This is a genomic window from Streptomyces sp. SM11 (genome assembly GCF_002910905.1).
Lineage (GTDB): Bacteria > Actinomycetota > Actinomycetes > Streptomycetales > Streptomycetaceae > Streptomyces.
In genome coordinates this window covers 1-46,165 of the sequence record NZ_NEUE01000267.1, presented here as the reverse complement: position 1 = coordinate 46,165, position 46,165 = coordinate 1, and the positions used below count along the sequence as shown (strand labels likewise).

The following is a 46,165-nucleotide window of genomic DNA, read 5'->3' as shown; positions in this document are numbered from 1 at the left end:
AGTTCGGCAAGGGTGCGGTGATGCGCCTCGGTGAGCGGCCGAACGAGCCCATCGAGGTCATCCCCACGGGATCGACCGCCCTCGACGTCGCCCTCGGGGTCGGCGGTCTGCCGCGCGGCCGTGTGGTGGAGGTGTACGGGCCGGAGTCCTCCGGTAAGACGACGCTCACGCTGCACGCCGTGGCGAACGCGCAGAAGCTCGGTGGTTCGGTGGCGTTCATCGACGCCGAGCACGCGCTGGACCCGGAGTACGCGAAGAAGCTCGGCGTCGACATCGACAGCCTCATCCTGTCCCAGCCGGACAACGGTGAGCAGGCGCTGGAGATCGTCGACATGCTGGTGCGCTCCGGCGCCCTGGACCTGATCGTCATCGACTCCGTGGCGGCCCTGGTGCCACGCGCCGAGATCGAGGGCGAGATGGGCGACTCGCACGTGGGTCTCCAGGCCCGCCTGATGAGCCAGGCGCTCCGCAAGATCACCAGTGCGCTCAACCAGTCCAAGACCACCGCGATCTTCATCAACCAGCTCCGCGAGAAGATCGGCGTGATGTTCGGTTCGCCGGAGACCACGACCGGTGGCCGGGCGCTGAAGTTCTACGCCTCGGTGCGTCTGGACATCCGGCGGATCGAGACGCTGAAGGACGGGACCGACGCGGTCGGCAACCGTACCCGCGTCAAGGTCGTCAAGAACAAGGTCGCGCCGCCGTTCAAGCAGGCGGAGTTCGACATCCTCTACGGCCAGGGCATCAGCCGCGAGGGCGGACTGATCGACATGGGCGTGGAGCACGGCTTCGTCCGCAAGGCCGGCGCCTGGTACACGTACGAGGGCGACCAGCTCGGCCAGGGCAAGGAGAACGCCCGCAACTTCCTCAAGGACAACCCCGACCTCGCCAACGAGATCGAGAAGAAGATCCTGGAGAAGCTGGGTGTCGGTGTCCGTCCGGACGCCGAGACGGGCGAGCCCGCCGCGGACGCCGCTGCGACAGCGGCACCGGCGGCCGACGGGGCGGCGAAGCCGGCGACCACTGCGGCCGCCAAGGCCAAGCCGGCCAAGACCGCGGCGGCCAAGAGCTAGGCCGTGACACGTCGTACGGAGTGGCCGGGCAGCCCTGCCGAGCCCGGCGGCGACCCCGGATCCGGCTATGGGCCCGCCGACGAGCCGGAGGCGGGTGCCGGTGCGCGGTCCGGGCGCCGCTCACTCGGTGGAGCGGGCACCGGGAGCGGATTCGGCGAAGGGGCGGGCCGCCGTACCCGCTCCGGCAGCAGAAGCAGCGGCTCCCCTTCCTCGTCGAGGGCCGAGAAGGGGGAGCCGCGTGACCCGGTCGAGCAGGCGCGCAATATCTGCTTGCGCCTGCTCACCGGGACGCCGCGCACGCGCAAGCAGCTCGCCGACGCCCTGCGCAAGCGGGAGATCCCGGACGAGGCGGCCGAGGAAGTGCTCGCGCGCTTCGAGGACGTCGGGCTGATCGACGATGCCGCGTTCGCCGGAGCATGGGTGGAGTCCCGGCACCACGGCCGGGGACTCGCGCGCCGTGCCCTCGTCCGTGAGCTGCGGACGAAGGGCGTGGACTCCGCCGTGATCGACGAGGCGGTCGGGCAGCTCGACGCGGACCAGGAGGAGGGGACGGCACGCGAGCTCGTGGCCCGCAAGCTCCGCTCCACGCGAGGCCTGGACCGTGACAAGCGGCTGCGCCGTCTGGCGGGGATGCTCGCACGCAAGGGCTACGGGGAGGGCATGGCCCTGCGGGTGGTGCGTCAGGCGCTGGAGGAGGAGGGCGAGGACACGGAAGGCCTGGACGAGCCTTTCTGAGGAGGGCGGGGGCAGGAGCGGTCGGCCGGTCAGTGTCCGGCCGAGGCCGCGCGGCGGGCAGCCCCCTCGATGAGGGTCAGAGCGTCCGCCGCGGTGCGGCCCGGCACGCGGTTCCAGGGGCCGATCAGCCCGGACCACCCCTGCGCGCGCAGCTCCGTGATCAGCCAGGCGCCGGCCCGGTCCACGGTGTCGAGGGAGCCGTAGCCGAGGCGGTGCGCGGAGATCAGGGCACCGCAGACGCAGCGTGCGCCACGGGCGTTCCGCAGCCGGTACGGGGTGTTCTGCCAGCCCCACTCGGCCAGGATCCGCCGTGCGTAGCCGAGGTGGGTCGAGGGCCGCAGGTCGCCCTGCCCGACCCGACGCCAGAGGTGGACGCGGTCGGGCAGCCTCGCACCCAGCCGCCCGGGCAGCGGGCGCTCGTGCGGAGGTGGAGCGGGCAGCGTCCGCAGGGTGTCGTAGACGAGTTGGTCCATGGGCACGGACAGCAGGTTCCGCCAGCCGGAGGGCCCTGCGGGTGCGGCTTCCACAGGTTCCGCAGGTTCCGCACGCTCCACGAGCCGTGCGGACGTCGGCTTCGCCGGGGCGAGTGCCCGCTCGGGGGCGGTGTACTCCCACCCCGTGACGATCTGCTGCCACGCCTGGGTGTCGTGCAGCCGGGAGGCCTGGCCGTCGAGCTGGTCGGGGGTGAGGAGAGCAGTCGCCATAGTGCGTCATCTCCGTACATTTCGGTCCTCTGTATGAGGCGAATGTCGGTCACGCACGGCGATTGCTCTAGTGGAACGTGGCGTTCGGGTGTCAGGTGGGGATGGCCGGAAGTCCCGCCCCGCGCCACGCCTGGAAGCCGCCGATCAGGTCCGTGGCCCGGTGCGGTCCCAGCTGCCGCGGCGAGGCGACCGCGAGGCTGGAGGCGTAACCCTCGTTGCAGGAATGACGACGACCCGGAGGTCGTGGCCGACCGCCTCGGCGGCGCGGTGGCTGCCGTGGGGGTCGAGCCGCCATTCCAGCTCATTGCGTTCGACGGCCATTGCTCCTGGGACCAGTCCGTCCCGGTCGCGGAGCGCCGCGTACCGGATGTCCACCAGCAGGGCCCCGCCCGAGGCCGCCGCGGCGGCCTCGGGCGGGCCGATCCGGTCGTAGCCGCCCCGGACCCGCTCCAGCAGTTCGTCGATGCCCACGGGCGCCGAGGCACCCCTCGCGGTCGCACTCCCGTTCGCACTCCGGCCCTCGCTCACTGCCGGTCCTCCCGGCACTCGGTCTGCTCCAGGCGGAGCACCGCACCGGTGCGGTGCTACCGGCGGATCCGCGGCAGGGGCGGGTAGCAGGCGTGGACGGAGACCGCGTGCGCGTCGGCGGACTTGTTGAGGACCTCATGGGCGTGGCTCCGCCCGAACGCCCTGCCCTGACCGGTCGCCAACCCCCTCGGCCGTTCCGCCCCCTCCGTCAGCTCCAGCGTCGTCCAGCCGTCGGTGTGCGGCCGCACGGCCGGCGAGTGCTCCTTGAGGGCACCGGCCACGGTGGTGAACGCACCGAACGAGTCGGCGTGGTCGTGCCGGTGCCCGGCGGCCAGCCGATCAGCCACGCCTCGCTGCCGCCGGGCCCGTCGAGCCGGATCCAGGTGCGGCTCTTTGGATCGAGGGGGAGCGGGGCGATGAGGGCCTCGTCCCGGCCGGCGCCGCGGACGAAGTCCATCACATCGGTGTCGGTCATGAGCGGGAGTCACCACGCGAGCCTGTGACGGTCAATCGGTCAGGTGACCCCGGCGGTCCCGTCGGCGTGGACCCGTGCCCGGGGCCGCTGCTCGCGCCCCGTACCCCGTTCATCCCCGCCGTCCTCCGGTTCCACGGGCTCCTGCGCACTGCCGGGCGCGCCGCCCAGAGCGGCCTGTGCCGCGGTGAGCAGCTCCGCCGGCCGTACGCCGCCGAAAGCCGCCACCAGGTGCCCGTCCGGCCTGACCAACAGGACGGTATGGGCCGATGCCCCCGGATAGTTCTCGGTGACCAGCAGCTCCGTCCTCCCCGGAAGGGCTGCCACGGCGTCGGTGAGACGGGGCATGATGCCCGCGGTCCGCCAGTGCCGCCGGTCCCAGACGCCGGTCCCCGGCGCGACCAGGATCACCAGCGGATGGCCCTGCCCGAGCCGCTCCCGCAGACGCGCCGTCGTACCGTCCGGTGCTGTCACCGTCACGTCGGCGACCGGCGCACCGGGGGGCGTACCGACGACGGTGTGCGCCTCGGCGTGCGGAGGCGAAAGGGGGGAGTGCGAATACGAAGGGGGCGCACCCAGTGCTCCGCAGCCCAGATGGCCGTCGGTGAGGAGGGTGTCGTGACCGCGTACGGCGCCCGGAACCAGGGTCCGCAGGCCGCCTCCGCCGCGCAGTATCGGCAGCGACTGGTCGGCGGCCCGCAGCCGGGCGGCCACCGCGGCCCGGCGCTCCGCCTGGTAGCTGTCGAGCAACTGCTCGGCGGGGCCGTGGTGCCAGGCGTGGGCCAGCTTCCAGGCCAGGTTCTCGGCGTCCCGGAGTCCCTCATCCAGCCCTTGCGTGCCCAGGGCGCCCAGCAGGTGTGCCGCGTCCCCCGCCAGGAAGGCTCGCTGCTTGCGCCAGCGCCGGGCGAGCCGGTGGTGGAGCGTGTGAACGCCGGTGTCCAGCAGCTCGTAGGCCGGGGTCTCGCCGCACCAGCCTGCCAGGGTGTCCCGGATGCGGGTGACCAGGGCTTGGGGGGTGACCAGTTCGCCGCGCGGCGGCAGCAGCCAGTCCAGTCGCCAGACGCCGTCCGGCAGCGGCCGGGCGGAGACCTCGGCGCCCCCGGTCCGCCAGGGAGGCTGCCGGTGCAGGACGGCTTCGTCGGGCCAGGGCAGTTCGGCCCGGAGCGCGGCGACGGCATAACGCTCCACCGCCGTACGGCCGGGGAACCGGATGTCCAGCAGCTTGCGCACGGTCGACCGGGCACCGTCGCAGCCGACCAGATAGCTCCCGCGCCACCAGGTCGATCCCGGCTCCCTGGTGTGCACCGTGATGCCGTCGGGGTCCTGCTCCAGCGTGTCGATCCGGCTCATCGGCACCCGTTGGACCAGCGGCGCCTTGTCCACCGCCGCACGCAGCGCGGCGCTCAGCGCGTGCTGCGGAACATGGAGGGGCGCGGGGAGGAGCCCGGGGAGCGGAGCCGCGCCCTCGTCCCTCCGGCCCCCGGCCAGCGGCACGTCCCGGACCAGCTGCTTCCGGCGCATCGAACGCCACCCGGCCCAGCGCAGCCCGACCCGGTCCAGCTCCCGGCAGCCGAGGCGGCCCACCAGGTCGGCGGTGTCCTCGCGCAGCACGACCGTGCGGGCGGGACGGGGCTCCTCCGTGCCGGGGCCCTCGTCGAGAACGACCGAGGGGACGCCCTGGGCGGCGAGGGCCAGCGACAGCGTCAGGCCGACGGGCCCGGCGCCGACGACGATCACCGGGTCCACGGCGCGAACCCTCCGGCCCGTACGGTCATGCGGAACGTGGCAGAGGAAGCCGGGTGCGTGATCACAGAACGTATGCAACCCACTGGTGGTGCGTGCGTCAAGTGACCGAGGCAGCGACGCGTGCGCCGCTGCCTCGAATGCTCCTGCCGGGAAGGGCCGGCCGGGCCCCGGGGAGGTCAGTCCTTCGTCACACCGGCCCCAGCGGCACCGTCGGCCGTCGGGCCTGCGCCCTTTGCGCCCCCCGCGTCCGGGCCGGGAACGGCATCGACCGCGGGGATGCCGGCGGCCGGGGCGCCGGGCGCCACCTTGATGCCGGTCCTGGCGCGGCGGCCGCGCTTCTCGATCCACGTTGCCAGCGCCGAGAGCAGCAGACACATCGCGATGTAGATTGTGCCGATGACGACGATCGTCGAGACATACGGGTACTGGCCGTTCACCTGAGTGTTGGAGGCGATCAGCCGCGCGGTCTGGAGCAGCTCCGGGTACAGGATGATGAAGCCGAGCGAGGTGTCCTTGAGGGTCACCACGAGCTGCCCGATGATCGTCGGCAGCATGGACCGGACGGCCTGCGGCATCAGGACGCTGACCATGACCTGCGTCTTGCTCATGCCGAGCGCGTACGCCGCCTCGCTCTGGCCCTTGGGCACCGAGTTGATGCCAGCCCGCAGCACCTCGGCCTGGACACAGCCGTTGTAGACGGACAGGCCCGCCGCGAGCGCCCACATCGAGTAGTCGGTGAGGAAGCCGACCCAGATGGCGTAGATGGTGATCAGCAGCGGGAGCGAGCGGAACAGCTCGATGAAGGTGGTCGCCGCCCAGCGGACCGGCTGGTGGTCGGAGAGCCGGCCCACCACCAGGAGCACACCGAGGACCAGCGAGCCGATCGCGGCAAGACCGAAGGCCTTGAGCGTGGCGATCAGGGCGTCGGCGATGTTCTGCCGGATGCCGGTGTAGTTGAAGATGTCCCACATCGCGGGGGCGAGGTGCCCCTTGTCGGCGAGCCGCACGATGCTGACGGCGATCAGCGCCGCGATGGCGAGGGTGCCGACGACGGCGTAGATCCGGTTGCGGACGACGGCCTTGGGACCCGGGGCGTCGAAGAGAACGCTGGCGCTCATCGGGCGACCTCCATGCGACGCTCCAGCAGCCGGAAGAGGCCGCTGATGGTAAACGTGACGACCAGATAGCCGAGGGCCACCCAGATGAAGACGGGCACGATGTCGTAGCCCTTGTCGCTCATCAGCTTCTGCCAGCCGAACAGCTCGGCGACGCTGAAGGCCCCGGCGATCGCGGAGTTCTTGGTGAGCGCGATGAAGATGCTGCTCAGCGGCGGGATCACGGTCCGGGTCGCCTGGGGGAGCACCACGATCCGGAGCGTCTGGGAGAACGTCATGCCGATCGATCGCGCGGCCTCGGCCTGTCCCAGCGGCACGGTGTTGATGCCGGAGCGAACCGCCTCGCACACGAACGAGGAGGTGTAGAAGCCGAGCGCCAGCGAGCCGAGCACGAACGGGCTCATCCCCGGGAAGAGGATCTCGGGCACGACGAAGAAGAAGATCAGGAAAAGCAGCGTCAGCGGAGTGTTGCGCATCAGCGTCACCCAGGCGGTGCCGAAGTACCGTAGCGGCGGCACCGGCGAGACCCGGAACCCGGCGATGAGCACACCGAGGACCAGGGCGATAACCGAGCTGACGGCGGTGATCGACACGGTTCCTATGAAGCCGTCGCGGAACTCTGGGAAATTGTCGAGCAGTACGTTCATGAGGTCTCCGCGTCGGCGGTCAGCGGCATCAGGGCAGGGGAAGGGGCGCCCCGTACGACCGCCGCGCCCGGGCGGACCGGGACGGCGGGGGTGTACGGGACGCCTGGGTCATTCGCGGGGCGTCGGTGCCGGGGCGGCCGTCGGACGGCGGGCCGGAGCCCGCGGTCCGACGGCCGACGGCGTCAGTAGCGCTCGATGGCCGGCGGGTCGACGTAGTCCGAGCCGGACAGGCCCAGCGTGGCCTCGTAGATCTTCTTGTACGTGCCGTCCTTGACGCGGTCCTCCAGCGACGTGCTGATGGCCTCGCGGAGCACCTTGTCGTCCTTGTCCATTCCGACGCCGTAGGGCTCGTCGGTGAAGGGATCGCCGACGACGTGGAGCTTGCCGGAGTTGGCGGCGGCGTAGCCCTTGAGGATCGAGTCGTCCGTGGTGACGGCGTCGACCTGCTTGGTCAGCAGCTGCTGCACGCAGTCGGAGTACTTGGCCAGCTCGACGACGCTCGCGCCGTACTCCGGCTTCTTGATCTCCTGGAGCGGGGTGGAGCCGACGATCGAGCAGACCTTCTTGCCCTTCACCGACTCCTTGCCGGTGATCGACTTGTCGTCCTTGCGTGTCAGGAGAGCCGCGCCGGCCTTGTAGTACGGCCCGGCGAAGCCGACCTGCTTCTTGCGTTCGTCGTTGATCGTGTAGGTGCCGACGTAGTAGTCGACCTGGCCCTTGGAGATGGCCGTCTCACGGACGCCGGAGTCGACGGTCTTCCACTCGATCTGCTTCTCGGAGAAGCCGAGGTCGGCCGCGACCATCCTGGCGATCTCGATGTCGAAGCCCGAGCGCTCCTTGGTCGACTGGTCCTCGAAGCCGAGGTACGGCTGGTCGGCCTTGGCGCCGATGATCAGCTTGCCCCGCTCCTTGGCCTTCTTGAAGACCGGCGAGTCCAGGTCGACGCCGGTGGCGACGGTGTACGTGGGGAGTTCGGGGGCCTCGGAGGAACCCGGCTTCGTGCCGCCCGGCTTGTCACCGGCGGAGCCCTCCTTGCCACCACAAGCGGTGGCGGTCAGGGCCAGGACGGCGATGGCCGCGACGGCGGCGGACTTACGGAGCTTCATGTGAACAATCCTCAGGTCGTGGGTCGTTGTCGTCAGTGGTGAAGGATCTTCGACAGGAAGTCCTTGGCCCGGTCGCTGCGTGGGTTGCTGAAGAACTGGTCGGGCGCCGCCTCTTCGACGATCTTCCCGTCAGCCATGAACACGACGCGGTTGGCGGCGGAACGGGCGAAGCCCATCTCGTGGGTGACGACGATCATCGTCATCCCGTCCCGGGCGAGCTGCTGCATGACTTCGAGGACCTCGTTGATCATCTCCGGGTCGAGAGCCGACGTGGGCTCGTCGAAGAGCATGACCTTCGGGTCCATGGCCAACGCCCGTGCGATCGCGACGCGTTGCTGCTGACCACCGGAGAGCTGTGCCGGGTACTTGTCGGCCTGTACGCCGACACCCACCCGGTCGAGCAGATCCCGGGCCTTCACCTCCGCCGCCTGCTTGTCGGTCTTGCGGACCTTGATCTGGCCCAGCATGACGTTCTCCAGCACCGTCTTGTGTGCGAAGAGATTGAACGACTGGAAGACCATGCCCACGTCGGCACGCAGCCTGGCCAGCTCCTTGCCCTCCTGGGGCAGGGGCTTGCCGTCGATCGAGATCGCTCCCGAATCGATCGTCTCCAAGCGGTTGATCGTGCGGCACAGCGTGGACTTGCCGGACCCGGAAGGCCCGATGACGACCACGACCTCGCCACCGGCGATGGTCAGGTCGATGTCCTGGAGCACATGCAGCGCGCCGAAGTGCTTGTTGACGTTGCTCAGTACGACCAGGTCGTTCGCCGCGGGCGCGGCATCGTCGGCGGCCTTGGTCACTGAAACTCCGCTCATCGGCTTCTTGCTCCGTCCTCCTCGGTTGAACAAGGAGACTAATGACGCAGTGCTACCAACGTCATTACATCTGAGCGGAAATTGAGCATAACGATCCGGCGGCAACCGGACACTCCGTGTGAACAGGACGCCCCGTGCCGCCCGAGGGTGTACCGGGTGCATAACGGAAACCCTGCTGTAACCGGCAGGCTCTTGACTGGTGCGCCGTTCATCGGCGTGGATGCCTGGAGAGAGGTGGACGTGAAGCGTCGACGAACGGGAGACCTCACCAAGGATCTTCCGGGTGAAGCAGGGTGAAACGTGAGGTAACACCCGGTGACACCGTGCAACGGTTGTACGAGCGAACCCGAGGAGCCGTACGGCCCCGGGAGACACGGAGAGGAGGGCCATGAGACTGCTGCTCGTCGAGGATGACGACCATGTCGCGGCGGCCCTGTCCGCCGTGCTCGCCCGGCACGGATTCCAGGTCGTGCACGCCCGCAACGGCGAGGAGGCCCTGCGCGCGCTGCTGCCCGCCGAGAAGGAGCCTTTCGGGGTGATCCTCCTCGACCTCGGCCTGCCCGACCAAGACGGCTACGAGGTGTGCGGGAAGGTCCGCAAGCGCACCGCGACCCCCGTGATCATGGTCACCGCCCGTGCCGACGTGCGCTCGCGCATCCACGGACTGAACCTCGGCGCCGACGACTACGTCACCAAGCCGTACGACACCGGCGAGCTACTCGCCCGTATCCACGCGGTCGCCCGGCGCACCACCACCGGCGAGGACACCGCGCCGACCCCCGTCGCCGCCCTGCGCCTCGGGCCGGTCGCCGTCGAACTGCCGACCCGCCGGGTCAGCGTCGGCGGCGCGGAAGTCCAGCTCACCCGCAAGGAGTTCGACCTGCTGGCCCTTCTCGCCCAGCGCCCCGGCGTCGTCTTCCGCCGCGAGCAGATCATCAGCGAGGTCTGGCGCACCAGCTGGGAGGGCACCGGACGCACTCTGGAGGTCCATGTCGCCTCCCTGCGCTCCAAGCTGAGGCTGCCCGCCCTGATCGAGACCGTGCGGGGCGTCGGCTACCGGCTCGTCGCACCGTCCGCGTAACCCGGCGGGTACGTCCTCCCGGTGCGCTCCCGTCTGCTCCCGCTGCTCATCGTCCTGATGGCCGCCGTCCTGCTCACCCTCGGCTTCCCGCTCGCGGTGAGCGTGGCGGCGGCCGAACAGCAGCGCCTGGTGATCGACCGGATCGACGACACCGCACGGTTCGCCGCCCTGGCGCAGTCCATCACCGACACCTCCCCGGACAGCGAGGGGCGCCGCCGCACCCTCCAGACCGACCTGGAGCTCTACGCCTCGGTGTACGACATCCGCGCCGGCGTCTTCTTCCCGGACGACCGGGCCCTGGGCAAGGCCCCCAGCATCTGGACCCTGCCCGTCGAGGGGGAGGGGCGAACGGCCTTCGACGAGGCGCTGCTGGGCCGCCGCTCGCACGACCCCCCGCAGGTCTGGCCCTGGCGCGACGGCCGCGTCGTCGTCGCCTCGCCCGTCGTGCGCGACGGCGACGTGATCGCCGTGGTCGTCATCGACTCGCCCACCGGCGGGATGCGGTCCCGGACCCTGCGGACATGGCTGTTCATCGGCCTCGGCGAGGGGCTGGCCCTCCTGGTGGCGGTCGTGGCGGCGGTCCGGCTCACCGGCTGGGTCCTGCTGCCCGTACGGACCCTGGACGCGGCCGCCCACGACATCGCCGGCGGCCGCATGCGCTCCCGGGTCGTGGTCTCCGCCGGGCCCCCGGAGCTCAGACATCTGGCCCGTTCCTTCAACGAGATGGCGGACAACATAGAGGACGTGCTGGAGCAGCAGCGCGCCTTCGTCGCCGACGCCTCGCACCAGCTGCGCAACCCGCTCGCAGCCCTGCTGCTGCGTATCGAGCTCCTCGCTCTGGAGCTGCCCGAGGGCAGCGAGGAGATCGCGGCCGTGCGCACCGAGGGCAAGCGGCTGGCCCGGGTCCTCGACGACCTCCTGGACCTCGCGCTGGCCGAGCATGCCGAAGCGGACCTCCAGCTGATCGACATCGTCCCGCTCACCGCCGAGCGGGTCGCCTCCTGGCGACCCATGGCGGAGCGGGAGGGGGTGGCCCTCACCCTGGACGGGGCTCCGGCGGCCACCGCCTGGGCCGACCCCGTCGCGCTCTCCAGTGCCCTGGACGCGGTGATCGACAACGCCCTGAAGTTCACCCCTGCCGGAGAGGACGTCATCGTCACGGTCGCCGCCGGAGCCCTCGCGGCGACCGTCGTCGTCGCCGACCGGGGCCCCGGCCTCACCGAAGCGGAGCTGGAGCGCGTCGGGGACCGCTTCTGGCGCAGCACCCGCCACCAGAACGTCAGCGGATCGGGCCTGGGCCTCTCCATCTCCAGGGTGCTGCTCGCGGCGGGCGGCGGCTCGATCGCGTACGAGCACCACGGGCCGCACGGTCTGCGGGTGACCGTCTCGGTCCCCCGCGACCTGCCGGGCGGTGGCTGAGCCGAGGGGACGCCGAGGGCCTCATGCCCTCACCGAAGAGCAGTCACGGTTTCACCGAGCGGTAGTAGTCCTTGGCCCCGTCGTGCACGTCCAGCGGATCCGTGTAGATCGCCGTCCGCAGATCGACCAACTGCGCGGCGTGGACCTCTCGGCCGATCCGGTCCCGGCTGTTGATCACCGTCCGGGTGAAGGCCTCGGCCATGGCCGCGTCCGTACGGTCGGTCGTGACGAGCAGGTTGGCGACGGCGACCGTGGGTACCGACTGACCCCGCTGGGCCTGCGGATAGGCGTCGGCGGGCATCATGGCCGACCGGTAGAGACCGGTGGGTCCTGTCGTCGCCTGCAACTTCGCGACCAGGTCCGCCTCCAGTGGCACCAGCCGGATGGCGAAGCGCTGCGACAGCTCCTGTACGGCTGCGGTCGGCAGCCCGCCCGACCAGAAGAAGGCGTCGAGCCGACCCTGCGTCAGTTGTACGGGCATGGTGTCGATGCCCACCGGCACCGGGGTGATGTCGTCGGCCGGATCGAGCCCCGCCGCCGTCAGCAGCCGGTCCGCGACCAGCCGCACCCCGGAGCCCCCCTGGCCCACGCCCACCCGCTTGTCCCGAAGGTCGGAGGCCTTGCGGATAGCGGAGTCGCGGGGCACGACCAGCTGGACGTAGTCGTCGTACAGCCGGACGCAGCCGCGCAGCCGACGGGCCCCGGTCCTGCCCTCGCGCAGGTAGGTCGCCACGGCGTCGGCGGTGGCGATGGTGAAGTCCGCCTCGCCCGTCGCCACCCGGGCGAGGTTCTGCTGCGACCCCTCGCTGGTCCGCAGCCGTATGGACACCTTCGGCATGTCCTTGGCGAGCGCGCCCTCCAGCCGCTCCCCGTAGCGCTGGTAGACGCCACTGGGCACTCCGGTGGAGAAGGTGAGCGGCCCGCTCGGGTCCCCCTCGTCCCCCTGGGGCAGCAGCCACCACGCGAGCAGCCCGAGCACGACCGCGAGGACGGCGCCCGTCCGCAGGGTGCGCCGGCGGCCGAATCGGGACAGAGCGTGGGACATGCGCGCGATCCTGCCAGCTCACCCGCCCTCTGGCCAGGCTTCCCCGTGAGGCCCGGCCCACAGCGGACGGGGCGGGGCGGGGTGGAGGCCGGGAGGGGCGGGGCCGGGCGGCGGCAGGGCGCCGCCCGGCAACCGCCTACCCTTGTCCCATGAGCAGCGGCAACCGGAGCGAAGCAGTGGACGTCCAGAAGAGCTACGAGGTGCGCACCTACGGGTGCCAGATGAACGTCCACGACTCCGAACGGCTGTCGGGTCTCCTGGAGGGCGCCGGTTACGTCCGGGCCCCCGAAGGCTCCGACGGCGACGCCGACGTCGTCGTCTTCAACACCTGCGCGGTGCGGGAGAACGCCGACAACAAGCTTTACGGAAACCTCGGCCGCCTCGCACCCATGAAGACCAAGCGCCCCGGGATGCAGATCGCCGTCGGCGGCTGTCTCGCGCAGAAGGACCGCGACACCATCGTCAAGCGGGCCCCCTGGGTCGACGTCGTCTTCGGCACCCACAACATCGGCAAACTGCCGGTTCTCCTGGAGCGCGCCCGCATCCAGGAAGAGGCGCAGATCGAGATCGCCGAGTCCCTGGAGGCGTTCCCCTCCACGCTCCCCACCCGGCGCGAGTCCGCCTACGCCGCGTGGGTCTCCATCTCGGTCGGCTGCAACAACACCTGCACCTTCTGCATCGTCCCGGCCCTGCGCGGCAAGGAGAAGGACCGCCGCACCGGCGACATCCTGGCCGAGATCGAGGCCCTGGTCGCCGAGGGCGTCTCCGAGATCACCCTGCTCGGCCAGAACGTGAACGCGTACGGCTCCGACATCGGCGACCGTGAGGCCTTCTCCAAACTGCTGCGCGCCTGCGGCTCCATCGAAGGCCTGGAGCGCGTCCGCTTCACCTCGCCGCACCCCCGCGACTTCACCGACGACGTCATCGCCGCCATGGCCGAGACGCCGAACGTGATGCCGCAGCTGCACATGCCGATGCAGTCCGGATCGGACCGCGTCCTTAAGGCGATGCGCCGTTCCTACCGCCAGGAGCGCTTCCTGGGGATCATCGAGAAGGTGCGCGCCGCGATGCCGGACGCTGCCATCTCCACGGACATCATCGTGGGATTTCCCGGCGAGACCGAGGAGGACTTCGAGCAGACGATGCACGCCGTCCGCGAGGCGCGTTTCGCCAACGCGTTCACCTTCCAGTACTCCAAGCGCCCCGGGACCCCCGCCGCCGACATGGACGGTCAGATCCCCAAGGCGGTCGTCCAGGAGCGGTACATGCGCCTGTCGGCCCTCCAGGAGCAGATCTCCTGGGACGAGAACAAGAAGCAGGTCGGCCGCACCCTGGACGTCATGGTCGCGGAGGGCGAGGGCCGCAAGGACGGCGCCACCCGGCGCCTCTCCGGCCGCGCTCCCGACAACCGGCTGGTCCACTTCACGCAGCCCGGGAAGGCCGTGCGCCCCGGCGACGTGGTGACCGTCGAGATCACCTACGCCGCCCCGCACCACCTGCTCGCCGAGGGCACGCCGCTCGCCGTACGGTCCACCCGCGCGGGCGACGCCTGGGAGAAGCGCAGCACCGGGGCCGCCGCCGAGCCCGCCGGAGTGATGCTCGGCCTCCCCGGCATCGGCGCCCCGGACCCGCTCCCGGCCGCCGAGGCCCCGGCCTGCGGCATCGGCTGACGGCTCCGGGCCCGGCGGCGGGCCCCGGTCCACGGCCCCGGCCCACGGGATCGGCCGACGGCTCCCGACAAGTACGCTGACCGGCATGCTTGTCGCCGCCGCCGTGTGCCCCTGCCCGCCGCTCCTGGTGCCCGAGGTCGCCGCCGGGGCCGCCCCCGAGCTCGACGCCGCGCGGGACGCGTGCCTCGACGCGGTGGGAGTGCTCGCCGCCTCGCGCCCGGACCTGCTCGTCGTCGTGGGGCCGGGCGACGACCGGTCCGCCGGGACCTACCCGGCGGGGGCACACGGTTCCTTCCGGGGTATCGGCGTGGACCTCGACGTGACGCTCGGCGAGACACCGCGGGGCGCCGCCGCCCGGGGCCGGCCGCTGCCGCAGTCCCTGACCGTGGGCGCGTGGCTGCTTGGCCGGGCCCGATGGGCGGGCGCTCCGGTCGAAGGGCTCCTCGTGGCGGAGCGGGAGGCCGCCGAGGAGTGCGCGGAGGCCGGCCGCTCCCTCGCCCGACGGGTTGATCGGGTCGCGCTCCTGGTGATGGGCGACGGCAGCGCCTGCCGCACCCTCAAGGCCCCCGGCTACCTCGACGACCGGGCCGCAGCCTTCGACGTACGGGCCACCGAAGCGCTCGGCTCCGCGGACCTCGACGCGCTCGCGGCGCTCGACGCGACGCTCGCCCACGAGCTCAAGGCGGCCGGACGGGCCCCCTGGCAGATGCTCGGCGGCGCCGCGCGGGACGCCGGGCTCGCCGGACGGCTGCTGTACGAGGACGCCCCGTACGGCGTGGGCTACACCGTCGCCGCCTGGTCCTGAACAGACCGGTGGCGGGTGCGGAGCACTCGGCTCCGCACCCGCCGCCGGGGCCCGGCCACCGCGTCAGGAAGCGGGCGGCGGCGGAGGCGGAGTGCCTCCGTCCTTCTGCCCCAGCTTGTCCACGGCCTCCTTGGCCTTGCGCGTACCCGAATCGATCTTGTCGCTGTATTTGCCCTTGGTCTTCTGGTCGACCGTGCGCGCCGCCTTGTCGAGGCCCTGCTCGATCTTGCCCCCGTGCTGCTGTGCGAGGTCGCCGACCTTGTCCTTGGCCGGTCCCAGCTTGGCCTTCAGGTTGTCCAGGAACCCCATTGGGTCACCTTCCGTGCAGTGAGGACTGTTCGTGGGAGCGTTCTCCCGCCCCCATTGTCCGTCACTTGTCCGTTCCTGCCGTTTTTACTCGCCCTATAGCGTTCCGCGTGATTCCCGAGTACGTCCTTGACGTCGCCGTCCGCACCCGACGGGGTCGCCCTCCGCACTCGGCGTGTTCGGGACGGCGCGGAATTTGGGAGACTGTCCGGGTGACCCCTCCCGCTTCCGCCCCCCGCGTCATCACCGTCGTAGGCCCCACCGCAGCCGGAAAATCGGATCTGGGGGTCTTTCTCGCCCAGCGGCTCGGCGGCGAGGTGATCAACGCCGATTCCATGCAGCTCTACCGGGGGATGGACATCGGCACCGCGAAGCTGACGCTCCCCGAACGCGACGGCGTACCACACCGGCTGCTGGACATCTGGGACGTCACCGAGGCCGCCAGCGTCGCCGAGTACCAGCGCCTGGCCCGCCTGGAGATCGACCGGCTGCTCGCCGAAGGGCGCACCCCCGTCCTGGTCGGCGGCTCCGGGCTGTACGTGAAGGGCGCCATCGACGCTCTGGAGTTCCCCGGTACGGACCCCGAGGTGCGCGCCCGCCTGGAAGCGGAACTGGCCGAACGCGGCTCGGGCGCCCTGCACGAACGCCTCACCGCCGCCGACCCGGACGCCGCCCGGTCCATCCTGGCGAGCAACGGCCGCCGCATCGTGCGCGCCCTCGAAGTCATCGAGATCACGGGCAAGCCCTTCACCGCCAACCTCCCCGGCGACGAGCCGGTCTACGAAACCGTGCAGATCGGTGTCGACGTGGACCGCCCCGAACTGGACGAGCGCATTGCCCTGCGCGTGGACCGGATGTGGGAGGAGGGGCTCGTGGACGAGGTACGCACCCTGGAGGCGTCCGGGCTGCGCGAGGGACTCACGGCCTCGCGGGCCCTCGGCTACCAGCAGATCCTCGCGGCGCTCGCAGGAGAGCGCACCGAGGACGACGCGCGGGCCGAGACCGTCCGCGCCACCAAGCGCTTCGCCCGGCGTCAGGACTCGTGGTTCCGCCGGGACCCGCGTGTCGTGTGGCTCGGCGGCGGACACCGTGACCGGGGGGAACTCCCGCACCGGGCGCTGACGTTGATCGAACGAGCGGTCACAGCCTGATCACGTGATGGCATCGGGAAGCTCCACGCGTCAATTCGGCACCCGTGATCGTGCCATCATCGAGCATCGATCCACCAGTGGAGTCCGAGTTGGGAGGGCGCGTGGCGATGGAGGCCGGCCCTCGCGACATGGAGCAGCGCGACACAGAGCACGACGTGCCGTCACCGCGGGAGACCGCGGGACGGCTGAGCCCGGACGGGCCCGAGGAACAGGACCTGACCCCCGAGGTCGAGGTCGAGCTGCGGCCCACCCGCAAACTACGGATCTGGCAGCTCGCGCCCATCGTCGTGCTGGCCGCGGTCGGCTCGCTGATGTTCGCCTTCCCCCTCGCCTTCGAGTTCGGTGACGGCGGAGCGATCGTCGCCATGCTGGGGCTCCTGATCAGCTGCTGCGCGGCCGGCTGGGGCATGATGGCGGCCCGCCGCGTCGGCCACACCTGGCCGGGACTGTCCTCCCGCGGCTCGGGCGACCGCCCCGACTGGCGGGTGATCGCGCTGTACGCCGCGACCGGCCTCGCCCTGGTCGCCCTCGCCGTCTGGCGCGTGGCCCGACTGCGCTGACCGCCGCGGCCCAGGACACCGGGTCCGATCACCCGGGACACGGCCCGGGAGCCGGGTCCGCCCGCGCGGGTTGTCGGAGCCGCCTCGTACAGTTGACCTGTGAGCACCTCGCAGATCGCCTTCCTCAAGGGTCACGGCACCGAGAACGACTTCGTGATCGTTCCGGACCCGGACAACACCCTCACACTGCCCGCCGCCGTCGTGGCCCGGCTCTGTGACCGCCGGGCCGGCATCGGCGGGGACGGCCTGCTGCACGTCGTGCGGTCCGCCGCGCACCCCGAGGCACGGGGCATGGCGGGCGCGGCCGAGTGGTTCATGGACTACCGAAACGCGGACGGCTCTATCGCCGAGATGTGCGGCAACGGCGTGCGCGTCTTCGCCCGCTACCTCCAGCGCGCCGGCCTCGTCGAGGAGGGCGACCTCACCGTCGCCACCCGGGGCGGCCTCAAGCGTGTGCACCTCGCCAAGAACGGCGACATCACGGTCTCCATGGGGCGGGCCCTGCTTCCCGAGGAGAGCGTCACGGTCAATGTCGGCGACCGCAGCTGGCCCACCCGCAACGTCAACATGGGCAACCCGCACGCGGTCGCCTTCGTAGACGACCTGGACCACGCCGGCGACCTGTTCACCGCCCCGCCCATCAGCCCCGAGGCCGTCTACCCCGAAGGCGTCAACGTCGAATTCGTCGTCGACCGGGGCCCGCGCCACGTCGGCATGCGCGTCCACGAGCGGGGCTCCGGCGAGACCCGCTCGTGCGGCACCGGCGCCTGCGCGGTCGCCGTCGCCACCGCCCGCCGCGACGGCGCCGACCCCGCCGGGACCGGGCTCCCCGTCGCGTACCGGGTCGATCTCCCCGGCGGCACCCTCGTCATCACCGAGCACCCCGACGGCGCGATCGACATGACCGGCCCCGCCGTGATCGTCGCCGAGGGTGTCATCGACCCGTCCTGGCTCGACACGGACGCTCTCCAGGACCTCTAGACCTGCCGGAAGCAGCCACCCGGCCGGTTTCGCTCGAAACGGTGATCGGCCGGAGCTTCGCTCGAATGGGTGATCCGTTTCACGCTGGGCGAGAGCTGGACTGCGCCACGTGGTGGGGTCGATAGCATCAAGCACCGGCCCCGAGGGGCATCCGCTCCTCCCTCGTGCCGGTCGACGTCGCCGGAGGTGCCCATGAGTGCAGAGGCCGCCGATCCGGGCGCTCCCCTACGCAGGCGGAGCCGCCCCCGGATCGATCTGCGCAGACTGGGACGGGTGGCACTGCGCGGCCCGGTCTCCCGCGACCGGCTGCCCGACGCCATCGGCCATGTCGCCGAGGCACACCGCGCCCACCACCCCGACGCCGACCTCACCATCCTGCGCCGGGCCTACCTCCTCGCGGAGTCCTCGCACCGAGGTCAGATGCGCAAGAGCGGCGAGCCTTACATCACACACCCGCTGGCCGTCACGCTGATCCTCGCCGAGCTCGGCGCCGAGACCACCACGCTGACCGCCTCCCTGCTCCACGACACCGTCGAGGACACGGAAGTGACGCTCGATCAGGTGCGCGATCAGTTCGGCGACGAGGTCTGCTACCTCGTCGACGGCGTCACCAAACTGGAGAAGGTCGACTACGGCGCCGCCGCCGAACCGGAGACCTTCCGCAAGATGCTCGTCGCCACCGGCAACGACGTCCGGGTCATGTCGATCAAGCTCGCCGACCGGCTGCACAACATGCGCACCCTCGGCGTGATGCGCCCCGAGAAGCAGGCCAGGATCGCCAAGGTCACCCGGGACGTCCTCATCCCGCTCGCCGAACGGCTCGGCGTGCAGGCGCTCAAGACCGAGCTGGAGGACCTGGTCTTCGCGATCCTGCATCCCGAGGAGTACGAGCACACCCGCGCCCTGATCGTCGCCGCGGCAGGCCCGGACGCCCCCCTCGAAGCCATCGCCGACAACGTACGGGGCACCCTGCGGGAAGCGGGAATCAGCGCCGAAGTCCTCATCAGGCCACGTCACTTCGTCTCCGTGCACCGGGTCCGCAGGAAACGCGGCGAACTGCGCGGCACGGACTTCGGCCGACTGCTCGTACTCGTCGGCGAGGACGCCGACTGCTACGGCGTCCTCGGTGAACTGCACACCTGCTTCACCCCGGTGATCTCCGAGTTCAAGGACTTCATCGCCGCCCCCAAGTTCAACCTGTACCAGTCGCTGCACACCGCGGTCGTCGGCCCCGAGGGCGCCGTCGCCGAAGTCCTCATCCGTACGCACCGGATGCACAAGGTCGCCGAGGCGGGCGTCGTCGCGCTGGGCAACCCGTACGCCCAGGACCACGCCGCCGCCCCGCAGACCGAGCCGTCCGACGAGCGCGCCGACCCGACCCGGCCCGGCTGGCTCTCCCGGCTGCTGGACTGGCAGGAGTCCGCCACCGACCCCGACACCTTCTGGACCACCCTGCGCGACGACCTCGCCCAGGACCGTGAGATCACCGTGTTCCGCACCGACGGCGGGACCCTCGGGCTGCCCGCCGGGGCCAGCTGTGTCGACGCCGCCTACGCGCAGTACGGCGACCGGGCCCACACCTCCATCGGGGCCCGGGTCAACGGCCGCCTCGCCACCCTCAGCACCGTCCTCAGCGACGGCGACACCGTGCAGCTGCTGCTCGCCCAGGACACCGCCTCCGGCCCCTCGCCCGACTGGCTCGACCACGTGCGCACCCCCGCCGCCCGGATCGCGATCACCGGCTGGCTCACCGACCACCCCGACGAGGCGAAGCCCGACCCGGAGGCCGTGGACGCGGGCGGACCCGGCCAGGGCGAGCCCGCCGCCGGCGCCCCGGAACGCGAACCCCAGGCCACCGCACCGGCGCGCACCCGGTCCGGCCCCCGCGCCACGGGCGTCCTCGTCGACGGAGCGGGCGGGCCGGTGCGTCTGGCCGGCTGCTGTACGCCGGTGCCCCCCGACGAGCTGACCGGCTTCGTCGTCCGCGGCGGCGCGGTCACCGTGCACCGCCGCGCGTGCCCCGCCGTGGCCGCCATGCAGGAGATCGGCCGCGCCCCGGTCGGGGCCCGCTGGGCGGATGCCGAGGGCCGGGAGTCCGACGCGGGCTGCCGGGTCACCCTCGTCGCCGAGTCCTTCGGCCGCCCCCGGCTCCTCGCCGACCTCACCGAGGCCATCGCCACCGCCGAGGCGGCGATCGTCTCCGCCACCGTGGAGCCGCCCAGTGAGCAGCGGGTCCGCCACACCTACACCCTCCAGCTCCCCGACGCGGCGGGTCTTCCCGCTCTGATGCGCGCCATGCGCGAGGTCGCCGGGGTCTACGACGTCAGCCGCGCCCAGCACCCGGCCCCGGCCGGCTGAGCCGGCCTCTCACCGGCGGCGCGTTCTCGTTCGGGTGGTGCGGCGCGCGGCTCCCCGCCGGGACCGCCGAGCGCTGATAGCGGTAGTCCATGCCGCTCCTGACCCGCCGCCTGCGCGCCGCCCTGCTGGCGACCGCCTCGGCCACCCTCGTCGCAGCCACCCTGCCCGCCCCCGAGCCCCTGGGCATCGGCGACCGGCTCTTCCCCGAGCTGGGCAACCCCGGATACGACGTTCTCGCGTACGACATCGCCCTCACCTACCACGGCAGCAACACCGAGCCCCTGGACGCCGTCACGAAGATCAGGGCACGTACCACCGCCCCGCTGGACCGGATCAACCTCGACTTCGCCCGGGGCACCGTCAGCGGGGTCGAGGTCAATGGTCACACCGCCGACTTCGGCAGCAAGCGCGAGGACCTGATCGTGCGGGCTCCCCGCCGCCTCCCCGCGGGCGTACCGCTGAACATCACCGTCCGGCACACCAGTGACCCGAGCGGATCCGGGGACGACGGCGGCTGGGTGCGTACCGCCGACGGACTCGCCATGGCCAACCAGGCCGACGCTGCCCACCGCGTCTTCCCGAGCAACGACCACCCCTCGGACAAGGCGTATTTCACCTTTCGGATCACCGCCCCGGAGAAGCTGACGGCGGTCGCGGGCGGCCTGCCCGCGGGGAAGACCCGGCGCGGGGCCACGACCACCTGGACCTACCGCACCGAGCACCCCATGGCCACCGAGCTGGCCCAGGTCTCCATCGGCAGCTCCGCCGTCCTGCACCGCACAGGACCGCACGGACTGCCGGTCCGCGACGTCGTCCCGGCCGCCGACCGGAAGACGCTGGAGCCCTGGCTGGAGAAGACCCCGGCCCAGCTGGAGTGGATGGAGAAGCAGGTCGGGCGCTACCCCTTCGAGACGTACGGGGTACTCGTCGCCGACAGCCCCATCGGCTTCGCCCTGGAGACCCAGACGCTCTCGCTGTTCGGGAAGTCGTTCTTCACCGAGCCCGGCTACCCGGAGTGGTACGTCGACTCGGTGATGATCCACGAGCTGGCCCACCAGTGGTTCGGCAACAGTGTCTCGCCCGCGAGCTGGTCCGACCTGTGGCTCAACGAAGGACACGCCAGCTGGTACGAGGCCCGGTACGCCGAGGAGAACGGGGGCGGGACCCTGGAGCGGCGGATGCGGCAGGCGTACCGGCTCTCCGACGGCTGGCGCGCGGACGGCGGCCCTCCGGCGCACCCGGAAGGACCGGCCCCGGGGCAGAAGCTCAGCCTGTTCCGCCCGGTCATGTACGACGGCAGCGCGCTGGTGCTCTACGCCCTGCGCCAGGAGATCGGCGAGGCCGCCTTCGACCGGCTGGAGCGCGCCTGGGTACGGGTGCACCGGGACTCCACGGCGACCACCGCGGACTTCACCCGGCTGGCGTCCGGCATCGCGGGCCGGGACCTGACCGACTTCTTCGACGGCTGGCTGTACGGGAAGAAGACCCCGCCGATGCCCGGACACCCCGACTGGAGCAGCGCGAAACCCGTGTGACGGGACCAGTAAGGCCGTGCCACTATCGACGCGTCGGCGCGGCGGAGGGCACCGGAGTTCCCGACAGGGAATCATCCGGGAAGATCACACGTTGTGACTGACGTAAAGACTTCTATCGACGTAAGGATCCAATGACCTCCTCTTCTTCCCTTCCCCAGGACGCGCAGGACGCGCAGAGTGCCACGGAGAACACTCCCGAGAGCCTCACCGAAAGCCTTCGGGCCGACGCCCTGATGGAAGAGGACGTCGCCTGGAGCCGGGAGATCGACGGAGCGCGGGACGGCGACCAGCTGGACCGCTCCGACCGTGCCGCGCTGCGGCGCGTGGGCGGACTCTCCACGGAGCTCGAGGACGTCACCGAGGTCGAGTACCGCCAGCTGCGCCTGGAGCGCGTGGTGCTGGTGGGCGTCTGGACCTCGGGGACGGTGCGCGACGCGGAGATCTCCCTCGCGGAGCTCGCCGCACTCGCCGAGACGGCGGGCGCACAGGTGCTGGACGCGGTGTACCAGCGGCGCGACAAGCCGGACCCGGCCACCTACATCGGCTCCGGCAAGGCGCTGGAGCTCCGCGACATGGTGCTCGAATCCGGTGCCGACACCGTGGTCTGCGACGGTGAGCTGAGCCCCGGCCAGCTGATCCATCTGGAAGACGTCGTCAAGGTGAAGGTGGTCGACCGGACCGCGCTGATCCTCGACATCTTCGCCCAGCACGCCAAGTCCCGGGAGGGCAAGGCGCAGGTCTCGCTGGCCCAGATGCAGTACATGCTGCCGCGGCTGCGCGGCTGGGGTCAGTCGCTCTCCCGTCAGATGGGCGGCGGTGGCTCCAGCGGCGGTGGCGGCATGGCCACCCGTGGACCCGGTGAGACCAAGATCGAGACGGACCGGCGACGGATCCGCGAGAAGATGGCGAAGATGCGCCGGGAGATCGCGGAGATGAAGACCGGCCGCGAGATCAAGCGGCAGGAACGCAAGCGCAACAAGGTGCCCTCCGTCGCCATCGCCGGATACACCAACGCCGGCAAGTCCTCGCTCCTCAACCGCCTGACCGGGGCCGGTGTCCTGGTGGAGAACTCGCTGTTCGCCACCCTGGACCCGACCGTCCGCCGGGCCGAGACGCCGAGCGGCCGTATCTACACCCTGGCCGACACCGTCGGGTTCGTCCGGCATCTGCCGCACCACCTCGTCGAGGCGTTCCGCTCCACCATGGAGGAGGTCGGCGAGTCCGACCTCATCCTCCACGTGGTGGACGGCTCCCACCCGGTGCCGGAGGAGCAGCTCGCCGCGGTGCGCGAGGTGATCCGGGACGTCGGCGCGGTGGACGTACGCGAGATCGTCGTGATCAACAAGGCGGACGCGGCGGACCCCCTGGTCCTCCAGCGGCTGCTGCGCAACGAGAAGTACGCCATCGCGGTCTCGGCCAGGACCGGCGCCGGAATCGACGAGCTGCTCGCGCTCATCGACGCCGAGCTGCCCCGGCCGTCCGTCGAGATCGAGGTGCTCGTGCCGTACATCCAGGGGGCTCTGGTCTCCCGGGTGCACGCCGAGGGCGAGGTGCTCTCCGAGGAGCACACCGCCGAGGGCACCCTGCTCAAGGCCCAGGTCCACGAGGAGCTGGCCGCGGAGCTCGGGACCTTCGTCCCCGCCGCGCACTGACGGCCGCGGGTCCGCACGACAAGCCGAAGGCCCGGCCCTCCTGGAGAGGGCCGGGCCTTCGGCGTACGTACAGCGACCGCCGCTACCGACCGGCGAACTTCTCGCTCATCGTCGTGAAGGTGCGCCGGGCGTCCTCACCGAGCTGAGGACCGGCAAGCCAGCCAGAGGTGACCGGACCGATCGAGGTGTTGGACACCAACATCGACTTCCCGTCCGGCCCGGCGACGAACCAGCCGCCACCGGAGGAGCCGCCGGTCATCGTGCAGCCGATCTGGTACATGGTCGGAGTGCCCGGGGCGATCGAGAGCCGGCCGGGACGGTCGACGCACCGGTGCATCAGCAGCCCGTCGTACGGCGGACCGGCCGGGTAGCCCCAGGCGCCCATGCCGCTGATCTGCTGGACCTCCGGAGCGTCGAAGGAGACCGGCAGCGCGTTGCCCACCGTCTCCTCCAGCGACTTCGTACCGCTCGAAGGCTTCACGTGCAGGATCGCGTAGTCGTACGGCGCGCCCGCACCGCCCGTCGGACCGCCGCCGGAGATCCACTCGCCGGAGGACGCGGCCCAGTCCGCCCAGTAGGTGCCGTAGGGGGCGATCTCCTGCGGCTGCGCGGTCCGCAGCTGCGCCGCGTTCTTGCCCTGGTCGTTGTAGGAGGGCACGAAGACGATATTGCGGTACCAGCCGCCGCCCGCGCCCGCATGCGCGCAGCGTCCGGCGGTCCACACGAGGTTCGACCGGCCGGGGTTCCCCGGGTCCTTCACGACCGTGCCCGAGCAGACCATGGAGCCCTTGGGCGAGTCGAAGAAGACCTTGCCGACCGGGGCGGCGTGGCGGTGGTACGGCAGCTTCTCCGGCTTCGCCCGTACCGGCGTGGGCTCCGGGTCGCTGACGTCCTGCCCGGCGGAGAGGTCGCCGGCCGTCATCGTCTTGGCAGGCTCGTCGGCCGCGGCCATCCGGTCCGGCTTCCACAGGCCGTCGATGACCGGGTTGACGAAGTCCTCGGCCTTGCGGAGCCAGCCGTCCTTGTCCCAGTTCTTCCACCCCCCCCCGTCCTTCCACTTCTCAGGGTCCACCCCGTGCTTCTCCAGGGTGTCGCCCAGATCACCGGGAAGGTCGGCGGCGGGGTCCTTGTCGGGGGCCCCGCCGGTGGCCGAGGGCTTTGCGGCGGCGGCGTCTTCCTCCGGGCCGCAGGCCGTGGCCGTCAGTGTGAGCGCCGCGACGAGGCCGGTGACGGCCAGCAGCGGACGTATCGATCGCATGGAAGGAATCCCCCTGAACACCTGAGTCCTGCGGTTCGTACGTGTGCACGGACACGTGGTCATGTTCTTGTCATGCTGAACTCCGGGGTCCGCCGCCGGTCACGCGCGGCCCCCGGCCGGCGACTGCCGTGCCGGGGGCCGCGCGTGGTGACCGTGCGGAGAGTCCCGCTACCGGGACCTACTGACCCGCGTACTTCTCACTGACCGCGCGGTAGATGCCCTCGGCCTCCTTGCCGAGCCGCGGACCGGCCAGCCAGCCCGCCGTGACCGGGCCGATCGAGGTGTTCGAGACCAGAGCGGGCTTGCCGTCCCGGCCCGCCGCGACCCAGCCGCCGCCGGAGGAGCCACCGGTCATCGTGCAGCCGATGCGGTACATCGTGGGCTGGTCCTTGGCGACGGACAGCCGGCCCGGCTTGTCCTGGCATTGGAGCAGCTTCTGACCGTCGTACGGCGGTGCGGCCGGGTAGCCCGTGGCCGTCATGCCGGTGATCTCCGGCACGGCGGGAGCGTTGAACTCCACCGGCAGCGCCGAACCGACCGTCTCCTCCAGCGACTTGCCGCCGGCGCCCTTCTCCGGCGTCACGTGCAGCACCGCGAAGTCGTACGGGGCACCCTGGCCGCCGACCGCGGCGCCCTCGGCGATCCACTGCTCGGAGGTCTGGGCCCACTGGCCCCACCACACACCGTAGGGAGCGATCTTCTCCTTGGGCGCGGTCTCCAGCTGGTCCAGCGACAGGCCGTCGTTGTTGTACGCCGGGACGAAGGCGATGTTGCGGTACCAGCCGCCCTTCTTGCCCGCGTGCACACAGTGCCCGGCCGTCCACACCATGTTGGACCTGCCCGGGTTCGCCGGGTCCTTCACCACGGTCGCGGAACAGACCATCGAGCCCTGCGGGCCGTCGAAGAGCAGCTTCCCGGACTCCGGGGCGTTGTCGTGATACGGCGTCGCGACTCCGGCGGCCCGCACCGGGGACGGCGTCGGGTCCGTCACGCCGTCGTCGCCCGAGATGTCGTTGTCGACCGGGTTCTCCGGGGGCTTGTCGGCCTCCCGCATCCGGTCCGGGTCCCACAGACCGTCGATGATCGGGTTGACGAAGTCCTTGGCCTCACGCAGCCACTTGTCCTTGTCCCAGTTCTTCCACTCCCCGTCCCGCCACTTGTCGGGGTCGATCCCGTGCTCCTTGAGACGGTTCTTGAGGTCGTCCGGAAGGGTGACCTTGCCGTCGGACGACTGGTCGGCCGAGGCGCTGGGCGTGGAGCCCGCGTTGTCCTCCTCCGGGCCGCACGCGGTGGCGGTGAGCGCCAGCACGGCGGCGACGGCGGTCGCGGCGAGCGCGGTGGAGGGCATGCGCCGCGCGCGCCTCCCGCGCCGTGCGGTATCGGTCGGGCGAATGGGTCGCATCTCGTGATCCCCCTGGGACTTCGTCACTCGGTACTCGTACTGCGTTGCGGACACTCCGGGCGCCGGGAGCAGGTGCTTCCGCGCCGCTGTGCGGCCCCCACTATGCCGGTGCCGATGGTGACGGTGCGCGGCAGGTCCGCGGTTCCGTCGCCGCGACGATGTTCCGATTCACCCGTGATCCATCGCGGACGGCGTCGTTACGTACGGGGGACACCAGGACAGCGTTCACGCCCTCGGTGCGTCCGCGCGAAAACGTACCGACGTGCAACGCAACTGTTACCGCAGGAGGATCAAGAGCCGTGTCCGTGACCGAACCCGCACCGGTGGCGCCGCCCTCCGCACACGAAGGCATCCTCCGTCGGCAGGCCCTGCGCGAATCGGCTGCCCGCACCTACGCGCGGTCCCTGCCGATCGTCCCGGTACGCGCCCGCGGACTCACCATCGAGGGCGCGGACGGACGCCGCTACCTCGACTGCCTGTCGGGCGCCGGCACTCTGGCGCTCGGGCACAATCACCCCGTCGTGCTCGAAGCCATCCGGAAGGTCATCGACTCCGGCGCGCCCCTGCACGTGCTGGACCTCGCCACCCCGGTCAAGGACGCCTTCACCACCGAGCTGTTCGCCACGCTGCCGCGGGAGTTCGCCGACAACGCCCGCATCCAGTTCTGCGGCCCCGCCGGCACGGACGCCGTCGAGGCCGCGTTCAAACTGGTCCGGGCCGCGACCGGCCGTACCGGCCTGCTGACCTTCACCGGCGCTTACCACGGAATGACCGCCGGAGCCCTGGAAGCCTCCGGCGGCGCGACCGACGTGCGGGTGACCCGGCTGCCCTTCCCGCAGGACTACCGCTGCCCGTTCGGGACCGGCGGTGAGCGTGGGGCCGCGCTCACCGCCCGCTGGACCGAACACCTCCTGGACGACCGCAAGGGCGGAGTGCCGGCCCCGGCCGGGATGATCGTGGAGCCGGTCCAGGGTGAGGGCGGTGTCAACCCCGCCCCGGACGTCTGGCTGCGCCGTATGCGCGGCATCACCGCGGACCGCTCCATTCCGCTCATCGTCGACGAGGTGCAGACCGGGGTCGGCAGGACCGGCGCCTTCTGGGCCGTCGAGCACAGCGGCATCGTGCCCGACGTCATGGTCCTCTCCAAGGCGATCGGCGGTTCCCTGCCGCTGGCCGTGATCGTCTACCGCGCTGAACTGGACCTTTGGCAGCCGGGCGCGCACGCGGGTACGTTTCGTGGCAACCAGCTCGCCATGGCGGCGGGCGCGGCCACGCTCGCGTACGTCAGGGAGAACCAACTGGCGGACCGCGCGGCGGTCCTGGGGGCCCGGATGCTCGCCCGCCTGACGGAGTTGCGGGCGCACCACCCGGGAATCGGTGACGTACGGGGGCGGGGACTGATGATCGGCCTGGAGCTGGTGGATCCCGAGCGCGCGCCCCTGCCCGCCGAAGCCGGCGACCACACCCCGGCCCCGCCGCCCGACCCGGCCCTCGCCCTCGCCGTCCAGCAGGAATGTCTGCGCCGCGGCCTCATCGTCGAACTGGGCGGCCGGCACGACGCCGTGGTCCGCCTCCTGCCACCCCTCACCCTCACCGACGAGCAGGCGAGTGCCGTCGTCGACCGTCTCGCCGACGCGCTGGCAGCCGCGACACGCTCCCCGCGCCGTCGGACCACCGCCGGGCCGACCACCTGATCCCGGAATCCCCACAAGGAAGAACGCCGTGAACCCCACCCCCGCGTCCGAGGCCGACGGCCCCGGTATCCCCCAGCACCGAGGGCAGGACGGACCGGCCGCCCCCGGCAGGGTCGAGGCGACGACCGTGCCCCGCCAGAAATCCGTGCACCACGGCGACCCGACCCCCCCTGCGTACGGACCGGATTCGGGACCCGAGACGCCGGCGGGCCAGGGCCGGGGGCCCGACCCGCTCGACGATCCGGACCCGCTGCGGGCCGCTGACGCGGCGGGTACAGAGAACCTCCTGCGCTGCTGGACACGGGAGAGCGACCTGCCCCGCCCTGACGGCGACATCCTGCGCATCGCCTTTCCCGCCAGCGGCACCGCCCTTCTTGTCCGCGTGCTCTACTGGTCCGCCACCGGGACCCACCGCTTCGGCGCAGCCGTCCTGGAGAACGCTCCCGCCGACGGCCCGCCCGCCGACGCCGCCACCGTCGCCGTCCTCATCGGCCGCGAGGGCGGTGAGAGCGGCGCGGGCGATCTGGTCGCCCGGGTCGCCGACTCCGTACGCCACACCGCCGGCTTCATCGAGCAGCGGCGGCGCAGCCCGGCGGACCCCGCCGGGGCCGACCTCTTCCTCACCGCCGAACAGTCCCTGCTGCTCGGCCACCCCCTCCACCCCACGCCCAAGAGCCGCGAAGGCCTCACCGAATCGGAGTCCCGCCGCTATTCGCCGGAGCTCCACGGCTCCTTCCCGCTCCACTGGTTCGCCGTCGACCGGTCGCTGATCGCCACCGACTCCGCCTGGACCGAGGGCGGTCCGGCCACCGCCGACGAACTGCTCGCCCCGCACGCCGAAGGGCTGACGCTGCCCCCCGGCACCGTCGCCGTCCCCGTGCACCCCTGGCAGGCAGCCGATCTGCTCCACCGCCCCCAGGTCCGGGCCCTCGCCGACACCGGCCTGCTCCACGACCTCGGCCCGCACGGCGAGCACTGGCACCCCACCTCCTCCATCCGGACCGTGCACCGGCCCGGCGCGCGGGTGATGCTCAAGCTCTCCCTCGGCGTACGCATCACCAACTCCCGCCGGGAGAACCTCCGCAAGGAGCTGCACCGGGGCGTCGAGGTCCACCGCCTCCTTTCGACCGGTCTCGCCGAGCGCTGGCAGCGGGAGCACCCCGGCTTCGACATCGTCCGGGACCCCGCCTGGCTCGCCGTCGACGACCCCGAGGGCGCCCCCGTCACGGGGCTCGACGTGATGCTCCGCCACAACCCCTTCGGCCCGGGCGACGACGCCGCCTGCATCGCGGGACTCACCGCGCAGCGCCCCCGGCCCGGCCGGCCCGGCATGCGCTCCCGGCTCGCCGAGGCCGTCTCCCACCTGGCCGCCCGCACCGGCCGCAGCACCACCGCCGTCTCCGCCGAATGGTTCCGGCGCTATCTGCACCACGTCGTGCGCCCCGTGCTCTGGCTCGACGCGCACGGCGGAGTCGCCCTCGAAGCCCACCAGCAGAACACCCTCGTCCTCCTCGACCCGGACGGCTGGCCCGTCGGCGGCCGCTACCGCGACAACCAGGGCTACTACTTCCGCGACTCCCGCCGCGCCGAACTGGAACAGCGGCTCCCCGGCATCGGCGCCGTCAGCGACACCTTCGTCTCCGACCCGGTCACCGACGAGCGGTTCGCCTACTACCTCGGCATCAACAACGTTCTCGGACTCATCGGGGCGTTCGGGGCCCAGCGCCTGGCCGACGAACAGGAACTCCTCACCGTCCTGCGCCAATTCCTCACCGAGACCGCGGAACTGGGCTCGCCCCTGCCCGCGTATCTCCTGGAGAACCGCCAACTGCGCTGCAAGGCCAACCTGCTGACCCGGCTGCACGGCCTCGACGAGCTGGTCGGACCGGTCGACACCCAGTCCGTGTACGTCACCATCGCCAACCCGCTGCACAGCTGAGCATCCGCACCAGGCAGACTCCGAGCGCACCCGCTCCGGAGCAGCCCACCGACCGCACCCGGTCCAGAGAGGAGAGCGCCACCGTGCCTCCCGCCGACGCCTCAGCGGAACCCGGCGCTGCACCCGACGGCGGGAGCACCGGCGCCGAGGACACTCTCGACCTGAAGCTCACCGAGGAGCTCCTCGCCCTGATCGCCGCCGAGCGGAACGCCGAGCGGAACGCCGGGGCCGCCCAGGCCCGGAACCGGGTTCCCCATGAGCTGCTGGGTGACCCGGGGGTCTGGCAGCCCGCGACCACGGCCGCGGGGGAATTCGGCCTCCTGCCCGTCCGGCCGGAGCGCGATCTCGCCCTCCTCAGCCGTTGGATGAACGACCCCGCCGTGGCGGCCTTCTGGGAGCTCGCCGGACCGGAGTCCGTCACCGCCGACCACCTCGGGCCCCAGCTCGAAGGGGACGGACGCAGCATCCCCTGCCTCGGTGTGCTCGACGGCACGCCCATGAGCTACTGGGAGATCTACCGCGCCGACCTCGACCCCCTGGCCCGCCACTACCCGGCCCGCCTCCACGACACCGGTGTCCACCTCCTCATCGGGGGCGTGAACAACCGGGGCCGGGGCGTGGGCACCACCCTGCTCCGCGCCGTCGCCGACCTCGTCCTGGACAACCTTCCGCGGTGCGGACGGGTCGTCGCTGAGCCGGACCTGCGCAACACCCCATCCGTATCCGCGTTCCTCAGCGCCGGCTTCCGCTTCTCCGCCGAAGTGGATCTCCCCGGCAAACGCGCCGCGCTGATGATCCGCGACCGAACGTACCGAGCCCAGCTGTGACTTACTCGCCGCACTTTCCGCACCGCTCGAACCTCATAGGTTCCATTCGGAGGAGTCCCCGTGCCGACATATCCCGCGAGCCGTGATTCAGCCGAGTCCCCGCAGCTGTTCAGCCCTCCGGAGCTGAACCGGCAGATCTGGGACCGGGCCGCAGCACGGCTCCTCGCCAAGATGCTCGGCGAGTTCGCCTACGAGAAGCTCATCGAGCCCGTCCCGGGGCCCGGGACGGGCGGACGCCACCGACTGACCCTCGACGACGGGGGAGTGCTCTCCTTCACCGCCCGGCGCGGCGTCTACGGCAGCTGGCGCGTCGACCCCGACTCGATCGAGGTGACCGCGCGGCCCCCGGCCGCCCACGCCAACGGCTCACCGGCCCCGGTGCCCGCCGACATACAGTCCAACGGTTCACCGAACCCCGGGACCCGGCCGTTCCGCGATCCGCTGACGTTCCTCACCCGGGTCCGGGGCCTTCTCGGCCTCGACGGCACCACCCTCGGCCATCTCATCCGCGAGCTGACCCTGACCCTCTCCGCCGACGCCCGGATCGACCACACCGCGCTCACCGCGGACCGGCTCGCCGCACTGGACTACGCGGAGCTGGAAGGCCATCAGACCGGTCACCCCTGGCTGGTGGCGAGCAAGGGCCGGCTCGGCTTCTCCGCCGCCGACGCCGCCCGCTTCACCCCCGAGACCCGCAGCCCGCTCCGGCTGCCGTGGATCGCGGTCAGTAACCGCATCGCGCAGTACCGGGGCGTGGGCCGCCTCACCACCCCCGACCAGTTGTACGCCGGTGAGCTCGACCCGAGCGTCCGGGACACCTTCGGCGAGGTGCTGCGGGCCCGGGGACACGACCCGCGGGACTACCTCTACCTCCCCGTGCACCCCTGGCAGTGGGACGAGTGGATCGTGCCGCTCTTCGCCCCGGCCATCGCCGACGGCGACATCGTGGCCCTGCACACCGACGGGGACGCCCGCCTCCCGCAGCAGTCCATCCGCACGTTCGCCAACGTGGAACGGCCCGAGCGGCACACCGTGAAGCTCCCGCTCTCCATCCTCAACACCCTGGTCTGGCGCGGCCTGCCGACCGAGCGGACCCTCGCCGCCCCCGCCGTCACCGCCTGGGTCCAGGGGCTGTGCGCGGGCGACCCGTTCCTGCGCGACACCTGCCGGGTCGTCCTCCTCGGTGAGGTCGCCTCCGTCGCCGTCGAGCATCCGCTGTACGACCACCTCCCCGAAGCGCCCTACCAGTTCAAGGAGATCCTCGGTGCGATCTGGCGGGAGCCCCTGCCGCCCCGCCTCGGCCCGGGCGAACGCGCCCGTACGCTCGCCTCCCTCCTCCATACGGATCCGGCGGGCCGCGCGTTCACCGCCGAGCTGGTCGCGCGCTCCGGGCTGTCCCCGGACACCTGGCTCAAGCGGCTCTTCGCCGCCCTGCTGCCGCCCCTGCTGCACTTCCTCTACCGCTACGGCACCGTCTTCTCCCCGCACGGCGAGAACGCCATCGTCGTGTTCGACGAGAACGACGTGCCCGTACGGCTGGCCATCAAGGACTTCGTCGATGACGTCAACGTCAGCGCCCACCCGCTGCCGGAGCACGCCACCATGCCCGACGAGGTCCGCGCCGTCCTCCTCACCGAGGAGCCGTCCTTCCTCACCCAGTTCATCCACTCCGGACTCTTCGTCGGTGTCTTCCGCTATCTGTCCCCCCTGTGCGAGGAGCAGCTCGGGGTCTCCGAGGACACTTTCTGGTCACTCGTCCGGGCGGAGATCGTCCGCCACCACGCCCGCTTTCCGGAGCTGAAGGAGCGGTTCGAGCTGTTCAACATGCTCACCCCGGAAATCGAGCGCCTCTGTCTGAACCGCAACCGCCTGCTCGTCGACGGCTACCGGGACCGTGCCAGCCGCCCGCACGCGGCGATCCACGGCACGGTTCCCAACCCGTTGCACCCCTCCGCCCGCGTCCGGGAGTGATCGCCGTTGTCAGTGGTGCGCCGTAGGGTGGTCGGGCTATGACGAAGCCATCCCTCCCCGAACTCCTGCACGCCGCCGTCACCGCCGTCGGCGGTACGGAAAGGCCCGGCCAGGTCACCATGGCCGAGGCCGTCGCCGAGGCCGTCGACGACCAATCCCACCTGCTCGTCCAGGCCGGCACCGGTACGGGCAAGTCGCTCGGCTATCTGGTGCCGGCCCTGGCGCACGGGGAGCGGGTCGTCGTGGCCACGGCCACCCTCGCCCTCCAGCGCCAGCTCGTGGAGCGGGACCTGCCGCGTACGGTCGAGTCCCTGCATCCGCTGCTGCGTCGGCGCCCGCAGTTCGCCATGCTCAAGGGCCGGTCGAACTACCTCTGTCTGCACCGGCTCCACGAAGGGGTTCCGCAGGACGAGGAGGAGGGGCTGTTCGACCAGTTCGAGGCGGCCGCCCCGTCCAGCAAGCTGGGACAGGACCTGCTGCGGCTGCGGGACTGGTCGGACGAGACGGAGACGGGCGACCGGGACGATCTGACCCCCGGCGTCTCGGACCGGGCCTGGGCGCAGATCTCGGTCTCCTCGCGCGAGTGCCTGGGCGCGACGAAGTGCGCGTACGGCGCGGAGTGCTTCGCGGAGGCGGCCCGCGAGCGCGCCAAGCTCGCGGACGTGGTCGTCACCAATCACGCCCTGCTCGCGATCGACGCCATCGAGGGCGCGCCGGTGCTGCCCTCGCACGAGGTACTGATCGTCGACGAGGCCCATGAGCTGGTCTCACGGGTCACCGGTGTCGCCACCGGCGAGCTCACCCCCGCCCAGGTCAACCGCGCTGTCCGCCGTGCTGCGAAGCTGGTCAACGAGAAGGCCGCCGACGCGCTCCAGACCGCCGCCGAGGGGTTCGAGCGGGTCATGGAGCTGGCGCTCCCGGGACGGCTGGAGGAGGTGCCCGAGGACCTCGGGTACGCGCTGATGGCGCTGCGTGACGCGGCGCGCACGGTGATCTCCGCGATCGGCGCCACCCGGGACAAGTCGGTCGAGGACGAGAACGCCGTACGCAAGCAGGCCCTGGCTTCGGTCGAGACGATCCACGGCGTCGCCGAGCGGATCACCCAGGGTTCCGAGTACGACGTCGTCTGGTACGAGCAGCACGACCGGTTCGGAGCCTCCGTCCGGGTGGCCCCGCTCTCCGTCTCCGGGCTGCTGCGCGAGAAGCTCTTCGCCGAGCGGTCCGTGGTGCTGACCTCGGCCACCCTGAAGCTCGGCGGCGACTTCAACGGGGTGGGGGCGTCGCTCGGGCTGGCCCCCGAGGGCACGGCGGGCGAGGACGTCCCGCAGTGGAAGGGGCTGGACGTCGGCTCCCCGTTCGACTATCCGAAGCAGGGCATCCTCTATGTCGCCCGGCATCTGAACACCCCGGGTCGCGAGGGATCGCGTACGGACATGCTGGACGAGCTCGCCGAGCTGGTGGAGGCGGCCGGCGGCCGCACGCTGGGGCTGTTCTCCTCGATGCGGGGAGCCAAGGCGGCGGCCGAGGAGCTCCGGGGCCGCATGGACAGGCCGATCCTGCTCCAGGGCGAGGAGACGCTCGGCGAGCTGATCAAGAACTTCGCGGCCGACCCGGAGACCTGCCTCTTCGGCACCCTGTCGCTCTGGCAGGGCGTCGATGTCCCGGGGCCGAGCTGTCAGCTGGTGGTCATGGACCGGATCCCGTTCCCCCGGCCCGACGATCCGCTCATGAGCGCACGGCAGAAGGCGGTCGAGGAGGCGGGCGGCAACGGCTTCATGGCGGTGGCGGCGACGCACGCCGCTCTGCTGATGGCCCAGGGCGCGGGCCGGCTGGTCCGCGCCACGGGCGACAAGGGCGTCGTCGCCGTACTGGACCCGAGGCTCGCCAACGCGCGGTACGGAAGCTACCTGCGCGCCTCGCTGCCGGACTTCTGGTACACGACGGACCGGAACCAGGCACGCCGCTCCCTGGCCGCCATCGACGCCCGAGCGAAGGGCGACGAGGCCTAGGAGGGCTGCCCGGCCGATCAGGCCGGGCAAGGCAAAGCCCCGGGACCGACGTCATGATCGACGTCCTAGGCAGAGACCCCGGGGCGGACAGCCGTGACCGACGCTTTTCTCGGATCCGACGTCCTCAGACCCGACGCAGCACCGCCACCACCTTGCCCAGGATGGTCGCCTCGTCGCCGGGGATCGGCTGGTACGCGGCGTTGTGCGGGAGCAGCCATACGTGACCGTCCTCCCGGCGGAAGCGCTTGACCGTCGCCTCGCCGTCGAGCATGGCGGCGACGATGTCCCCGTTCTCCGCGACGGGCTGGCGGCGGACGGTGACCCAGTCGCCGTCACAGATCGCGGCCTCGATCATCGAGTCGCCGACGACCTTCAGGACGAACAGCTCACCGTCACCGACGAGCTGGCGGGGGAGCGGGAAGACATCCTCGACGGACTCCTCCGCGAGGATCGGGCCACCGGCGGCGATCCGGCCCACCAGCGGCACATAGGACGCGGCGGGCTTGCCCGTCGTGTCGGTCGCCTGGGTGCTGGGCTGGTCCGATCCGCGCACCTCGTAGGCGCGGGGCCGGTGCGGGTCCCGGCGGAGGAAGCCCTTGCGCTCCAGCGCCATCAGCTGATGGGCGACGGACGATGTGCTGGACAGGCCCACCGCCTGACCGATCTCCCGCATGGAGGGCGGGTATCCGCGCCGCTGCACGGAGTCCCGGATGACCTCGATGACCCGCCGTTGCCGGTCGGTGAGGCCCGAGCTGTCCGCCCGGATACCGGGAGGCCTGCCGGGCATGGAACGTCCCGGGCGTGCGGGCTCGGACCCGTCCGTGTTCGGGACTGGCTCATTCATGGCATGCACCGGCTCAAGTCGGCTCTGGGAGCGATGGTCCCGGGCGGTGATGGTGGCACTGTCTGCGGTGGTGGTCACGTCGGCCCCTCTCGAATGTTCTCCCTAGCTGGACAACGGTAGTAGCTTTCGAAAGGTTGCGCCAAACACACGTTCGAGTGAAAAACGAATAAAGGGGTGCCGTGGTGCTGCCGACAGGTGTATGAGCGGCGGGGTGGGGGTCGTGCGAGGCCTCCGCGGAGGTCCTGCCGCGGTCCCGGCCCGAGTCTTTCATCCGGCCCCGTGCGCCGGAGCCCCGGCGGCTCGGCGGCCCCGCGTTTCCCGTACTCTCTTTCCTGGCCCACGCTCCCCCGAACGGCCTCCGACCGAGGTCCGGCGCGCGACACGCGATAGGGCCGAAAACGCGACTCAACCCTAGATCTAGTGGTTGGATCGCTCCAGTCACCCAGAAGTTGTGGTCTCGGTTCAATCGCGCCGTGGCCATCGCCTATGCTGGGAACTGCTTCCAGGGGCCCGAGAAGGGCCCTGAAGAGGCTATTCAGTCGTGCGTGTGAAGGAGGGTTGGGAGCCATGCACTGCCCCTTCTGCAGGCACCCCGACAGCAGGGTCGTCGACAGTCGCACCACCGACGACGGGACGTCGATCCGTCGCCGCCGGCAGTGCCCCGACTGTTCCCGCCGGTTCACCACGGTGGAGACCTGCTCGCTGATGGTGGTCAAGCGCAGCGGCGTGACCGAGCCCTTCAGTCGCACCAAGGTCATCTCCGGCGTCCGCAAGGCATGCCAGGGGCGACCCGTCACGGAGGACGCCCTCGCCAAGCTCGGCCAGCGGGTCGAGGAGGCGGTGCGCGCCACCGGCAGCGCCGAGCTGACCACCCACGACGTGGGACTGGCCATCCTCGGCCCGCTGCAGGAACTCGACCTCGTCGCGTACCTGCGCTTCGCGTCCGTGTACCGGGCGTTCGATTCCCTGGAAGACTTCGAGGCCGCCATCGTGGAACTGCGCGCGCAGCGGCCTTCCGCAGAGGACTGCGGGAGCGGAGAGACCCTTGAGGTCCCCGCGCCCGCCATCGCCGCCGACTGAGCGGTACCCGCCTGGGACGCCCGTGCCCGCAGACGTATCTCTGCGGACCGGCGGCAGGGCGAAATGAGATGTGCTTCCGGCTGCCGAGTACGGCTTCCGGAGCATCGGACACACAGTGTGCCTGGGAAGATCTGGGCACTTCAGGGCGTTTTCGCCCACATATGGGAGGCGGCATGACAGAGACGGCGAGCGGCCCGGCACGAGGTTCCCGCACCAAGGGCGCCAAGGCGAGCAAGGGTCTGCGTATCGAGCGTATCCACACCAACCCCGGCGTGCACCCGTACGACGAGGTGGCGTGGGAGCGCCGTGACGTCGTCATGACCAACTGGCGCGACGGCTCGATCAACTTCGAGCAGCGTGGCGTCGAGTTCCCCGACTTCTGGTCGGTGAACGCGGTCAACATCGTCACCAGCAAGTACTTCCGCGGGGCCGTCGGTACGCCGCAGCGCGAGACCGGCCTCAAGCAGCTGATCGACCGGATCGTGAAGACGTACCGTAAGGCCGGTGAGGAGAACAGCTACTTCGCCTCTCCCGCGGACGCGGAGATCTTCGAGCACGAGCTGGCGTACGCCCTCCTGCACCAGGTCTTCAGCTTCAACTCCCCGGTCTGGTTCAACGTCGGCACGCCCCAGCCGCAGCAGGTCTCCGCCTGCTTCATCCTGGCCGTCGACGACTCCATGGAGTCGATCCTCGACTGGTACAAGGAAGAGGGCATGATCTTCAAGGGCGGCTCCGGCGCCGGCCTGAACCTCTCCCGTATCCGCTCCTCCAAGGAGCTCCTCTCCTCCGGCGGCAACGCCTCGGGCCCGGTCTCCTTCATGCGCGGCGCCGACGCGTCCGCCGGAACGATCAAGTCGGGCGGCGCCACCCGCCGCGCGGCCAAGATGGTCATCCTCGACGTCGACCACCCCGACATCGAGAACTTCATCGAGACCAAGGTCAAGGAGGAGGAGAAGATCCGCGCCCTGCGCGACGCGGGCTTCGACATGGACCTGGGCGGCGACGACATCACGTCCGTCCAGTACCAGAACGCCAACAACTCGGTCCGGGTGAACGACGAGTTCATGAAGGCCGTCGAGGCGGGCGGCAAGTTCGGGCTGCGCGCCCGGATGACCGGCGACGTCATCGAAGAGGTCGAGGCCAAGTCCCTCTTCCGCAAGATGGCCGAGGCCGCCTGGGCCTGCGCCGACCCGGGCATCCAGTACGACGACACCATCAACGCCTGGCACACCTGCCCGGAGTCCGGCCGGATCAACGGCTCGAACCCGTGCAGCGAGTACATGCACCTGGACAACACCTCGTGCAACCTCGCCTCGCTGAACCTGATGAAGTTCCTCAAGGACGACGGCCTGGGCCACCAGTCCTTCGAGTCCGAGCGCTTCGCCAAGGTCGTCGAGCTGGTCATCACCGCGATGGACATCTCGATCTGCTTCGCGGACTTCCCGACGCAGAAGATCGGCGAGAACACCCGCGCCTACCGTCAGCTGGGCATCGGCTACGCCAACCTCGGCGCCCTGCTGATGGCGACCGGTCACGCGTACGACAGCGAGGGCGGCCGCGCCCTGGCCGGCGCCATCACCTCGCTGATGACCGGCACCTCCTACCGGCGCTCCGCCGAACTGGCCGCGGTCGTCGGCCCGTACGACGGTTACGCCCGCAACGCCGATCCGCACCAGCGCGTCATGAAGCAGCACTCCGACGCCAACGCCAAGGCCGTCCACGTCGACGACCTCGACTCGCCGGTCTGGGCCGCCGCGACGGAGGCCTGGCAGGACGTGATCCGGCTCGGCGCGAAGAACGGTTTCCGTAACGCGCAGGCCTCGGTCATCGCGCCCACCGGCACCATCGGTCTCGCGATGTCCTGCGACACCACCGGTCTGGAGCCCGACCTCGCCCTGGTCAAGTTCAAGAAGCTGGTCGGCGGCGGCTCGATGCAGATCGTCAACGGCACGGTGCCGCAGGCACTGCGCCGTCTCGGTTACCAGCCGGAGCAGATCGAGGCGATCGTCGCCCACATCGCCGACCACGGCAACGTGGTCGACGCCCCCGGTCTGAAGACCGAGCACTACAGCGTCTTCGACTGCGCGATGGGCGAGCGTTCCATCTCCGCGATGGGCCACGTCCGGATGATGGCGGCCATCCAGCCGTGGATCTCCGGCGCGCTCTCCAAGACGGTGAACCTGCCCGAGACGGCCACCGTCGAGGACGTCGAAGAGGTCTACTTCGAGGCGTGGAAGCTGGGCGTCAAGGCGCTCGCGATCTACCGCGACAACTGCAAGGTCGGCCAGCCCCTCTCCGCCAAGACCAAGGACAAGGAGAAGGAAGAGGTCACCGCGAAGGCCGAGGAGACCATCCGTACGGCGGTCGAGAAGGTCGTCGAGTACCGCCCGGTCCGCAAGCGCCTCCCCAAGGGCCGTCCCGGCATCACCACCTCCTTCACGGTGGGCGGCGCCGAGGGTTACATGACCGCCAACTCCTACCCGGACGACGGTCTCGGCGAGGTCTTCCTGAAGATGTCCAAGCAGGGCTCGACCCTAGCGGGCATGATGGACGCCTTCTCCATCGCCGTCTCGGTCGGTCTGCAGTACGGCGTCCCGCTGGAGACGTACGTCTCGAAGTTCACCAACATGCGCTTCGAGCCGGCCGGTATGACGGACGACCCGGACGTGCGGATGGCGCAGTCGATCGTCGACTACATCTTCCGTCGCCTGGCGCTCGACTTCCTGCCCTTCGAGACCCGCTCGGCCCTCGGCATCCACTCCGCCGAGGAGCGTCAGCGGCACCTGGACACCGGCAGCTACGAGCCGTCGTTCGAGTCGGACGGCCTGGACGCGGACGGGCCGGCCCCGGTCCACGCCGAGCCCCTGAAGGTGGTGGCGGCTCCCCAGGAGCCCGCCGTGAAGCCCGCGCCGAAGACGGCGCACACCTCGGCCGAGCTGGTCGAGATGCAGCTCGGCATCAGCGCCGACGCCCCGCTCTGCTTCTCCTGCGGTACGAAGATGCAGCGCGCCGGCTCCTGCTACATCTGCGAGGGCTGCGGCTCGACGAGCGGCTGCAGCTGAGGACACGCGGAACCACGTCGGACGCCCCGTGCGACGTAGCCCGCATCCGTAGCTGACGTACGGCTCACGAAGGGGACCGGTCATCGGCCGGTCCCCTTCGGCAGGTCACCGACCCCCGTACCAGGTTGTCCGGAAATGGCCGATGTCACGCCTCCGGGGCCCGGCTTCCCATCACCGCGGTGAAGGCGTCGGGGCCGCCGTCGAAGCCGCGCACCGTCGACCGGAACCCCCAGGGCCCCGCGCCCTCGCGGACGAACTCCCCGATCACCGCCGCGGTCGCCCACGCCACGCCGGAGAAGTCGTTCTCGGCCAGGATCGTGTAACCCTCGCCGATCTCCATCGCCGTGCTCTCTACGGCGCCGAAGGTCTTGTGGCCGTCGCGCTGCTGGATGGCGACACCGACCACCACCCGCCCGTACCTCTCCGCCAGCCGGTCCAGCTCGATGGTCATGACCTCGTCGAAGCCGAAACCCTGGCCGGTGCGGCTGTCGCGGTTCAGCGTGATGGTGCCGTCCGGCGAGCGGCTGTCGAAGTGCACCAGGTAGGCGGGGGCGCCGTACGGCTCGTCGGCCGGGTAGGTCGCCGCGATGATGTCGAGGTCGTTGGGGGCCGTCCCGTGCGGGCTGGGATCCCATTTGACCCGTACTTCGACCTTCTCGATGTCCTTGTTCGAAGTGCTCAAGGGGCTTCCCTCCCGGCCGACGGCCCATGGACCGTTCTCATCACCCGATACACGATTCACCCGATCATGTACGGAACCGGCCGCGGAACCAACTGCCCCGGTCACGGACGGCGGATTCGGGCCATCCGCCGGCCGCGCCCCCACTCGTGCCTCAGTGGGGAATCCCGCGCGGCGGGCGTCTGCTCCTGTGCTTGGGCGACCGCGTCGAGGAGCAGTGCTCCCTCCCGGGTCGTACGGGGTACGGAGAACGCCCCTGATACGCGCCCGCGCGCTCCAGCGCCGCGAAGTTCTCCAGGACCGGACCGTGGCTCACCCCGTGATGGGTGTCGACCCCGAACCCGATGGACACGACCAGACGTTCGGGGCATTCGATCCCGGCGAGGGCGGCCACGGTGGCGAGGTCCTCCTTCCGGCCCCCGAGGCGAGGACGCGCCGGGCGGACGCGAGCCCGACCGAACAGGGGATGGACGTGCAGCGTCGCCATGACGATCGTCGTGCGAGCGGAACGACCGGCCGGGGCGCACTCCCCGGGACCGTGACGCGTGCCACGTTCCGCGCCGTACGATGGCGCGGTGTTGGTGAAGTGGATTCGCTGTTCCGTGGTGGACCGTCATGGTTTCGAACGGGGACAGCGGAAGTGGGCGGGGCTGCTCGGCGAGCCGGGGTTCAGAGGACAGAGCGGTGGGTGGAGCCGAACGCGCCCCGACGTCGCCCATGTCTTCGCTTTCTGGGAGAACCGCGTCTTCTACGACTCCTTCATGGCCCGGGGGCACGACCGGCTGGCGGCCGGGCAGTCGGGCATGTTCCGCGATATGCAGGTCACGCTTTTCGAGCGCCGCTTCGACGTGAAGACGGGATTCGAGCCCCACTTCGCGGAGGCGGACGTGGTCAGGGTCGCGCACAGCCGGGTGCACGAGGAGCGCGCCGAGCACTTCGTGCTGATGCAGAAGCAGGTGTGGAATCCCGCCATGGCCGGATCTCCCGGCATGCTGCGTGGCGTGTTCGGCGAGGCGCCAGGCAACGAGTTCCTCGCGCTGTCCCTGTGGAAGTCGAGCGCCGAGCGCGGCAAGTACCGTGCGGCGGGGGCCGAGCGGCTGGCGGCCCGCGCGCAGACCGAGACGGACGTGATCGCGCTGACGGGAGACGTCGTGGAGCTGGAACCGTCCTGGACGGTGTGACCCGCGCCCGCGCGCCGCGCACAGCCCCGACCACTCGTGCAAGCCCTTAGGCTCGGGACATGGCACGACCGCAGCGCATTGTCCTTGTCCGGCACGGCGAGTCCGAGGGCAACGCCGACGACACGGTGTACGAGCGGGAGCCCGACCACGCGCTCCGGCTCACCGACACAGGTCTGCGGCAGGCCCGGGAGACCGGGGAGGGACTGCGCGAGCAGTTCGGCGGGGAACGGGTGAGCGTCTACATCTCGCCGTACCGCCGCACCCACGAGACGTTCCGGTCCTTCGGCATCGACCCGGCACGCGTCCGGGTCCGCGAGGAGCCCCGGCTGCGCGAGCAGGACTGGGGCAACTGGCAGGACCGTGACGACGTACGGCTGCAGAAGGCCTACCGGGACGCGTACGGGCACTTCTTCTACCGGTTCGCCCAGGGCGAGTCCGGCGCCGACGTCTACGACCGGGTCGGGGCGTTCCTGGAGAGCCTGCACCGGAGCTTCGAGGAGCCGGACCACCCGGAGAACGTCCTGCTGGTCACCCACGGACTGACGATGCGGCTGTTCTGCATGCGCTGGTTCCACTGGTCGGTCGCGGAGTTCGAGTCGCTGTCCAACCCGGGCAACGGCGAGACGCGGACCCTGCTGCTGGGCGAGAACGGCCGCTACACCCTCGACCGGCCCTTCCAGCGCTGGCGGACTCCTGAGCCCTACGGCCGCACCGGATAGAGTGGCAGGGCGATGACCGCTGATTCTGCTTCCGAGCGGCGCTTCGAACGCGCCCTGGCCAGCCTGCGTGGGCTGTCCGTGGGAGACGCCCTGGGCTCCCAGTACTTCGTTCCGGCCAACTACCCCCTGCTGAAACAGCGGGCCCTGCCGCCCGGGCCCTGGCAGTGGACCGACGACACCGAGATGGCCTGCTCGGTCCTGGCCGTGCTCACCGCGCACGGCCGCATCGACCAGGACGCGCTCGCCCGCTCCTTCGCCGAGCACCACGACTTCGACCGGGGCTACGGCCCCGCCGTCAACCGGCTCCTCAGGCTCGTACGGGAGGGCGGCGACTGGCGGGAACTGTCCTCGGCGCTCTTCCAGGGCCAGGGCTCCTGGGGCAACGGTTCGGCGATGCGTATCGCCCCGCTCGGCGCCTGGTACGCGGACGATCCGGAGCAGGCCACGCATCAGGCGGAGATCTCCTCGTACACCACGCATCAGCACCGCGAGGCCGTCGTCGGTGCGATGGCCGTCGCCGCCGCCGCGTCGCTCGCCGCCGCCCCAGGCGGACCGCCGGGCCCCGAGGACCTCCTCGACGGCGTCATCGCGCTCGTGCCCCGCAGCGCCGTCGGCGCGGGGCTGCGCCGGGCCCGCGACATGCTGGACTACCGGGACGCCGGGACGGTCGCCGCGGTCCTCGGCAACGGCCGCCGCACCAGTGCCCACGACACCGTGCCGTTCGCACTCTGGTCGGCCGCCAGAAGCCTCGGGGACTACGAGGAGGCGTTCTGGGTCACGGCCCAGGCGGGAGGCGACGTCGACACGACGTGCGCCATCGTCGGCGGTGTCGTCGCCTCGGGGGAGGCCGGAGCGCCGCCTGCCGACTGGCTGGTACAGACGGAGGGACCTCCGGCGTGGCTGACCCCGTACCTGCGTTGACCCGGTCAGGCCCCTTCGCTGACCCCTGACCGCCGCCCCTCGCTCCCGGGCGGCGGTCGTCTGTCACGGTCCTGCCACAGGGGCACTCCGCGTGCCCGTGAAGCGTTTACGAACGCGAGTTCGGGATTACCCTTTCGCTCACGCCGTCCCTGGTTGATCTTGAGGGCGTGCGCCGAATGAGACGCCGGGACACGCGTTCGGCCCCGGGCCGCGCGTGGACCCGGTGGGGGAGGGGTCCCAATGTCCGATCAGCCGTCCGAGGCGTCCAGACCGCCGAAGAAGTCAAGGCAAGCCGGTACGATCCGGCCACCGGAACCACCGGAACCGGTGGCGGCCTCCGAAGCCGCCGGAACACCGGCATCGAACACGGCACAGTCCTCCGAGTCGACGCCGTCCGAGCCGCCGTCGTCCGGTGAGCGGGCCGGCGGTGTGCAGGCAACGGGTGCCGCGCGGCCGGGCAGCCCCTGGCAGTACGCCGCGGGGGCGCCCGGCGCCGAGGACGACGGTGTGACGGCCCGGCTCCGGCCGCCCGCTCCGCCCCTGATCCGCCCCGCCGTGCTCTGGTCGGTCCTGGCCACCGCCGTCCTGAGCGCGCTCTTCCTCGGCGAGGGGCTCGGGGTGAACCTCCTGATCGTGGCGGTGCCCGCCGCGCTGGCCGCGTACTTCGCCGCGCGTTCGGCAGGCCGCCGGCTGCGGCCCTGGACCGCGACCTGGGCGGTGGGAGGGCTCGCGCTGCTCGCGGTGCCTGCGCTCCGGGACGCGGGCTGGCCCACCTTCCTCGCCGTCGTGTCGGCCTTCGCGCTCGGCTCGCTGGCGTTGCACGGCAGCCGCAGCTGGCTGGGCGTGCTGATCGGCTCGCTTGGCCTGTTCGACTCGGTCGTCCCCGGCATCATCTGGGGTGTACGGGGGATCCGCGCACGGGCCGACGGTTCCCGGGCGCGCTGGGGCGCCGCCCTGCGCACCACGGCGGTGGCCCTCGTGCTGCTGGTGGTGTTCGGAACCCTGTTCGCCAGCGCGGACGCCGCGTTCGCCGACCTGCTGGGCAGTCTCCTGCCCGACGCCTCGGTCGGCGATGGACCGTGGCGGATCTTCCTGTTCGCACTCGGGCTGGCCGGCGCGCTCGCCGCCGCGTACGCCGCAGCGGCCCCGGTGCGCTGGGACGGGCTCACCGTCGGGCCCGGCAAACCCCGGGGACGGGCCGAGTGGGCCCTACCGCTGATCGTGCTCAACCTGCTCTTCGCCGCGTTCATCACCCTCCAGCTCGTCGTTCTCCTCGGGGGCTACGACAAGGTGCGGGCGGAGACCGGGCTCGATCACGCCGAGTACGCCCGCCAGGGCTTCTGGCAGCTGCTGTGGGCCACCCTGCTCACCCTCCTCGTGATCGCCCTGGCGCTGCGCTGGGCGCCGCGTGGCGGCACCCGGGACCGGACGCTGGTGCGTGCCGTCCTCGGCACCCTGTGCGTGCTCACCCTCGTCGTGGTCGCCTCCGCGCTGCGCCGCATGGACCTGTACGTCGACGAGTACGGTCTGACCAGGCTCCGGATATCCGTGGCCGCGATGGAGCTCTGGCTCGGGGTGGTGCTGGTCCTGATCCTGGCGGCCGGGGTCTTCGGGGCCCGGTTCCTGCCGCGGGCCATCGCGGTGAGTGCGGCCGCCGGGGTCCTGGCCTTCGGGCTGCTCTCGCCGGACGGACTGGTCGCCGAGCAGAACGTCCAGCGCTTCGAGGACGGCAAGTCGACCGCCATCGACATCGACTACGTCAAGGACCTGTCCGCCGACGCCGTAGCGGCCCTGGACCGGCTGCCCGAACCGGAACGCTCCTGTGCGCTGCGGATCATCCAGAACGAGGTCCTCCACGCCGACACCCCCTGGTACGCGACCAGCTGGGGAGAGGCGCGGGCGAAGGAGATCCTGGAGAAGCGCCCGGCGAAGGGCGACGGCCGCGACTGCTACGGCGTGGGCAGGGGCGGCTCCCACGACGGATACGAGCCGGACGGCTACGACCCGTACTGAGCCGACTGGCCCACTCAGCATGGCCCCTCCGAGCCGACGGCCCTGCTGAGCCCGCGGATTCAGGGGCCCGCGGGGGTCTCGAACCTGCCTCCGGTGGTTGATTCGCGGGATGTACGGAGCCCCGGGGTGTTGCTGCCGTGGCTCTCGGCGTACGCTGGCTGGCGCCATGCCGTACGAACCTCCCACGCACACCGTCGAGCGCTCGCTTCGCGCTACCACCGGTGCCAGGACCGTCGCCGGTGTCGATGAGGTCGGACGCGGTGCGTGGGCCGGACCCGTCACCGTGTGTGCCGCGGTCACCGGCCTCCGCCGCCCGCCCGAAGGCCTCACCGATTCCAAGCTGTTGACCCCCCGGCGGCGTGCCGAACTCGCTCCCGTACTGGAGAGCTGGGTCACCGCCCACGCACTGGGCGACGCCTCGCCGCAGGAGATCGACGACCTCGGAATGACCGCAGCCCTGCGGCTCGCCGCCGTGCGGGCCCTGGACGGGTTGCCGGTACGGCCCGACGCGGTGATCCTCGACGGCAAGCACGACTATCTGGGCGCTCCCTGGAAGGTCCGTACCGTGATCAAGGGCGACCAGTCCTGTATCGCGGTCGCGGCGGCCTCGGTGATCGCCAAGGTGCACCGTGACCGGATGATGGCCGAGCTGGGCGCCGCGTCCGACGACTACACCGACTTTGCCTTCGGTGCCAACGCGGGGTATCCCTCGCCCGTGCACCGGGCCGCGCTGGAGGAGCGGGGGCCCACGGCCCATCACCGCCTCTCCTGGGCGTATCTGGACGCGCTGCCCCGGTGGCAGCACCTGAAGAAGGTCCGTTTTTCCGCCGAGGCGGCCGCACTCGAAAGCGGGGGCCAGCTCGGCTTCGAATTCTGATCGCGCACACGCGCCCTTTACCGACGCCGACGACATCGGCGTCCGCCACAGACCACCTTCATGCCTCTGATCTCCGAGGAGCCTCAGATTCCCGAGAGCGCCCAGGGTCCCCGCGTCACTCCGGCCGCCGGCCGCACCGCGCCGACCCCCCGTCCCGTACCCGGTCCGCGTTCCGCGGCCAC

36 protein-coding genes and 3 pseudogenes are annotated in these 46,165 nt (G+C 71.2%); 24 read left to right on the top strand and 15 right to left on the bottom strand.

The window, feature by feature from the left end:
• Both recA and recX read left to right on the top strand, forming a co-directional pair.
• A partial coding sequence (recA, locus tag B9S58_RS29245; protein WP_103534980.1) for a recombinase RecA occupies window positions 1–1,073 on the top strand: 1,073 nt, incomplete at its 5' end.
• A 3-nt stretch (window positions 1,074–1,076) separates the two neighbouring features.
• The gene (gene recX / locus B9S58_RS29240) at window positions 1,077–1,808 is read left to right on the top strand and encodes a recombination regulator RecX (protein ID WP_103534979.1); all 732 of its coding nucleotides are present in this window, start codon (window positions 1,077–1,079) and stop codon (window positions 1,806–1,808) included.
• 29 nt (window positions 1,809–1,837) lie between these two features.
• Here recX and B9S58_RS29235 read toward each other — a convergent pair whose 3' ends face one another.
• The 8 genes and pseudogenes from B9S58_RS29235 to B9S58_RS29200 all read right to left on the bottom strand — a co-directional run bounded on the left by B9S58_RS29235 (window position 1,838) and on the right by B9S58_RS29200 (window position 8,944).
• Window positions 1,838–2,512 (bottom strand): hypothetical protein, encoded by a 675-nt coding sequence (locus B9S58_RS29235; RefSeq protein WP_103534978.1) that lies wholly within the window; start codon window positions 2,510–2,512, stop codon window positions 1,838–1,840.
• A 91-nt stretch (window positions 2,513–2,603) separates the two neighbouring features.
• Window positions 2,604–3,040, bottom strand: a pseudogene (locus B9S58_RS29230) (rhodanese-like domain-containing protein).
• A gap of 56 nt (window positions 3,041–3,096) precedes the next feature.
• A pseudogene (locus B9S58_RS29225) lies at window positions 3,097–3,515 on the bottom strand (cysteine dioxygenase).
• A gap of 39 nt (window positions 3,516–3,554) precedes the next feature.
• Window positions 3,555–5,258 (bottom strand): FAD-dependent monooxygenase, encoded by a 1,704-nt coding sequence (locus B9S58_RS29220; protein WP_103534977.1) that lies wholly within the window; start codon window positions 5,256–5,258, stop codon window positions 3,555–3,557.
• 176 nt (window positions 5,259–5,434) lie between these two features.
• Window positions 5,435–6,376: an amino acid ABC transporter permease gene (locus B9S58_RS29215; RefSeq protein ID WP_103534976.1), complete on the bottom strand. Its 942-nt coding sequence runs from the start codon at window positions 6,374–6,376 to the stop codon at window positions 5,435–5,437.
• Window positions 6,373–7,020 (bottom strand): amino acid ABC transporter permease, encoded by a 648-nt coding sequence (locus B9S58_RS29210; protein WP_103534975.1) that lies wholly within the window; start codon window positions 7,018–7,020, stop codon window positions 6,373–6,375. The genes B9S58_RS29215 and B9S58_RS29210 overlap by 4 nt, the downstream gene beginning before the upstream one ends.
• A gap of 182 nt (window positions 7,021–7,202) precedes the next feature.
• A complete protein-coding gene (locus B9S58_RS29205) occupies window positions 7,203–8,126 on the bottom strand; it encodes a glutamate ABC transporter substrate-binding protein (protein WP_103534974.1) in 924 nt (307 codons plus the stop codon).
• A gap of 32 nt (window positions 8,127–8,158) precedes the next feature.
• On the bottom strand, window positions 8,159–8,944 hold the full coding sequence (locus tag B9S58_RS29200) for an amino acid ABC transporter ATP-binding protein (RefSeq protein ID WP_103534973.1): 786 nt from the start codon (window positions 8,942–8,944) through the stop codon (window positions 8,159–8,161).
• A gap of 388 nt (window positions 8,945–9,332) precedes the next feature.
• On the opposite strand from B9S58_RS29200, the gene B9S58_RS29195 reads away from it, so the two are divergent.
• Together B9S58_RS29195 and B9S58_RS29190 are read left to right on the top strand one after the other, a co-directional pair.
• On the top strand, window positions 9,333–10,025 hold the full coding sequence (locus tag B9S58_RS29195) for a response regulator transcription factor (protein ID WP_103534972.1): 693 nt from the start codon (window positions 9,333–9,335) through the stop codon (window positions 10,023–10,025).
• Between the two features lie 21 nt (window positions 10,026–10,046).
• The gene (locus B9S58_RS29190) at window positions 10,047–11,444 is read left to right on the top strand and encodes a HAMP domain-containing sensor histidine kinase (RefSeq protein WP_103534971.1); all 1,398 of its coding nucleotides are present in this window, start codon (window positions 10,047–10,049) and stop codon (window positions 11,442–11,444) included.
• Window positions 11,445–11,487: 43 nt separating this feature from the next.
• On the opposite strand, the gene B9S58_RS29185 is transcribed toward B9S58_RS29190, so the two are convergent.
• Window positions 11,488–12,489 (bottom strand): TAXI family TRAP transporter solute-binding subunit, encoded by a 1,002-nt coding sequence (locus tag B9S58_RS29185; protein ID WP_103534970.1) that lies wholly within the window; start codon window positions 12,487–12,489, stop codon window positions 11,488–11,490.
• A gap of 149 nt (window positions 12,490–12,638) precedes the next feature.
• Between B9S58_RS29185 and miaB the strand changes: the two genes are divergently transcribed.
• Both miaB and B9S58_RS29175 read left to right on the top strand, forming a co-directional pair.
• Window positions 12,639–14,159, top strand: coding sequence for a tRNA (N6-isopentenyl adenosine(37)-C2)-methylthiotransferase MiaB (gene miaB, locus B9S58_RS29180; RefSeq protein WP_103534969.1), 1,521 nt, complete (start codon window positions 12,639–12,641; stop codon window positions 14,157–14,159).
• A gap of 85 nt (window positions 14,160–14,244) precedes the next feature.
• Complete coding sequence (locus tag B9S58_RS29175; RefSeq protein ID WP_103534968.1) at window positions 14,245–14,964, top strand: class III extradiol dioxygenase subunit B-like domain-containing protein; 720 nt, start codon at window positions 14,245–14,247, stop codon at window positions 14,962–14,964.
• A gap of 63 nt (window positions 14,965–15,027) precedes the next feature.
• Here the strand turns inward: B9S58_RS29175 and B9S58_RS29170 are convergent, their stop codons facing one another.
• Window positions 15,028–15,273 (bottom strand): antitoxin, encoded by a 246-nt coding sequence (locus B9S58_RS29170; RefSeq protein ID WP_030080154.1) that lies wholly within the window; start codon window positions 15,271–15,273, stop codon window positions 15,028–15,030.
• A 209-nt stretch (window positions 15,274–15,482) separates the two neighbouring features.
• On the opposite strand from B9S58_RS29170, the gene miaA reads away from it, so the two are divergent.
• The 6 genes from miaA (at window position 15,483) to hflX (ending at window position 23,507) form a co-directional block, all read left to right on the top strand.
• Window positions 15,483–16,421: a tRNA (adenosine(37)-N6)-dimethylallyltransferase MiaA gene (gene miaA, locus B9S58_RS29165; protein ID WP_103534967.1), complete on the top strand. Its 939-nt coding sequence runs from the start codon at window positions 15,483–15,485 to the stop codon at window positions 16,419–16,421.
• A 107-nt stretch (window positions 16,422–16,528) separates the two neighbouring features.
• Entirely contained in the window at window positions 16,529–16,981 is a 453-nt protein-coding gene (locus B9S58_RS29160; protein WP_103534966.1) for a hypothetical protein, read from the top strand.
• Window positions 16,982–17,080: 99 nt separating this feature from the next.
• Entirely contained in the window at window positions 17,081–17,962 is an 882-nt protein-coding gene (gene dapF / locus B9S58_RS29155) for a diaminopimelate epimerase (protein WP_103534965.1), read from the top strand.
• 192 nt (window positions 17,963–18,154) lie between these two features.
• Window positions 18,155–20,320, top strand: a complete 2,166-nt coding sequence (locus B9S58_RS29150; protein ID WP_103534964.1) for a bifunctional (p)ppGpp synthetase/guanosine-3',5'-bis(diphosphate) 3'-pyrophosphohydrolase — start codon at window positions 18,155–18,157, stop codon at window positions 20,318–20,320.
• 89 nt (window positions 20,321–20,409) lie between these two features.
• Window positions 20,410–21,855, top strand: coding sequence for a M1 family metallopeptidase (locus B9S58_RS29145; RefSeq protein ID WP_103534963.1), 1,446 nt, complete (start codon window positions 20,410–20,412; stop codon window positions 21,853–21,855).
• A 131-nt stretch (window positions 21,856–21,986) separates the two neighbouring features.
• Window positions 21,987–23,507, top strand: coding sequence for a GTPase HflX (gene hflX / locus B9S58_RS29140; protein WP_103534962.1), 1,521 nt, complete (start codon window positions 21,987–21,989; stop codon window positions 23,505–23,507).
• An 82-nt stretch (window positions 23,508–23,589) separates the two neighbouring features.
• Here the strand turns inward: hflX and B9S58_RS29135 are convergent, their stop codons facing one another.
• Both B9S58_RS29135 and B9S58_RS29130 read right to left on the bottom strand, forming a co-directional pair.
• Entirely contained in the window at window positions 23,590–24,765 is a 1,176-nt protein-coding gene (locus B9S58_RS29135) for a serine protease (RefSeq protein WP_103534961.1), read from the bottom strand.
• A 178-nt stretch (window positions 24,766–24,943) separates the two neighbouring features.
• Window positions 24,944–26,113 carry a serine protease gene (locus B9S58_RS29130; RefSeq protein ID WP_103534960.1) on the bottom strand — a complete coding sequence of 390 codons (1,170 nt, stop codon included), beginning with the start codon at window positions 26,111–26,113 and terminating at the stop codon, window positions 24,944–24,946.
• A gap of 353 nt (window positions 26,114–26,466) precedes the next feature.
• Between B9S58_RS29130 and B9S58_RS29125 the strand changes: the two genes are divergently transcribed.
• From B9S58_RS29125 to B9S58_RS29105, 5 genes are all read left to right on the top strand, one after another.
• Window positions 26,467–27,861 carry a diaminobutyrate--2-oxoglutarate transaminase family protein gene (locus B9S58_RS29125; protein ID WP_103534959.1) on the top strand — a complete coding sequence of 465 codons (1,395 nt, stop codon included), beginning with the start codon at window positions 26,467–26,469 and terminating at the stop codon, window positions 27,859–27,861.
• A 28-nt stretch (window positions 27,862–27,889) separates the two neighbouring features.
• Window positions 27,890–29,800: an IucA/IucC family siderophore biosynthesis protein gene (locus tag B9S58_RS29120; protein ID WP_103534958.1), complete on the top strand. Its 1,911-nt coding sequence runs from the start codon at window positions 27,890–27,892 to the stop codon at window positions 29,798–29,800.
• Between the two features lie 83 nt (window positions 29,801–29,883).
• Window positions 29,884–30,627, top strand: a complete 744-nt coding sequence (locus B9S58_RS29115; protein WP_103534957.1) for a GNAT family N-acetyltransferase — start codon at window positions 29,884–29,886, stop codon at window positions 30,625–30,627.
• Between the two features lie 60 nt (window positions 30,628–30,687).
• Window positions 30,688–32,598, top strand: a complete 1,911-nt coding sequence (locus tag B9S58_RS29110) for an IucA/IucC family siderophore biosynthesis protein (RefSeq protein WP_103534956.1) — start codon at window positions 30,688–30,690, stop codon at window positions 32,596–32,598.
• Window positions 32,599–32,636: 38 nt separating this feature from the next.
• Window positions 32,637–34,607: an ATP-dependent DNA helicase gene (locus tag B9S58_RS29105; protein ID WP_103534955.1), complete on the top strand. Its 1,971-nt coding sequence runs from the start codon at window positions 32,637–32,639 to the stop codon at window positions 34,605–34,607.
• Between the two features lie 124 nt (window positions 34,608–34,731).
• Here the strand turns inward: B9S58_RS29105 and lexA are convergent, their stop codons facing one another.
• Entirely contained in the window at window positions 34,732–35,529 is a 798-nt protein-coding gene (gene lexA, locus B9S58_RS29100; protein ID WP_103534954.1) for a transcriptional repressor LexA, read from the bottom strand.
• Between the two features lie 489 nt (window positions 35,530–36,018).
• On the opposite strand from lexA, the gene nrdR reads away from it, so the two are divergent.
• Together nrdR and B9S58_RS29090 are read left to right on the top strand one after the other, a co-directional pair.
• A complete protein-coding gene (nrdR, locus tag B9S58_RS29095; RefSeq protein ID WP_030577138.1) occupies window positions 36,019–36,531 on the top strand; it encodes a transcriptional regulator NrdR in 513 nt (170 codons plus the stop codon).
• 173 nt (window positions 36,532–36,704) lie between these two features.
• Window positions 36,705–39,593, top strand: a complete 2,889-nt coding sequence (locus B9S58_RS29090) for a vitamin B12-dependent ribonucleotide reductase (protein WP_103534953.1) — start codon at window positions 36,705–36,707, stop codon at window positions 39,591–39,593.
• Between the two features lie 145 nt (window positions 39,594–39,738).
• Here B9S58_RS29090 and B9S58_RS29085 read toward each other — a convergent pair whose 3' ends face one another.
• On the bottom strand, window positions 39,739–40,275 hold the full coding sequence (locus B9S58_RS29085; RefSeq protein ID WP_103534952.1) for a TerD family protein: 537 nt from the start codon (window positions 40,273–40,275) through the stop codon (window positions 39,739–39,741).
• Window positions 40,276–40,448: 173 nt separating this feature from the next.
• Window positions 40,449–40,696, bottom strand: a pseudogene (locus tag B9S58_RS29080) (hypothetical protein); the annotation flags it as partial.
• 151 nt (window positions 40,697–40,847) lie between these two features.
• Here B9S58_RS29080 and B9S58_RS29075 point away from each other — a divergent pair.
• The 5 genes from B9S58_RS29075 to B9S58_RS29055 all read left to right on the top strand — a co-directional run bounded on the left by B9S58_RS29075 (window position 40,848) and on the right by B9S58_RS29055 (window position 45,983).
• Entirely contained in the window at window positions 40,848–41,453 is a 606-nt protein-coding gene (locus tag B9S58_RS29075) for a YdbC family protein (protein WP_181009501.1), read from the top strand.
• Between the two features lie 59 nt (window positions 41,454–41,512).
• Window positions 41,513–42,172, top strand: a complete 660-nt coding sequence (locus B9S58_RS29070; protein ID WP_103534950.1) for a histidine phosphatase family protein — start codon at window positions 41,513–41,515, stop codon at window positions 42,170–42,172.
• 12 nt (window positions 42,173–42,184) lie between these two features.
• A complete protein-coding gene (locus B9S58_RS29065; RefSeq protein ID WP_103534949.1) occupies window positions 42,185–43,093 on the top strand; it encodes an ADP-ribosylglycohydrolase family protein in 909 nt (302 codons plus the stop codon).
• A 240-nt stretch (window positions 43,094–43,333) separates the two neighbouring features.
• Window positions 43,334–45,106 (top strand): DUF4153 domain-containing protein, encoded by a 1,773-nt coding sequence (locus B9S58_RS29060; RefSeq protein ID WP_103534948.1) that lies wholly within the window; start codon window positions 43,334–43,336, stop codon window positions 45,104–45,106.
• 166 nt (window positions 45,107–45,272) lie between these two features.
• Window positions 45,273–45,983: a ribonuclease HII gene (locus B9S58_RS29055; RefSeq protein ID WP_103534947.1), complete on the top strand. Its 711-nt coding sequence runs from the start codon at window positions 45,273–45,275 to the stop codon at window positions 45,981–45,983.
• The last annotated feature ends 182 nt before the right edge of the window (window positions 45,984–46,165 follow it).

Excerpts from the sequence above, each read along its gene's own strand:
- B9S58_RS29235 (WP_103534978.1), bottom strand. The coding sequence starts at position 2,512 with ATGGCGACTGCTCTCCTCACCCCCGACCAGCTCGACGGCCAGGCCTCC.
- B9S58_RS29215 (WP_103534976.1), bottom strand. The coding sequence starts at position 6,376 with ATGAGCGCCAGCGTTCTCTTCGACGCCCCGGGTCCCAAGGCCGTCGTC.
- B9S58_RS29210 (WP_103534975.1), bottom strand. The coding sequence starts at position 7,020 with ATGAACGTACTGCTCGACAATTTCCCAGAGTTCCGCGACGGCTTCATA.
- B9S58_RS29205 (WP_103534974.1), bottom strand. The coding sequence starts at position 8,126 with ATGAAGCTCCGTAAGTCCGCCGCCGTCGCGGCCATCGCCGTCCTGGCC.
- B9S58_RS29200 (WP_103534973.1), bottom strand. The coding sequence starts at position 8,944 with ATGAGCGGAGTTTCAGTGACCAAGGCCGCCGACGATGCCGCGCCCGCG.
- B9S58_RS29195 (WP_103534972.1), top strand. The coding sequence starts at position 9,333 with ATGAGACTGCTGCTCGTCGAGGATGACGACCATGTCGCGGCGGCCCTG.
- B9S58_RS29185 (WP_103534970.1), bottom strand. The coding sequence starts at position 12,489 with ATGTCCCACGCTCTGTCCCGATTCGGCCGCCGGCGCACCCTGCGGACG.
- miaB (WP_103534969.1), top strand. The coding sequence starts at position 12,639 with ATGAGCAGCGGCAACCGGAGCGAAGCAGTGGACGTCCAGAAGAGCTAC.
- B9S58_RS29175 (WP_103534968.1), top strand. The coding sequence starts at position 14,245 with ATGCTTGTCGCCGCCGCCGTGTGCCCCTGCCCGCCGCTCCTGGTGCCC.
- B9S58_RS29170 (WP_030080154.1), bottom strand. The coding sequence starts at position 15,273 with ATGGGGTTCCTGGACAACCTGAAGGCCAAGCTGGGACCGGCCAAGGAC.
- B9S58_RS29160 (WP_103534966.1), top strand. The coding sequence starts at position 16,529 with ATGGAGGCCGGCCCTCGCGACATGGAGCAGCGCGACACAGAGCACGAC.
- B9S58_RS29150 (WP_103534964.1), top strand. The coding sequence starts at position 18,155 with ATGAGTGCAGAGGCCGCCGATCCGGGCGCTCCCCTACGCAGGCGGAGC.
- B9S58_RS29145 (WP_103534963.1), top strand. The coding sequence starts at position 20,410 with ATGCCGCTCCTGACCCGCCGCCTGCGCGCCGCCCTGCTGGCGACCGCC.
- hflX (WP_103534962.1), top strand. The coding sequence starts at position 21,987 with ATGACCTCCTCTTCTTCCCTTCCCCAGGACGCGCAGGACGCGCAGAGT.
- B9S58_RS29135 (WP_103534961.1), bottom strand. The coding sequence starts at position 24,765 with ATGCGATCGATACGTCCGCTGCTGGCCGTCACCGGCCTCGTCGCGGCG.
- B9S58_RS29130 (WP_103534960.1), bottom strand. The coding sequence starts at position 26,113 with ATGCCCTCCACCGCGCTCGCCGCGACCGCCGTCGCCGCCGTGCTGGCG.
- B9S58_RS29105 (WP_103534955.1), top strand. The coding sequence starts at position 32,637 with ATGACGAAGCCATCCCTCCCCGAACTCCTGCACGCCGCCGTCACCGCC.
- nrdR (WP_030577138.1), top strand. The coding sequence starts at position 36,019 with ATGCACTGCCCCTTCTGCAGGCACCCCGACAGCAGGGTCGTCGACAGT.
- B9S58_RS29090 (WP_103534953.1), top strand. The coding sequence starts at position 36,705 with ATGACAGAGACGGCGAGCGGCCCGGCACGAGGTTCCCGCACCAAGGGC.
- B9S58_RS29070 (WP_103534950.1), top strand. The coding sequence starts at position 41,513 with ATGGCACGACCGCAGCGCATTGTCCTTGTCCGGCACGGCGAGTCCGAG.
- B9S58_RS29065 (WP_103534949.1), top strand. The coding sequence starts at position 42,185 with ATGACCGCTGATTCTGCTTCCGAGCGGCGCTTCGAACGCGCCCTGGCC.
- B9S58_RS29060 (WP_103534948.1), top strand. The coding sequence starts at position 43,334 with ATGTCCGATCAGCCGTCCGAGGCGTCCAGACCGCCGAAGAAGTCAAGG.
- B9S58_RS29055 (WP_103534947.1), top strand. The coding sequence starts at position 45,273 with ATGCCGTACGAACCTCCCACGCACACCGTCGAGCGCTCGCTTCGCGCT.